Origin of the sequence: Pseudomonas fluorescens, assembly GCF_018614655.1 — a bacterium.
Lineage (GTDB): Bacteria > Pseudomonadota > Gammaproteobacteria > Pseudomonadales > Pseudomonadaceae > Aquipseudomonas > Aquipseudomonas fluorescens_BX.
This window is the reverse complement of sequence record NZ_JAGGOG010000010.1, coordinates 1-57,671: the sequence shown is the minus strand read 5'-3', so window position 1 is coordinate 57,671 and position 57,671 is coordinate 1. Positions and strand designations below refer to the sequence as shown.

Sequence of the window (57,671 nt, the reverse complement as noted above, 5' to 3'; positions counted from 1 at the left end):
ACGGCACGCTCAACTGGATGATCCCACCGGCAAAATAAGGTGAATCCTCATCCGCAAGCACGGGGACAAATTCAGGCGGCATCCGATAACGCTTGGTTTCCTGATCGTAGGCCACGTAATTGCCGGTCACCATGCTGCCCAGCCATTCGCGCAGATAACGCGCATTGAGACTGGTCTGCTGCGCCAGCTCCTCCAGGGTTACCCACTCGCAGTGTGCAAGCGCTTTGAACAAGCCGACCTGGTCGCCAATGTAGAGCATCGCGCCCCGCAGCGTGTTGCCGTAATCCTCCATGATCCGTGCAGAAAATTGCTTGACCTTCGCCGTATCCATCTCGATAGCCTTCGACATTTGCTTCTCCATTATTATTTTCAGTACGGCCGCCTGTAGCGGCTGATCTTTCATTTATGGCGGCTGTTTACCTTGGCCAGCACGTTGTCGACGATCTGCTCAGACATTCCAAGGTGGGTCCTTGGCTCGAACAGTCGGGCCAGTGCGCCCTCCTCCATGGCAGCGATGACCCGTGGATCGGATTCGATCGCCGTGCGGATCGACACCCGGTCTCGTTGGCACGCCTGGGAAACCTCATAGATAATTTCGTACGCGCTGCTCTTGCCGAGCTTTCTCGCCATTTCGAACATCACGGCCTCGGTGCAGATGGCATCGCCAAAGGCGTGTGCGTTGCACTCCATCCGCTTGTCGTTGACCGTAAGCCCGCTGATCGTCTCCGTCACCAGCGAGAGCGCCATCAGCGCGTAGTGGGAGACATCCGCCACCGCACACCACTCCAGGCGAGTTCCCCGATAATCCCGTTCGTGCTCCAGGATCATGGCATCCAGTGCGAGCATCACCTGTGCCTTGGCCAGGCGCGCGAGCACCACAACCTGCTCGCACCCTTCCGGGTTACGCTTGTGGGGCATCGTGCTACTGCCGATCTGCTCCGCGGTCCAACCGACCTCCACCTCACCGATTTCCCAGCGGTTCAAGGTACGGATCTCATCCGCCACACGGGCCAGGGACGCGGTCACCATTGCCAGTGTGCTCACGAACTCGGCAACCCGATCCCGGGCTACGTGCCAGCCCGCCAGAGGCGCTTGCAGAGACAGCCTGTGGGCGAAGCCCTCCAGCAGGTTCATGGCTTCAGGGCCGAAGGCGGCCATCGTGCCAACACCACCAAACAACTGCACTACCAGGACGCGCTTGCGCGCTTCACCCAGGCGCTCACGATGCCGCAGCATCTCGTCGATCCACCCTGCCACTTTCAGCGCAAACGTGGTGGGCAACGCCGGAATCGAGTGTGTCCTGGCGACCATCAGCGAGTTGCGGTGCGCGTTCGACAGTGCGGTGAGTTTCTGCAGCAGGATATCGAGCGAGTGATCCATCGCGTCCAGCACATCGCGCATCTCGAGCGACTGGGCCGTATCCTGAATGTCCTGAGTGGTGGCGCCGTAGTGAACGTACTCACGAGCGCTCGCACTGCAGTTTTTCTGCAACGCGCTCAGGAGCGGCATCAGCGAGTGCCCGGTGGCAGCCACTCCAGCGGCGATCTGGTCCAGGCTCATGCCCGAAAGCTTCGCGGCGCGCTCAATCTCGAGCGCGGCCTGCCGTGGAATGATATTGACGTCCGCTTGAGCCAGGGCAAGCGCGGCTTCCACATCAAGCCAGCGCTGCAGGCGACAGTGACTGCAGAAGATCTTCCGGGAGATGGGGCCGGCATAGCCTCCACCGTGAACTTTCGAGTCCATAATGTGGCTGTGTTCGTGCAGGCAATCTTCTTCCTTGGCTCGAACGGCCTTGTGTTTTTCTGGACGTGCGGTGCGAGAAGAATGGGCTACAACTTTTAACGATTGCGATTCCATCACATATCCTCCATCACAAGCTGAAACTGACTGGGATTTCTTTCCATGTTTACCGCCCATCTCAAAGATCACCCTTTGAGGTGGGGTGTACGTTATTGCGGGCGACCCGATCGACCATGTCCGCCGCCAACCCGACATAGGTGGCAGGGTTGAGCAGATCTTCGAGTGCCTGTGACGTGAAGCAACCACGCAGGTGTTCGTCCTGGAGCAACGCATCCCGAAACGGGAGCGCGTTTTGCCGGGCGTGCAGAGAGACTTCGTGTACGAGTTCATGCGCCGTCTGCTTGCCGAACTGAGCACTCAGCGCCAGCATCACCCGCTCCGACAGAATCAGGCCGCCCAGCAGGTCAAGGTTGCTGCGCATCCGCTCCTCTCGGATGTCCAGCCCGACCGTTAATACTTCCTCCATGCGCGTGAGCAGCGCACCGGCGTAGATGAAGAGCTCCGGCAAGGCAGCCCACTCGATGCGCCAGGTTGTGCCGTCGCGCTCGTGCAACTGAAACGCAGCGTCGGTGAGCGCAACCATCTGTGCCCGGACCAAACGTGACAGTGCGCTGATCAAATCGACCGTCGATGGGTTTTGCTTGTGGGGCATTGTGCTGCTGCCCACCTGACCCGGCCGAAACCCCTCGCGAACCTCGTCGATTTCGGTGCGTTGCAAGTGGTAGATTTCGTTGGCGACACGCCCCAGGGTCAGCGAGGTTTGGACCAGCAGCCAGGCGGCCTCCAAAATCCGATCCCGCGCGCAGTGCCAACTGGTTAACGGGGCGCCAAGCCCGAGACTGGCCAGCGTTCGTTGCTGGATCTCGAAGCCCTGTGTACCAAACGACGCCAGGGTGCCCACAGCGCCCGTCAGATTGCCCACCATCACCCGTGCATACGCCTCGCCAAAGCGCTCCAGGTGTCGGTCCAGCTCATCGATCCAAACCGCGACCTTGTAGCCGAACGTCGTAGGCAGCGCCTGCTGACCATGGGTTCGGGCGACCATCGGCGTGTGCTTATGGCGCTGGGCGAGCACGATCAGATGGTTGCGGATCGAATACAATCGGGCCAGGACTTGGTCCCATGCTTCCTTGATCTGCAGGATCAGCCCCGTGTCGAGAATGTCCTGGGTGGTCACGCCGTAGTGCACGTACTCACCCCATTCGTCCGAACAAGACCTGGCAAGCGCCCGGATGGCAGGAATCAGGATGTGCCCTGTCTCCCGGCTTTCCCGGCCCAACCCCTCAAGATCAAACAGCTCCACCTTGGCCACACGCGCAATCTCGCGCGCGGCCTCGTGGGGAATGATGCCCATCTGGGCTTGGGTCTGTGCGAGCGCCCGTTCGACATCCAGCCACTTCTGCACCTGATTGGAATCAGAGAAGATCGCTGCGAATTCAGGGGACGAGTAGGCGCCCCCGTAGATACGAGACTCTGTTATATGACTCGGCATGGTCTATGGCTCGTGCAGTCCCAGGGAGTGTCATTTCACGCGTTGCATTTCTTCCCAGACGGCGTCGTAGTAAGCCCTTTCCAGACGAAAGTGCTGCGACAACGAGGTCAGGAACGCGTTCTGGAACCCAGGGTCTGGAATGCGTCGCGAGATAAGCTGCCATTCACGCTTGGCTCGCGGCGGCACGAGACTGATGTGGATCTTGTAATACTCGGCCGCGTCTTCGCTGATACCGGCCTTGAGCAGAGCGTGGTAGAGCTTTTCGTGATTGCCGGGAACCACCAGTTCGGTCACGTAGAACACGGCAAGGCCCCAGCCGACGTCCGGATTGCGAAAGCACCTGGCGCGGTTGTTGAGGTACGCGACTTCCTCGGGCATCGTCGAGATCGCCTGAAAGTCGCCTTCCAGGTCCACGGCATTGAGCAGCTTGGCCAGCAACCGAGGGTGTGAACGTTGCTCGTCCTCTTCCCCCAGTTCACCGTAAAGGTAGCGGACAAGTGCAGCGGCCTCGTCCACATCACTCAGGTTGACCAACAGGTCCGCGGCGTCCCGATACAGGCGAAAGGTTCGGAACCACTGATGCCGCAGAAATACCTGAAGCTGTGCAGGCGAGGCCAGGCCTGCGAACACATACTGCGACATCGGATGTTTCTCGCGAGACTGCGAGGCAATTTCTTGCTCGAGCCGCTCCTGGAAACCCGCCTCGGACAGAGGCCTGGAGATATCCGCCGAAGGGATAAAACGCTCTTCCACTCGATAGATGGCATTGGCCAGCCAGCGTCGGGTGAGCGACGTCGCCACATCGTCGCTCAGCGAAAGGATATAGAGCAGTTGTTGATACTCGACGAAGGCCTGGGCGTTGCCCTTGTGGGCCGACTCGGTCAGATCGCCAAGCGCTTTGGCCGCCGCTTCAATAGAGGCGGACGAGGCGCTGGGCGCCAGCGCGTCAGTGACGAGGCGAGCAGCCGGCGTGTGCAGGCCCTGGAGTTGCTGCAGGGAAAAATTCCGCGTACTCATAATGTCTATTCCTTATTGTTATAGGTGCGCCGGGCCGGCTCAGGCTGGCTGGCCGGACTGTCCTTGCATCTGCTGCCACAACATATCGAAGTACGCCCGGTTGATTTCGAAGTGGCGCGTCAGCGACTGCATGAACTGGCGCTGAAATGTTGCACTCGGCGCGAGCTTGGCAATCAGTTCCCACATCTCCTCGGTGTCGATCTCGTCCTGTGTGCCGTGCAGGCGATGGAACTCGCTGGGCTTTTCTGGAACGCCCAAGCGCTGCAACAGTTCGTAGATGCGCCGGTGGTTGACGCAACTCACCGACTCCACCGCATACAACAGCGCGAGGCCCCAGGCGACATCCGTGTGGCGGACACAACGGATGCGGTTATTGAGGTACGCCTTTTCCAGCGGATGGAGTGCGGGGAAATCGACTTGCAACGGAATATCGAAATACATCATGAGGTGCGAGAGCAGCGCCGGGTGCGAGCGATCAGGCGCCTCGGCCCCGGCCTCGCCATAGAGGTTGCGATAGAACACCGAGGCGTCTTCGATGGCTTCGAAGCGAAACGCGAGTTCTGCCAACAGGCTGTAGAAGTTGTATGAACGGTTCCAGTGGTGCTGCAGGAAGAATCGCACATCCTCCAGCGGCGGCGACCCCTGGAAAAGATGCACCGACATGGGGTGCTTCACACGGGTTCGCGCGGCAATCTCGGCGTCGACTTTTTCCCGAAACTGATCCACGGGCAGCGCAGAGAAATCAGACAGTGCTGGCGCAAACTCGTCTTCCATTCGGTACACCTGGCTCGCCATCCAGCGGCGAGTTGGCTCGGTGCGAGCGTCGCCCGGGATATGCAGCTCCAGGAGCAGCGACTGGTAGTGCGCATAGGCTGCCGTGTCCCCCGCCAAGCCCTTCGCAGTGAGTGCGAGCAGCGCTTCGAGCGCGAGCGTGACTTGGGGGTAAGTCGCGGTGGGTTTCAACGCTGCGGCCAGGAGAGCTGATGCATCGTCAGCGGCAGCACACGCTTGGTTGCAGAGACTTTCAGGGTTCACTGCATCGCGAATGGCATTGAGCTTATTCATGATGATCTCCTTCAGCGAAGAAGGAGATGAAAGGAGTAGCGCTTTTTTTGAGGGCGACAGAAGCCATGGAACTACCTCTTGAATGTTGTTTTTGTTGTTGAGGAAAATCGTAAAGGTTCCCGCAATGGCAAGGTCAATGCCTGTAGGAAATTTATTTTTCTAAACGCAAGTTCACTGCGCGCAAGAGGGGGACTGCATGTTCGAGCATGCCGCTCGAGAGAGGGCTGTCGGGCGCCAGCAGGTGGAGTTCCCACGCCTGGCGCCTCGATCAGTGGGTCACTGCTGGTGCGGGTAGCCGGCCTCGCTAAGCACTGTGAGCAGAGTGCCCTCGTCCAAGGCACTGTCGACTCGGACTTCACGGCTGGGTGGATCGGTTTCGATGCGGGCTTGCGGGTCGACGCTCAGCAGCGCCTTGGTGACGGACCTGGCGCAACCACCGCAGGTCATGTTTGGAATGTTGAAACGACGCATATACATCTCCTGGTTAAGTACAGTGCGTGGCCAGACTGGGGTTTGACCCCGTGGCAAGGTCAACCATCAATGCTCATTCGCCAGCTGTGACTTGGGCGATGCCGCCCCGCTCCCCTGGGTCTCGGTGCGCGCCTCAACCGTCATGGGGGCCTGGAAGCGCTTGAGCCGCAGCGCGTTACCGAGCACGAAGACACTGGAGAGCGCCATCGCCGCCGCCGCGAAGATCGGCGACAGCAGCGTGCCGTTCACCGGGTACAGCGCGCCCGCCGCGACCGGAATCAGCACGGCGTTGTAGGCAAAGGCCCAGAACAGGTTCTGCTTGATGTTGCGGATCGTCGCCTGACTGAGTGCGATGGCATTCGGCACGCCACGCAGGTCGCCCGACATCAGCACCACGTCTGCCGCCTCGATCGCCACATCGGTTCCCGTGCCGATGGCCAGCCCGACGTCTGCCTCAGCGAGCGCCGGTGCATCGTTGATACCGTCGCCGACGAAGGCGACCCGCGCGCCATTAATGCGGAATTTCTTTAGCGCCGCGACCTTGCCATCCGGCAGAACCTCGGCGGCCACTTCATCGATCCCCAGTTGCTTGGCGATCGCCGCCGCCGTCGCTGCATTGTCGCCGGTGATCATCGCCACCTTGAGTCCCAGCGCATGCAACGCCTTGATCGCCTCGGGCGTCGACTCCTTGATCGGATCGGCGACCGCAATCACCGCCGCCAAACGGCCATCAATCGCGGCATAGAGCGGGCTCTTGCCTTGTGCGCCGAGACGCTCGGCGGTGGCCACAAAGCCCTTCACATCAAGACCGAGCTGCGTCATGAACCGGTCTGCGCCGACAGCCACCGTCCGGCCGGCAACCTTGGCCGATACACCGTAGCCCGGTGTTGCGTCAAAGTCCTCGATAGGCGCGAGCGTGATATCCCGCTGCTTGGCGGCGGCGACGATGGCTTCGGCAATCGGGTGTTCGGAGCGCGTCTCGATGGCCGCCACCAGCGCCAGCACTTCGTTGTATTCAAAGCCCTCGGCGGGAACCAAGTCCGTCAGTTCGGGGCGCCCTTTGGTCAACGTGCCGGTCTTGTCGAGCGCAATCACGCTCACATCCCGCAGCGCCTGCAAGGCTTCGCCCTTGCGAAAGAGCACGCCGAGCTCGGCCGCGCGGCCGGTACCGACCATGATCGAGGTCGGCGTGGCCAGCCCCATGGCGCACGGGCAAGCAATAATAAGCACCGCGACCGCATTGACCAGCGCAAAGGTCAGCGCCGGCGCCGGACCGAAGATCAGCCAGACCAGAAAGGTCAGCGTGGCCGCCGCCATCACCGCCGGGACGAACCACATGGTCACCTTGTCCACCAGCGCCTGGATCGGCAGCTTGGAACCCTGCGCCTGCTCGACCAAGCGGATGATCTGCGCCAACACGGTATTGGCGCCGACCTTGGTGACACGGAAGCTGAAAGCCCCGGTCTTGTTGATCGTGCCGCCGACGACTTCGGCGCCTACCCCTTTCGACACGGGCACCGGCTCGCCGCTGATCATGCTTTCATCCACATAAGAGGCGCCCTCGACGACCTCGCCGTCCACCGGCACCTTCTCGCCCGGACGAACCAACACGATGTCACCGGTCGTCACCTGATCAAGCGGTACCTCGACCGTTTCGCCATTGCGCTCCACGCGTGCGGTCTTGGCTTGAAGCCCGACCAGCCGCTTGATCGCCTGCGAAGTTCGCCCCTTGGCGCCCGCCTCCAGCGTGCGCCCGAGCAGGATCAAGGTCACGATCACCGCCGCGGCTTCGAAATAGACGTTGGCGGTGCCCTGCGGCAGCACATCGGGGACGAAAGTCGCAACCAGCGAATAGCCGTACGCCGCCGCCGTGCCGACCGACACCAGCGAGTTCATATCGGGGGCACCGCGCAGCAACGCGGGCACGCCTTTGCGGAAGAAGCGCAGGCCCGGACCGAACAGGACCAGAGTGGCGAGCACGAACTGCAGATACCAACTCGTTTGCTGACCCAGAATACCCATCACCCAATGATGCATCGCAGGAATCAGGTGCGAGCCCATCTCGAGGATAAACACGGGCAAGGTCAGGACGCCGGCAATCAGCAACGAGCGCCGCAGTGCTCGCGTTTCACCTTCACGGCGCTCGGTGTCCTGATCGCTGGCATTCGCCGTTTCGGCGGATAAGCGCCGGGCGGTATAACCCGCCTGTTGGACCGCCGCTTCAAGGTCGGCAATCGAGACAACCCCAGCAAGGTGGCGTACCCGGGCACGCTCGGTCGCCAGGTTGACATTGGCCTCAAGCACGCCGGGAATTTTCGCCAGCGCCTTCTCGACCCGCCCCACACACGAGGCGCAGGTCATGTCTTCGATCGCCAATTCGGTGGTCTCTTCACGGACGCTGTAGCCGGCGCCCTCGATAGCCCGTACCGCCGCCTGCGGATCAGCCACGCCACCGAAGGTGACGTCGGCACGCTCGGTGGCGAGATTCACCGCAGCGATCTGCACACCGGGGACCGCTTTCAGCGCGCGCTCGACGCGACCGACGCACGAAGCGCACGTCATGCCTTCCACCGGCAGGCTCAGACGCGTGGCGGACGTGGACGGATTGGAGCCTAATTGCTGGGAAACGGAAACCATTGCATTACCCCTTTAAATGTCTCTGTTGAACAAAGCCTAAACCTTCCCTCTTTGGCAAGGTCAAGGCTTGCGGGCGATTTGTTTCCCACTATCAAGGCTCGCCACACCCTTGGCCCCGCTGCAATCTTGGCCCGCCTGCTCGCACATCTCCCACCCGCCACCCAATGCCTTGTAGATGCTGACAACCGCAAGCCGCTGATTGGTCCGCGCGACAGTCAGCGCACGCCGACTGGCAAAGTCCGACCGTTCGGCCTCCAGCACGTCTAGGTAAACCCCCTCGCCTTCGGCAAACTGCAGCCTGGCCAACCGTGACGCCTCGCGATTGGCGGCGGACTCCAGCAGGCGCAATTGCAGCGTGCTGCCCGCCGCGCTATTGGACCTGAAGGCATTATCGGTTTCCTGCAGTGCGCGCAACACCGTCTGGTCGTAGACGATCAAGGCCTCCTGGGTACGCGATTCGCTGGCGGCGATCCGGGCGCGTACGCGGCCAAAATCGAGAAGATTCCAACGAATGGCCGGGCCGATAAAGCTGGACTGTGTGCCGGCCTCACCCAATGCATCGAGGCTCCCGGCAACGAACCCGATCGAACCTTGCACCTGGATCTCAGGGTACAGCCCCGCCGTTTCCACTCCAATTCGCGCCGTTGCCGCTGCGAGGCTCCGCTCGGCCGCCGCAATATCGGCGCGCCGTGAAAGCAGTCCGGCGGGGTCGCCCACGGCCAGGGTTCGAACGGTCAGCCTTTCATCCTCAGGCTTGGCCGCGGGCAATCTGAATGTCTGCGGTGTTTCGCCAAGAAGGATAGCCAGTGCGTTGCTCGCAGCCGCCCGGCGACGCTCCAACTCGGGGGCCGTCGCCTCGACGCCACGCAGCAGTGCTTCGGCACGCAGACGGTCGAACTCGGTGGCCGAATCGGCGCCGACCATACGGGTGACCATATTCAAGCTTTCACGCTGGCTTTGGCTGATGTCGGCGACCACCGCCAATTCGGCCTCAAGGCCGCGCATTTCAAACCAGGTGGCCGCCACCTCGGCCGCAACGCCCGCTTGCACCCCACGCAGCAGCGCCTCACGAGAACCCGCCTGGGCAGTGGCCGCCTCCACCGAGCGCCGCACACGGCCAAACAGATCAATTTCCCAGGACGCGTCGAGCGCGCCCCGATAGCTTTCGGCATGGCGGCTCTGGCCAGACGGTGTTTCGACTTCACTGCGACGCGCGTGCTCATAGCCGAGTGCAGGACCGCCCCGCGGCAAGAAACCCTGACGATTCTCGCGCAGCACCGCCTTGGCCTCGTCGAGCCGCACGGCAGCGATACCAATGTCATGGTTCGCCGCGAGTGCACGCCGGATCAAGGTGGTGAGCGCAGGCTCGTCAAAGGCGCGCCACCACTGCACCTCGACCGCGCCCGAACTGAGCGCCGCAGAGGGCTCGCCGAAGCTGGCAGGAAACTGCGACGAGGACAGCGAGGGCGCTGAGTAATCGGGCCCCACCGACACGCATCCAGCCATCAGGAAAAGTGCGCTGAGCGGGAGCAGAACGGCTTGATAAGGACTTCTCATGACGTGCTCTCCTCCAGGCGAGGCTTCGCGCTTGAGCGGTGCCGCTCGAAGCGGGTTGCCATGGCGCGAATCACCACATAAAAAACCGGCGTCAGGAACAATCCGAACAACGTCACGCCAAGCATGCCCGCGAACACCGCGATCCCCATCGCCTGGCGCATCTCAGCCCCCGCGCCGCTGGCCAATACCAGCGGTACGACGCCGGCGACGAAGGCAAGCGAGGTCATCAGGATCGGCCGCAGCCGCAGTCGACACGCCTCGATGACCGCCTCCAGCGCGCTGGCGCCTTCGGCTTCGCGGCTACGGGCGAACTCGACAATAAGGATGGCGTTCTTGGCGGCCAGACCGACCAGCACAATGAGCCCGATCTGGACGAAAACGTTGTTGTCACCGCCCACCAGCCACACCCCAACGATCGCGCTGAGCAGACACATCGGCACGATCAGCATCACGGCCAACGGCAGCAGCCAGCTGTTGTATTGCGCGGCGAGGATCAGGTAAGCGAGCAGCACACACAGCGGGAAGATAAACAGCGCCGAGTCTCCGGCAAGCTTTTGCTGGTAGGTGAGATCTGTCCATTCAAAGCTCGTGCCTTCCGGCAGAACCTCGTTCGCCAGACGCTCCATGGCCGCCACCGCCTGCCCTGAACTGACGCCCGCCATCGCACCGCCCGAGATGTCGACCGAGGGGTAGCCGTTATAGTGAGTCACGCGGTCTGGGCCGGAACTCGGTGTGACACTGACAAACGAGGACAAAGGCAGCATGTCCCCGGCCGCGTTGCGCACTTGCAAGCGGCCGATGGCCTCGGCCTGCATGCGGTGATCTGCATCGGCTTGGGCCGTCACCTTGTAGGTGCGGCCGAAGCGGTTGAAGTCGTTGACATAAAGGGAGCCCAGATAGACCTGGAGCGATTCGAATACATCCGCCAAATGGACGCCCTGACTCTTGACCTGAGTGCGATCAATGGCGACGTCGAGCTGAGGTGCATTGACGTCGACACTGGTCATCAGCCCGGCCACCTGGCCTGACTCGGTGGCTTTCATCATCAGTGCCCGGGTCTGCTCAACCAACGCCTCAAGTCCAGCCCCACCGCGATCCTCGACCTGCATCTTGAAGCCCCCGGTAGCGCCAAGGCCAGGCACGGGCGGCGGCGGGAATACGCCGAGAAATCCGTCCTGGATGCCGGCAAATTTCCCTTGCAGGCGCCCGGCAATGGCGTTCGCGGAGAGGTCAGGCGTGGTGCGGTCCTTGAACGGGTCGAGCATGACAAACATCACCGCCGCGTTCGGTACGTTAACAAAGCCGTTGATCGACAGGCCAGGGAACGCCACCACGCTTTCAACGCCAGGTTCAGCCAGGGCCATCTTCGACATTTGCCTGACGACCTCGTCGGTGCGATCCAACGATGCACCGTTGGGAAGTTGGGCGATCCCCACCAGGTAGTATTTGTCCTGCATCGGCACGAAGCCCGGCGGAACGGCCTGGAACCCAAAGAAGGTCAGCACAAGCAACCCACCGTAAACCAGAAGCGCCACACTGCTGCCCCGAACAACCTTGCGCACCGTGTTGCTATAAGCCTGCGGTGCACGCTGAAACGGTCGGCCAATCGCCTGGAGCCATCGGTCAGCACGACCACGCAAGCTACGCGGATCTCTTGCCATTCCCTCCTCGCGCGGACGCAACAACATCCCGGCGAGCGCCGGGCTGAGGGTCAGCGAATTGACCGCCGAGAGAATGGTCGAGATGGCGATAGTCAGCGCGAACTGGCGATAGAACTCTCCCTGCAAACCGCTCAGAAAAGCCGTCGGAATGAACACGGCGGCAAGCACCGAGGTGATCGCAATGATGGGACCGGTGACCTCGTCCATCGCACGCCTTGCGGCTTGCGTGGGCTCCTCGCCATTTTCGATGTGCCGTTCGACGTTCTCGACCACCACAATCGCATCGTCGACGACAATCCCGATCGACAGCACCAGGCCAAACAACGACAAGGTGTTGAGCGAAAAACCCATCAGGTGCATGACGGCAAAGGTGCCGACCAGCGACACCGGCACCGCCATCAGGGGAATAAGTGAAGCCCGCCAGTTGCGCAGGAACACCACGACCACGATGACGACGAGCAGGATCGCCTCCAACAGGGTGATTGCCACCGACTCAAGCGAGGCCCGCACAAACACCGTCGGGTCATAGGCGATACGCGAGGTAAGCCCCGCCGGAAAGTTGCGTTCAAGGCGTTGCATGGTGTCCCGCACCGCCTGTGAAACATCAAGCGCGTTAGCGCCCGGGCTCTGGATGATTTGCAATGCAACGGCCGGCTCGCCATCAAGCAGGCTGCGCAGTGCATAAGCGTCAGCACCCATTTCGACGCGCGCCACATCGCGCAAGCGCGTCACCTGGCCCTCGCTGCCCGTGCGAATAATGATGTCGCCGAACTGCTCCTCGTCGGTCAACCGCCCGAGCGTGTTCACCGTCACTTGGAAGGCCGCAGTGGAATTGGGTGCCTGGCCAACGGAGCCGGCGGCGACTTGCACGTTCTGCTCGCGCACGGCGGCAATCACGTCGCCCGCCGTCAGCCCGCGCGCGGCGATCAGGTTCGGATCCAGCCAGAGCCGCATGCTGTATTCGCCAGCCCCCCACACCAACACGTCGCTGATCCCCGGGATGCGGGACAACTCGTCGCGCACTTGGAGGTAGGCATAGTTCGAAATATAGAGCGGGTCGTAGCGTTTGTCGGGCGACAGCAGATGAACCACCATCAGAATGTCCGGCGAGTTTTTTTGCGTGACGACGCCCTGGCGCTGCACCTCCTCAGGCAAACGCGACAGCACCCGCGAGACCCGGTTCTGCACCTGGATCTGAGCCATGTCGGCGTTCGTGCCCTGGGCAAACGTGACGGTCAGAATCATTCGACCATCCGTTGCCGATTGCGACGACATGTACAGCATACCCTCGACCCCGGTGATTGCCTGCTCGAGTGGCGCGGCCACGGTTTCAGCGATCACCTTGGGATTGGCGCCCGGGTAGGACGCGGTCACTTGCACGGTCGGCGGTGTCACTGCCGGATACTCACTGAGCGGCAACTGAAAGAAGGCAACGATGCCGGCGATCATCATCAACACCGAAAGAACGATGGCAAAGATCGGGCGATCAATGAAGAACCGTGGAAAGGTCATTGCACGGCTCCCACGGTTTGCCCCAGCGCTGTGGGCGTACCGTCAATCGCCGCGGTCTGTGGCGTGACCTGCATGCCTGGGCGCACCAACCCCTTGACGACGATGCGCTCGCCCGGCTGCAGGCCTTGTTCGACTAGGCGCAAACCGTCGACCATTGCACCCAGCTCGACGGGCCGGTATTGCGTCTTGTCGTCCTTGTCGACCACCAGCACATAGCGGCTGCCTTGATCGGTACCAATCGATTGATCGGAGACCAGCACCCTGGCTTGCGGTGTGCCGGTCTCCAGTTTGACCTTGGCAAAGAGGCCTGGGGTCAATTGCCCATCGGGGTTGTCGACCACTGCGCGGATACGCACCGTTCCCGTCCCACGATCGGCGGCGTTGGAGAGGAAGTCGAGACGGCCGAGCCGCGAATAGGTCTTGTCGGTGAGCAGCGCCACCATGACCTTGGCCGCCGGTACTTCCTGCGGGGTCGCGCTGGACCGGCCGGCGGCAAGCGACTGTAAATACGTACGTTCGTCGACATCGAAATAGACATGGAGCGGGTTGATCGAGACGATCGTTGTCAGGGGCGTCACGCCACTGGTGACGTAGTTGCCCTCAGTGACGAGGGTTTGCCCGACGCGCCCACTGATCGGCGCCGTGACACGGGTGAAACTCAGGTCCAATTGCGCAGCATCCTGCGCTGCCTTTGCGGCTTCGACCTGCGCCTTACGCGCATTCAGTGACGCCACTGCAGTGTCGAGGCGATCACGAGCGACGACATTTTTGGCGAACAGTTGCTGGGCGCGCGCATGCTCCGCCTGGGCGAGCATCGATGCCGCTTGCGCTTCGCGCAGACGCGCGGTCGCAGCGTTCAGCGCAGCCTGGAACACCCGTGGATCAATGAGAAAGAGTCGGCTGCCCTTCTCGACGAAGCGGCCTTCGGGCACGCTCACATTCTGAATATAACCGGCGACCCGCGGGCGCAGTTCAACCCGTTCGACCGCAGTGAGTGAACCGGTGTACTCGACAAAGGGTGTCACCGAGCGGACGACCACCTCGGCCACCGGAATACTCGGTGGCTTGGCCGGGCTGGCCGCGGGCACCGTGTCCTTGCAACCGGCGAGAGTGAGCGCGACGCTTATCGCCGCAGTGATCAGGGTTACACTTTTGACGTTCATCATTTGACCTATCGCAACGGGAGTCGGCTTGGATTAGCTGAGACGAAGCAGCTTTTTTCCATTTATCCGACTTGCCACGTTTGGAAGGTCAAGCTTTTTTTAGATTCGAGAGTGCCGTAAGCGGACGCTGTTGGCTTTCGGTTGCCCTGTAGCCTCTGCCGAGATACGAGGCAGCGGCTACAGAAAACAGCTAGGCGATAGCTGCCCCTTATATGCGCTTGCCCATCAACGGATCGCTGATGCTGTGCTCTCCCGTCTCGATCCGCCCTGCCACCCGGCGCCTCCAACCATGCTCATCGCGTAACTTGAAGTCATACCAGCCACCGCTGGGCTGGCAGGAGAACGTGCGCTGCAGGGTGCCGCCGCCCGGTATCTCAAAGAGCCAGGGGCCTTGCTTGGTGTAAGGACAGCGGCCGATGCTGACCGACGCCGAGCGCTTGCTGTTATTGATCAACGTCAGTAGCAGCGCGTCTCCACGATAGGACACTAACAATTCGGGCTCGTCACGTTTCAGGTTCCCCTGGAATGATCGATGAAAACCGTTCGGACCCAGCAGCCAGAGCTTGTAGGCGCCAAGGGTTTGCCATGTGTCACTGAGGGTTTTGCCGGCTTCCACGGTGTAGCGCCGTGGTATGTCTTCCAGGCGTAGACGGTTGTAGACGTGGAACACTGCGCCTTGCTCACCACGGTTAATGAAGTCCAGGGCCAGCGATCTGGCGCGACGGTCAGTCGAAGCCTCGACGCTCAAGCTATAGGGCAAGGCTCGGGATGGCCGCGCCATACGCTCCTGATGCGGCGCCTGTTGCCGACCCACCGCTGGCAGGGCGACCTGGGCCAGTTGCTCCTGGCGCTGGCGCAGCAAGTCAGCGGCCTGCCGGGTGGTGGTGTGCAGCGGCGGCAGGGTTTCGGTGTTGGGGTTGACGAAGTTGAACGCCGACGTGAGGTCGCCACACACGGCCCGACGCCAGGCGCTGATATTGGGTTCGCGCACCCCAAAGCGTTTTTCCAGAAACTGCAGTACCGAGGTGTGATCAAACGCTTGGGAGTTGACCCAACCGCCGCGGCTCCACGGCGACAGGACCAGCATGGGCACCCTTGGGCCAGGCCCGTAGACGCCACCGTCGGGCTTGGGTTGTTGGGTCGAACCGGGTGGCGCCGGGTGGGTGAAAATCTCACTGTCGAACTTCACCGTGGACTTGCCGGCGAAGCTGCCGTCCAGCCGCTTTGAGGGGGCCGACGGCGATGGCACATGGTCGAAGAAACCATCGTTTTCATCGTAGTTGACCAGCAACACAGTCTTGCTCCAGACCTGCGGGTTGTCGGTCAACGCCTTGAGGATCTCCTGGGTGAACCAGCCGCCCTGCACAGGACTGGAAGGCCCGGGGTGTTCGGAGTAATTGGCCGGGGCGACGATCCAGCTCACCTGGGGCAGGCGTCCACCGTGCACATCATCGCGAAAGCCCTGGATGATCGCTTCCAGTTGGCTACCACCGCTGGCCGGGAGGGTGTTGCCGTTGCCCTTGTACAACGGCACCCGGGCATTGAGTTGATCGCTGTAAGGCACGAAGGCCGTAAAGTCATTCGGTGGCTGCGCGGGGTTGCCGGCAGCGACACTGGCGGCGCGGTACTGGCGAAAGCCGGCCAATGGGTTATCGCCAAAGTTGTCCGGCAAGAACTGATAGACCTTCCAACTGACGCCCGCCTCTTCCAGGCGTTCGGGGTACGTTTTCCAGGTGTAGCCCACCGTCACGGCGCCGGGGCCATCCCATTCGTTGACCACCGCCGCGACATTGGCCCCGGTCGGCCCGTTGGTGCCGGTCCAGTGGAACAGCCGATTCGGGTTGGTGCCGGCGTGCACCGAACAATGGTAGGCATCGCACAGGGTGAAGGTGTTAGCCAGGGCAAACTGGAACGGTAACTCCTGCTCGCGGTAGTAACCCATGGACGTGGACGTCTTGAACGTCGGCCAGGCATTCATCCGACCACTGCCCCAGGCGGCATGCTCGTCCACCCAGGAGTGCGGCGTACCGTTGACCCGCTGTGCGTTGCCGCGCGAACTGTCCAGGTGATAGGGCAATACCCGCCGCCCGACACCCTGCTGCTCCCAGACCTTGTGCTTGCCGGGTAACGGAATAGTGAATCGATCACTGAAACCGCGCACGCCGGGCAAGGTGCCGAAGTAGTGATCGAATGAGCGGTTCTCCTGCATCAGGATCACCACATGCTCGACATCCCTGATCGTGCCGGTACGGTTGTTAGCGGGGATCGCCAGGGCCTGGCGGATGGAGTCGGGCAACAGCGTGAAGGTTGACCCGATAGCGGCCGCCTGCAGCAGCCTCCTGCGTGTGAGAGTAGGCATAAAGCTATTCAATCCCTTGGAGTTCTTGAACGACAAAGAAAGACTCAGGGCAAGGTAGAGGCTTCAGGAGACAAATAAATTACACCGCCGGGAAAAGACTGAAAAAATTGCGAACCGTCGGCGAGCACAAAGCTTGTGGCCTCGTGCAGGCAGGTATTCTGCTCACTCTAGAGGAAAAAATGGGAAGACCTTGCAAAATCCAAGCGTGCAAAAAAACCGAACTGGCTAGAGTTCGGCTTTTTTACTGAAATATAGGGTCCGTACGCTTAATGCCAGTCAGTCAAGAAGTAGAAGGGGGTAAAAAGTAACCTGTGGCGAGGGAGCTTGCTCCCGTTGGACTGCGCAGCAGTCCCATTTTTGGGGCCGCTTCGCGACCCAACAGGAGCAAGCTCCCTCGCCACAGGTACAGTGTTCGCCCTTAACTGACAGGCATTAGTCCGGACGCTGAGTTTTTTGGAGGAAACCGCTAATACCCGAATAGCGACTTGCTCTCCAGGTACTCGTCAAATCCCATCTCCCCCCATTCACGCCCATTACCCGACTGTTTATAGCCGCCAAACGGCGCGGCCTGGTCGGCCCGCGCGCCGTTGAGGTGGACCATGCCGGTGCGCAGTTGGCGGGCAACCCTGCGGCTGCGCGCAAGGCTTGCCGAGGTGACGTAACCCGACAAACCGTATGGGCTGTCGTTTGCGATGGCGATCGCTTCGGCTTCGCTGTCGTACGGCATGATCGCCAGGACCGGGCCGAAGATTTCTTCGCGCGCCACCAGCATGTCCGGCGTGACGTCGGCAAATATCGTCGGTTGCACGTAGTAGCCGCGCTCAACCCCTTGCGGCCGTCCCAGCCCACCGGCGATCAACCGCGAACCCTCGGCAATGGCCTGCGCGATCATGGCCTGAACCCGTTCGAACTGCATGGCGTTCGCCACCGGGCCGATGGCCGAGGTCGGGTTACTGTCGTCGTAGCACACCTGCGCCAGCACTTCCCGGGCGATATCAATCACCGCCTGTTGCTGCGCACGCGGCACCAGCAGGCGCGTCGGGGCATTACACGACTGGCCACTGTTGCGGATGCAGCCCAAGACCCCATGACGTACCGCACTGGGCAGGCAGGCATCGTCGAGCAGAATATTCGCGGATTTCCCACCCAGTTCCTGGGATACACGCTTGACCGTATCGGCCGCCATCTTGGCCACCGCGACGCCGGCGCGGGTCGAGCCGGTGAAGGACACCATATCCACGTCGGCATGGCGTGCCAGTGCGGCCCCCACGCCAGGACCATCGCCGTTGACCAGGTTGAATACGCCTTTCGGCACGCCAGCCTCATGCAGTACTTGAGCGAGGATATGCGCCGACAACGGCGCCCGCTCACTCGGTTTGAGTACCACGGTGCAGCCCACCGCCAGGGCGGGTGCGAGCTTGCAGGTGAGTTGATTGAGCGGCCAGTTCCAGGGCGTGATCAGGGCGCACACGCCGATGGGCTCGCGCACTACCAGCGTATTGCCCAGGCGGCGTTCGAAGCGGTACTCACGCAACACTTCCAGCGCCTGCACCAGATGCCCCAGACCCGCCGGCACATGGGCGTTGCGGGCCAGGGACAGCGGCGCGCCCATCTCCAGGTGCACCGCTTCGATCAGCGCCTCGCTGTGGCGTCTGTAGGTTTCGATGATGCTGTGCAGCAGGTCGATACGTGCCTCAAGCGAACTCGCGGCGAATGCCGGGAAAGCCTGCCGGGCCGCGCTGACCGCACGGTCTACATCGTGAGTGTCACCCAGGATGATGCGCGCAACCACCTGCTCGGTGGACGGGTCCACCACCGCTTCGACGGTTTCGCCGTGGGGTTTGACCCAGGCGCCGTCAATGTAGAACTCAAACAAATCGGACATGCCGTCGACTCCCTTCAGGCAACCTGATTCAAAGCACCCGCCAAGGTGTCAAACACCTGGGCGATCTCCTGCTGGCTGATCACCAACGGCGGTGAGATCACGATGGTGTCGCCCGAGCCACGCACCAGCACGCCGTGCTCAAAGCACCACTGCGCCACTTCGCTGCCGCGTGCGCCGGCGGCACCGGGGCGCGGTTGCAGCTCGACGGCGCAGAGCAAACCGATGGTGCGTACGTCCAGTACCGGGCCAACGCCCTGCAGCGTCAGCGCGGCAGACTGCCAGAGCCCGCTGACCGCGTTGACGTGTTGATTGATGCCCAACTCGCGATGCACCTCGATGGTCGCCAGCCCCGCCGCACACGCCAGCGGGTGCGCTGAATAGGTGTAGCCGTGCATCAGCTCGATAACGTTCGCCGGCCCGGCCATGAACGCTTCATACACCGCGCCGCTGACCAGCACGCCCCCCATGGGCACGGCGCCGTTGGTCAGGCCTTTGGCAGTGGTGATCAGGTCCGGCGTCACACCGAAGGCTTGGGCGGCGAAGCTGGCGCCAACGCGACCAAAGCCGGTAATCACTTCGTCGAATATCAGCAGCACACCGTGCTGGGTGCAGATCTCGCGCAAGCGTTGCAAATACCCCTGGGGCGGTGGATACACGCCGCCGGAGCCCGTCACCGGCTCGACGATCACTGCGGCTACGGTGCTCGGGTCCTGGATGTCCAACAGTTGCGACAGCGCATCGGCGTAACTCGCGCCCTGCTGCGGCTGCCCCGTGCTGAAGCGCATTCGCGCGTCGTACGGCAGCGGCAGGTGTGACACCTCCCCCAGCAGCGGACCAAAGTCACGCTTCTGCCGGCCGATACCCGACACCGAAAGGCCACCGAAACCCATGCCGTGGTAACCCTTGGCACGCCCGATAAACTTGGTGCGGCGGCTGTCGCCCCGAGCTTGGTGATACGCCCGGGCAATCTTCAGCGCGGTGTCCACCGCCTCGGAACCCGAGTTGGTGAAGAACACCTGCTCCATGCCCGCCGGGCTGATGCCGATCAGGCGCTCGGCCATCTCCAGGGCCTGGGGGTGACTCATCTTGAACGAGGAGACAAAGTCCAGGCGCCCCGCCGCTTCGCGAATGGCTTCGACAATTTTTGGCTGGCCATGCCCGGCGTTGACGCACCACAACCCCGCCATCGCGTCGAGTACCCGCCGGCCATCGGTGGTGGTGTAGTACATACCGTCGGCGCTGGCGAACATCATCGGTTGTTGCTGGAACTGGCGCATCGGGGTAAACGGCGCCCAGAACGCGCCGCACTCGGAACCTGATGGGTTGGAAATATCGTTCATGGCGACTCCTGCAAAGTGGTTCTTGGATGACCGGTCAGCGTCGGGCGCTGCAACGGGCCTGCGTTGACGTTGACGCTGCGGTCCACAGACAAAATGCCGCGCTCGATGCGACAGATGACTTGGTCACAAAACGCCGTTTCGACAAATTGCCAGGTCATGCTCAACACCCCGTCTTCGGTCCAACGCGCCTGCGCCACCACCGCGGTGATTTCCGGCTGGTATTGGTGGTGCAGATAGTGGCCGGTCATGCTGGTCTGGCTTTCGATGCCATCGGCCAGCCCGGCGCGAATGCAGTGGGTGCCGCGCGGGTCGGTAAGGTAGAAGTCGCAGTAGCTGGCGCCGAACACCAGACGCACTTCGCTGACCTGATCTTCATTGGCCTCCATCAAGAACGAGCCGCTGAACTCGGCCTGACGCGGCGAGGTCGACGCACCTGCCAGGGATGGTCGCTGATGACGTGCCGACAGCGCGACAAGCCCTGCGTCTGCCGCGCTGTCGGCCGGCACGTCCAACGCAGGAAACAGGTGCTCCCACAGTAGGCTGTGCAAGCGTCGCTCGCCCAATGGCAGCCCGGCAGTAAATGCAATCACCGTGTTCTGCTGCGGCAGCACAATGCACTGTTGGCCAAACACCCCAGAGGCGTAATAGCCACCGTGCTGGGTCATCCACCACTGGTAGCCGTAACCCTCGCGGCGCGTGATACCGGCGTCGCTGGACTCGTCGCGACTGAGGTAGCGCTTGCCATCGAAGGCGCCCATCCACACATCATCGACATGCCCGCGCGTGGCTTCGGCCACCCACTCGCTGGACAGCAATTGCCGTCCCTCCCAATTGCCTTGCTGCAAGTGCAGCACGCCGAACTTGAGCAAATCCTCGGTGCTGCAACTCAAGCCATTGCCGCCGGTGTTGTAGCCGCCCGGCGCAAGGTCCCACTCGATGCGCCCCATGCCCATGGGTTGGAAGATACGTGCGTTGCACAGCTCAAAGGCCGTCTGGCCGCTGACCACACTGACAATGGCCGAGAGCATGAAACTCGACGCGCTGCTGTAGATGAACCGGTGCCCTGGCGGGTATTCCACCGGTTCCTTGAGGAACAACTTGACCCAGCTTTCACTGCGCCCACGCCAGGCCCCGCCGGAAATGCCCTGGCGATGCCCGGTGCGCATGGTCAGCAAATCGCGCACGGTCATTGCCGCCAGGTGTTCGCTGATGTGTGCAGGGCAATCGGCGGCAAAAAAGCCGACGACCTTGGCGTCCAGCGACAGCACGCCGTCATCGACCAACAGCCCGATGGCCATGGACACCCAGCTCTTGGTCGCCGAATGCTGAACGTGGAGTCGGTCGGCACGCCAAGGTGCCCAAAACGCTTCGGCCACCACCGCGCCGTCGCGGTACAGCATGAAACTGTGCAACTCCAAGCCCGTAGCGTTCACCGCATCGATGAAATCACTCACGCCACGCGCCGATACGCGTTGTTGACTGGGCAATGCCCGTCGCAACGGCAAACTCGTCATCTGATCTATCCCCTCATTCCCACTGCTTGGCCGTGCAACAGGCTCACCCTGTTGCACGCCGTTACCGCTACCAGAGCGCCAGGGTGTAGCCCAGGATCACTCGGTTCTCATTGGTGTCGCGGGCGAAGTTGCTGGTGGCGCTGGCGTTCTGCCAACGCAGCGACACGTTCTTGAAGCTGCCACTCTGCACCACATAGCCCAGGCTCAAATCACGTTCCCACTCGCGCCCTTCCCCGCTGAAACCGATGACCTTGGCGTTGTCGCCCTTGGCATAACGCGTCGAGAACAGCAGGCCCGGAATACCCAGCGCAGCGAAGTCATAGTCATAGCGGGCATGCCAAACGCGTTCGCCGGTCTGGGAGAAGTTGGCCAATTGGTACTCGGAGAACAGGTAGGTGTTGGTACCGTCGACATAGGTGAACGGCGTCGAGCCGTACTGCTCCTGGTATCCGCCGCTCAGGTTGTGGCCATAGAGGCCGTAGCCCACTCGGGTACTCAACGCACGGTTATCCACTTTGCCGGCCAGCGCCGCGGCATCTTCGCTGGCGTTGAAGTAACGGATGTCAGTCTTGAACGTGCCGGGGCCCCACTTGAAGCTGTTTTTCAAACCCAGGTAATGCTGTTGGTACAGGCTCTCCAGTTGTGCGAACTGGTAGGTGACCACGGTGGTCGGCGTCAGCGCGTACTCGCCACCGGCGTAGCGGAACTCATCACTTTTGGCGCTGCTTTTATAGGCGCCGTACTGGCTGGTGAGGCCCATGTCTTCGTAGTGAGTCGAGTCGCGTTGCTTGACCTGGTCCAGTTGGCCCACGGTCAGCGTCAGCTTGTCGATGTCTTTGGAGGTCAGCGCCGTACCACTGAAACTCTGTGGAAACAGGCGACTGAGGTTCGGTTGCAGGGTGGGCAGGTCGGGCACCATATAGCCCACACGCAGCTCGCTTTGGGCCAGGCGCGCCTTGCCGGTGATACCGAGCTTGGCGTAGTTGTCGTGGGCGCGACGGGCATAGCTGGGGGAGCCCGGCTCGGCCACGCTTGAGCGCGCCAACAGCCCTGTGCCTGAATTGTCCGGGCTGGAATCGAGCTTCACACCCAGCATGCCGACCGCGTCGAGACCAAAGCCTAAGGTACCGTCAGTGAAACCCGACTCAACCTTGAGGATAAATCCCTGTGCCCACTCGGCCCGCTTGTTCTGCCCCGTGGACTCGCGATAGTCGCGGTTGAAGTAATAGTTCTTCAATTCAAGCGAAGCTTTGCTGTCGGCGACGAAGTCGGCCTGGGCAAACAAGGGCATGAAACCGGCGCCCATGACACCAGCACTGGTGACGACTTTGTTGATGCGGTTATTCATGTGTACGTTCCTGGCAGACAGGTTGAGTGGGGTTGTTTTTGTTTTCTTCGGCCATGGCTTCGCCTGCTTCGCAAATCAGCGATTTACGAAGGGCTGGGTTTCAACGCCATTGCCTGGGGTGTTGCGGTACCTAGATCACGCTGGCACGCAGGCGATAACTGCCATCCGCACCTTTCTCCAAGGGGCTGGCCGCCGCGAGTAGCCGGCGGGTATAGGGGTGTTGTGGGGTGTCGAAAATCCTGTCGCGCGGGCCCATTTCAACCACCTCGCCCTGGTTCATCACCGCCACGCGATGGGCGATGCGCTCCACCGCCGAGAGGTCGTGGGAGATAAACAGACAGGCAAACCCGTACTGGCGTTGCAGGCGTTCGAACAGTTCGAGGATCTGCTTCTGGATGGTCATGTCCAATGCCGAAATCGGCTCGTCGGCGATCACCAGCTTGGGCCGCCTGACCAGCGCCCGGCCAATCGCCACGCGCTGGCGTTGGCCACCGGAGAGCTGGTGAGCAAAGCGCTCACGGAACTGCTCGGGCAAGCCCACATCGACCAGGGTGTCGGTGACCCGCTGGCGTTTTTGCGCAGGCGTCAGCCCCGGCTCATGGCGCAGCGGCTCGGCGATGATCTGGCCGACGGTCATGCGCGGGTCAAGGGACGAATACGGGTCCTGGAAAATCATCTGGCATTGCAGGCGATGCACACGGTTGGCGGCCTTGAGGATATCCACGCCCTGGAACAGGATCGCCCCGGCGCACGGTGTGACCAACCCGACCACCGCACGCCCGAGAGTAGTCTTGCCCGAACCACTGCCACCGACCAGGGCCAGGGTCTCGCCGGGGGCGATGCTCAGGTTCACCGAATGCACGACGCGCTTGGGCACGCTGCGCCCCCAGAAACTGCGCGGGCCGGGATGTTCGATACACACATCCTGAACCTGCAACAGCGCGTTGTCGGCAGCCGGCAATGGCACCAGCTCGCCGCGGCGAGGCAGCGCTTCCAGCAACTGGCGGGTGTAGTCGGCCTTTGGCGCAAACAGGATGTCTTCGATGCTGCCCTGCTCCACCGCCTTGCCCGAGCGCATCACCACCACCTTGTGGGCATAACGCGCCACCAGGGACAGGTCGTGGCTGATAAACAGGATCGCAGTGCCTTGCTCGCGAGTCAGTTCCAGCATCAGCTCGATCACATCCAGTTGCGCCAGGCAATCCAGCGCCGTAGTCGGCTCGTCGGCAATCAGCAGTGCCGGGCGCAGCAACATCACCGACGCGAGCATGATGCGTTGGCGCATGCCACCGGAGAACTGGTGCGGGTAGGACGCCAGGCATTTCTCGGCGTCCTTGATGCCGATGCGCTGGAGCATGGCGATACAGCGCCGACGGATCGTTGCGGCGTCCAGCGTGGTGTGCAGCTTGAGCGCCTCACTCATCTGCCGGCCAATCGTCAGGGCGGGGTTGAGCGAAACCATCGGTTCCTGGAACACCATGCCGATCCGCGCACCGCGCACTCCACGCATCGCCTTGGCATCGCCGGTATTGAGCGGTTCGCCCTGGAAGGTGATGCGACCTCCACACACCTGCATCGGCGCCGGCAGCAAGCCAATGGCAGCCCGGGCGGCCATGGTCTTGCCGCTGCCCGACTCGCCCACCAACGCGACGATTTCTCCGGGGGCCATGGTGAAGCTGAAGTCATCGACGGCCAGCGGACCGTCTGCGCCGACGCGAATCTGTAGATTTTCAACAGCCAGTAACGGTACTGGAGCGCTCATGCTCATTTCCTCATGCGCGGGTCGAGACGATCACGCAAGGCATCGCCGAACAGATTGATAGCCAACAACGTCAGGCTGATAAAGATGCCCGGGAAGATCCCCAGCCACGGCGCCGTCGAGATATAGCTGCGGCTTGCCGAAAGCATGCTGCCCCAGGTGGCGGCAGGCGGTGGCACCCCAAGGCCAAGGAAGCTCAGCGCACTCTCCGAGAGCAAGGCCCAGCCGAACATGCTGGTGGCCAGCACACACAACGGCGCCAGGCAGTTGGGGGTGATGTGACGGAACATGGTGTACAGCTCGGAGTTGCCGATCACCCGTGACGCCTCGATAAACTCCAACTCGCGCAATGACAACACGCTGCCACGCACCACCCGTACCACTGAGGGGGTGTAGGCGATGCCCAGGGCGAGCACGATGCCGTACTGGCTGGCGCCCACGATCGCCATGATGCCCAGCGCCATGAGGATGCCGGGAAACGCCAGCAACGCATCGTTGAGCATCATCAGCACGCGGTCGGTCCAGCCGCGCAGATAACCAGCGAGCATGCCGATCACTGTGCCGCAGATAACCGCCACGCTTACCGAGAGCAGGCTGATCCACAGGCTGGTGCGCGCACCAATGATCAAACGGCTGAACACATCACGGCCGAATTCGTCAGTGCCCAACCAGTGCGAGGCGTTCGGGGCGTGCAGACGTGAGAGCAGGTCCAGCTTGAGCGGGTCATAAGGCGTCCACACCACGCCGAGCAACGCCAGCAGCACCAACGCCGTGAGCAAGGTACCGCCGATCAACGCGTTCAGCGGTGGGTACCGCCAGGACCGCCGCGGCTGAGTACCCAGCCCGGTCGGCAAGGCAGGAGTCTTGAGGTTCATAGCTTCACCCTTGGATCGAACAGCGGATACAGCAGATCCACCAACAGGTTGACCAACACATAGATGCAAGTGACCAGCAGCAGGCAACCCTGCAACACCGGGTAGTCGCGGGAGAAGATCGCATCGACCATCAGCCGGCCGATACCGGGCAAGGTGAACACGGTTTCCAGTACCGCAATGCCGCCGAGCAAGTTACCGAGGATCAAACCGATCAGCGTCCAGGTCGGCGCAAACGCGTTACGCAGAGCGTGTTTGCACAGCACCGCGCCCTCCGACAACCCCTTGGCCCGTGCATGGGCGATGTACTCCAGGCGCAGCACTTCAATGGTGCTGGCCCGTGCCATGCGTGCAATGGCGCCGAACTCCACCAGGGTCAGGGTGATAATCGGCAGCACCACATAGGTCACCGCCTTCATCGGGTCGCTGGCGAAGCCGACGTAGCCGATCACCGGCAACCAGCCCAACTGAATACCGAAGACGTACAGCAGCAGCAATCCCAACCAGAAGCTGGGCACCGACAACAGCAATGTCGCCGTCGCCACCAGACCCAGGTCCATCGCGCTGTTCTGCTTCCAGGCCGCGAGCAAGCCCACCGGTACCGCGAGCAGGGTCGCCAGCAACACAGCGACGAGCACCACCGTGGCGCTCACACTGAAACGTTCGAGCAGCAACTCCAACACTGGCTGACGGCTGCTGATGGACACCCCAAGGTCGCCACCGAGTACCGACTTGATCCAGATCAGGTACTGGGTCACCACCGAGTGGTCCAACCCCAAGCTGCTGCGCATATCGGCGAGGCTTTGCGGGTCGGCCATGTCGCCGAGCATCAGCAAAGCAGGGTCACCGGGAATCAGGCGGATCAAGGCAAATACAATCACCGAGATCAGCAGCAGGGTCGGCACTGCCATGCCGAGCCTGTGCAATATGAATCGAAACATAGCTGTGCGCCTTACTTGGAAGTGTCGGCCAGCTTCACGCCCCACAGGCGCGGCTTGGCAACGGGCCAGGAGCGGTAACCTTCAACGCGTTTGCCCATGGCGCCGATCGCTGTACCGTTGTAGATGACCACCATCGGCACATCCCTGAGCATCAGGGTGTGCAGCTTGTCGAACAGCGGCTGGCGCTTGGCAGGGTCCACCTCACGCTGGACCTCACGCAATATCTCCAAGGCTTGGGGGTTGTCCCAGACTTTGCGCGGCTCCTTTTGCTTGTCGCCGATCACCGATTCGTAGCTTTGTGCCGCATCGAAACGACCCGAATAAGAAAAAGACATCATCTGGTAGCTGCCGGTCTGGTAGCGCTCCAACTGCGTGCCCCACTCCAGGGTCTCCATCTCGATATTCAGCCCAGCCGCCTGGGTCATGGCCTGGCTCAGCAAGCCCATGTCGAACATTTGGGGGTAGCGCTTGTTGACCAGCATGCGGATTTTTTCGCCGTCATATCCGGCCTCTTTCAACAAGCGCCGGGCCTCTTCCAGATTGTAGGTATACCCCTGGTGCGCGGTGTCGTCGTAATACGGGCTGGCGCTGGGGATCACCGAGTTGTTGACCACCGACAAGCCATCGGATAACGCTGCAACCATCTGCGCATAATCCAGGGACAACGCTACCGCCCGACGAATGCGCACGTCCTTGAGCAACGGGTCACGGGTCTGGAACAACAGACCACTGATGGTCATGATCGGGCTGACCTGAATCTGCAGGTTCTTGACCTGCTTGAGCTGTGAGGCGTCCATCGCCGTCACGTCCGGCAGCAGGTCCACGCCCCCGGACAGCAGCGCAGCCTTGGCCGACGCCGAATCGGGGATCACCTCGAAACGCACCTTGTCGACAAACGCCTGCTTGTTGCCGGTGTACCCGTCCGCTTCGGCCTCGGCCCGCGGGGTGTACTCCTTGAAGCGATCCAGCTCGACGTACTGGCCCTTCTGCCATTTGCCCAGGGTGAACGGCCCGGTGCCAATCGGTGCGCGCCAGCTGCCATCGGCGGCCAGTGAATCCGCGTGCAGAATGCCGCTGCCAGCGCAATCCGGACGGGCCATCGCGGCCAGGAACAAGCCATTGGCCTGGTCTAGCTGGAACACCACGGTTTTCGCGTCAGGGGTGGAGACATCGATAATTTTGGCCGCACCACGGCCATCGAACTCCGCCAGGCAGCGCCACTGGGTCTTGGGGTCAAGGTAGCGCTGCCAGGTCCATTGCACATCCCTGGCCGTCAACAACTGGCCATTTTGAAAGTGCACCCCGTCGCGCAAGGTAAAGGTGTAGCGCAGGCCGTCCGGCGAGATGGCGACCGCGCTGGCGAGCATTGGCGCGATGCTGGTGTCTTCGCGATATGCCACCAGCCCTTCGACGATATGCATCATCACCGCGTCGGTATTGTCGTCGCGATTGACGCCCGGCTCGGTGCTGCGGATATCACCATTGAGGCCAACACTGATGACCTTGTCTTGTGCGACGGCCATGGACACTGTGCACGCCGACATCGCGACGGCCAACGCCGTCTTTACATAACTATTCACGGGAGAAAGACTCCTTGAAGAAATATTCCGGTCAGTGGCAAGGGCCAAGGCAGGACCGGCATCAGAATGAGTGAATCCTTGGTTATTGTTATACGGCCTGTTCTGAATGCATCTACCAGCGGTGTGTCAGCCAAGGCTGCGTTTATGGCGCAATACCTTGGCGAAAAAGTTTTGGGCGGCCGGCATGGCCTTGACGCCCTGGTGGGCCACGTTGGGTAACAGATCAAAGTGCACCTGCACACCAGCGGCTTCGAAACTTGCCTTCAAAGTGGCCAGGCGTTCCGGGCGTGTGCGTCCGGCAGCGTTGGCGCCCGCCATGTAGTGTTTGCCGCCTTCGCGGTGGGTGATTTCCCACGTTTCGAGGTCGGAATCACCCACCACCATGTGTACCGGCAGTTGCTGCAAGGCTTGCAGGTTCAGCGGTTTGCCGAAGCGCGCCGCGAAGTCCCGCACCCCTACCCACCAGTCCTGGTCGGCATCGAGCAAGGTCACCGAGCCCGGCGCACCGATGGACGCCGCCCAGAGTTTCTCGGGGTGCAGATAGCAGAATCGATGGGTGAATTGCCCGCCGCCGGAATACCCGAACAGCGCGAAGGTCTCGAAGCGGCGACCGTAGCGCTCGCCGACGCTGGCGATCATGTCGAGCAACACCTGGTCGTAACGAATATCGCCCTCGACCATCTGCTTGTAGCCATCACCATTGCCGTCGCCCAGCACGCCGACCGGGAACAGCGGCGACAGGATCACACAATCGTTCCAGCGGCCAAATTCCGCGAAGCCGTTGCGATATATCTCCATCGCACGGGTAGAACCGTGCAGCGACACCACCAGATCTACTGGTCGAGTGCTGTCTTCGATGGTCTCGGGTACATAGAGGGTGTAGGCAAACCGACTGTCTTCGGTGTGGGAATACACCGTGGTAGCGCCGAGGTGGTACACGCTCTTGGCAGCACGCAATGCTGCCTCTTCAGGACTGTTATCTGGATTGCTCATTGGGAAAGTTCGCCGAATCAGTTCGGATTTGAGTATTGGTCGGGTGCCACAAAAAGAAAAACTAATTAAACTTTAGGCAGGATAAACAAAACCTTTATGATTCAGCCGCACCCATGACGCCGGGCCCACCCATGAGCAACATTCGTTTTTTCAAGACGTTTATCGCCGTCGCCGAGTACGGCAGCTTCGCCGCCGCCGCCGACCGCGTGGCACTCACCAACGCCGCCGTCGGCCAGCAAATGCGCGCACTCGAAGAGGAGATGCGCCGACCGTTGTTCGACCGCAGCCAGCGGCAAATCAAACTGAGCCGCGATGGTGTGCTGTTGCTGCCCAAGGCCAAGCGACTGCTGGCGGACTACGAGCAAATGATCGCCGAAGCCCCCGACGGCCTGGCCATGGAGGGCGAAGTGTCCATCGGCGGCATTACCTCCGGCATGGGCCTGCTCGCCAATTGCCTGGTGCAACTGAAAAAGCTGCACCCAAGGATATCGGTCAACCTGATGACCGCCCGCTCCGATGAAGTGGCCAACCTGGTACACGCCGCCAAGCTCGACGCCGCCTTGCTGATCGAGACCGCACGGCAAAATTTCGATGGCTTGAGTTGGACCCTGCTCTACAACGAACCGATCGTCATGCTTGCCAACGCCACACAAACCGCCGGTATTAACGACGCCGTGGAATTGCTCAGAACCCAGCCGTTTATTCGCTACGACAGGTCCACGGCAGTGGGCCGTAAAGTGCAGTCAATCATCAAGAGCGAATCGGTCGAGCCGTTGGAGATTCTGGAACTGAACTCGATCATTGGTATCGCCGATCTGGTTCGCCAACAAGTCGGCGTGGCAATCGTGCCATTGCTGAAGAACTTTGACTGGCATAAAGACCCCAGCCTGCGGGTGCTGCCGCTGCCGGGTGATCTGGCCGTACGCCGGGTGGGAATATTGGAGCAAGGCACCAAAAGTGCGATTACCGGGGAGATTCGCAAGTTGCTGATGTTGGCTGTGGCGAAGTGACGCAAGACATATCGGGCTCAAACCGTGGCCTGTCCCTGAGGGATCCGAGCGAGGGTATGACCAAAAACTACCAGCGAGACCACGAGGAAATCATCTGGTCCGAGGCTATTCCGGACCTGAATATCAGTGAAATCACCGGATAGTATTGCGCGAGTTTTGCGCAGACACAAAAAAGCCGATCCATCTGATCGGCTTAAGTGACTGACTTTACTCAGGAATATGGTCGGGACGGAGTGATTCGAACACTCGACCCCTAGCACCCCATGCGCTTATTTTATGTATTTCCATGGATCCTCATAGCGCCTTATGGAAAGCCTAAACCTAGCAAATATAAGGGCTACAAGCTAGATTGACGTCTATCAAGATCCACAAACATCCACCGCTAGCTGAGCGCTTCGGTGGGGCAAAAAGTGGGGCAAAATTCCAAAGCACTGGACGCAGGCAAGGGGTAGACAGTGGCAAAACTAACGGTGAAACAACTGGAGGCGCTCACCTCTGCGGATGACGGCAGAACGCTGCGCGAAGACGGCGGCCTAACTGCCAAGGTTCGCGCGGGTGTACGCGGCGTCACGCTCCTGTTTCGCTACGAGTTCAAACTGCACGGAACCAAACGCGATCATCGCCTGGGTAGCTGGCCCAAAAAGCCGCTGGCGCAGATCCGTGCCGAGCGTGACGAAATGAGAGCTGACGTCAGCAAAGGCATAGACCCCCTCACCGCCCGTAAGGCCAGCAGGATCGAGGCCCAAGCGGCCATAAACGCCACCATTGCCGTCGCAGCGCGCGAGTGCGCCGCAAACAAGACAGTCACTGACCTCTTCGAGGAGTGGCTATGCGACGGCGTATCCCGTCAGGACGGCAACGCCGAACTGCGCCGCAGTTTCAACAAAGACGTGTTACCACTCATTGGCAATAAGCCACTGCGCGACCTTACCGAGAAAGATCTGCTCACCGTCCTGCGCTTGATCAAAGCCCGCGGCCTCAACCGCGCCGTTGTGATTCGCGGTAAGGACATCGGCCAGATGCTGCGCTGGGCCGAGAAACGCAAGCCGTGGCGCGCCCTAATGGTCGATGGAAATCCGGCTCATTTGATAGACGTCAACACACTGCTCGACCACGACTATCAAGAACAACGCAACCGCCTCCTTTGCATCGACGAAATCCAAGAGCTGCGCGATATCTTCGCCCGCCTGGAGCGCGACTATGACGCCCTACTCGCCGGCCAGAAATATTCAGGCATCCGACCGGTGAATCCGCGCGTGCAGTGCGCCGTCTGGATCTGCCTCGGTACGCTCTGCCGTATTGGCGAACTGCTCAAGTCTGAATGGCAGCACGTGGATCTGGAAAAAGGCACTTGGCTCATTCCCGCCAAAGCCACCAAAGGCCATAGGGGCAAACGTCAGGATCACCACGTGTTTATGTCCCCTTTCGTGCAGACACAATTCAGGCTGTTGCTCGAGGAAACCGGACATACGCCGTTCTGCTTCCCCAGCAAAGACGAGAAAAGCCATGTTGATACGAAGACAGTTAGCAAATTGATCGGTGACCGCCAGTGCCGATTTAAGAACCGAAGCAAACCCCTTGCTGGCCGCCACCACGATGATTCTCTGGTGCTGAACAAGGGACGCCAGGGTGAATGGACTCCTCACGATTTGCGTCGGACAGGTGCAACCATGATGCAGGCGCTCGGTATAACCATCGAGATAATTGATCGCTGCCAAAATCATGTACTGGCTGGATCAAAGGTTCGGCGACATTATCTTCATCATGACTATGCCAAGGAAAAAACCGAGGCTTGGAGATTGCTAGGTCTACGTCTTGAAAAAATTTTTGCAACGCCCTCTAGCGATCAACTGCTTCTATTCCCCAATTAATAGCCTCCAGTGAAGCTGCGAAAAATACTCTCTTGAACAGATACATTTCTGGCATCCACTTGGGGAGCCACCCATCAGGCGCCTTCCATCGATGACATCGCCTCCGCCACCTTTGTACGACAAAGCCCTGATTATTCGAAGCTTTATTTTTTACCACTCCAAGTCCCCCATCCAGCCCCCCCCACTTTGTGGCCCGCTCTCGCTGCGCCTCCTTGGACAATGCCCTTCTCCTTTACTACACGGACCCAGCCGATATGAAGTCGTGGGCACCTTGCGCCGAACGGTGAGTTGTTTTGGGGAGAAGGGTGTTCACGCCGACACCGAATTGACCCAGCGGCCGAAAAACCGCTGACCCAAGCAGGCTTCAAGGCTACGGATCTCTGCTGGGTATCTACCTATCTATGTTGGGGCAGTCTTGTCCCAGCAGGCGGGCAATTCCGCATCAGCGCCAACACTGGAGTTCGAAATGCCAACGTTGCTCACTGAAATCGCAATGTACACCAAGCACAGAGCGACGAGTCCGACGCTGGGAGCATGAAGCAATACTTGAAGAAATGCAGAGCCGGTTGAGCAACGCGCACCGGAGATGATGCGAGTCCGAAAACGAACGGTTGAGCATCCCCTCGGGACGCACAAGCAATGGATGGGTGCGACGCACTTCCTGACACGAAAGCTTGCAGGGGCAAGTGCCGAGATGAGCTTGAACATGCTCGCCTATAACCTGGAACGGGTCATGAAAATTATCGGTCCCACTGGATTGCTAAAGGCTTTAACGGCAGGCCCACGTGTGCGCTGCCCAGCAATTCCAGAATATTAAGAATCTGAGGTTGAGACACCAATAAAGCATCTACCCATTTGATAATACTAGCTTTTTTCGAGTTAGCCCCGCTTCAATGGACGAGATTATGGACTGGCCAGCAGAGCATGGCAGGTACAATTTTCCACTGCGCGCTATGGTGATCTAGTGACAGGCGATCCCCCAGCATCATGATGCGTCAAATAGGCTGGGTAGGCACTCTTCTCTGAGCTTACGGGTCTCGGATCAGGCCAAGGCGCACCGACCGCCCCCTCTCCATACGCCGGTACAACTTCGACACGCGCGGCATGGCGGACATTACGTGCCCACCTGGTTGCTCTCTCCTGGCATCTGCTGCTCAGCCCCCCCCATACAACGGTCGGCTCGTCGCGACAATGAAGCAGTTCAGCACAATGCATACGGGCAACAGCCCCTTCTCACCATGAGTATCAGCAGCCAGTGGCAGTCTTTGCGCGGACGACCTGATGATGGGCGTTCCTTCTACGTGCATGCCCTCAACGTCTAGGGTGTCTCTGCTCGCCATTTTTCTTCGAGCTCCTGCCAAATCCGACCACCATCGGGCACGTGCTCGTGCACTCTCAGTTCTGACGCATAATCCATCATCAGCACCTTTAAGCAATCTTCGATCAAGGCGGTATCCAATGCACGTAACGTTCGCGGTTCAAAGAAAAAAGCGTCGCCGTCATAAACCGTAAGCAGAAAACGGCCAAGAATCCGGCTATGGCTGCTGCCGCATAAGGCAATCGGCAACAAGCGAAGCAGCGCCTCCGCGCCCTGCGCCATGACCGTCGGCAGATGCTGGACGTCGACCTGGAGTCCAGAGAAGACGGTAGTTAAACTGCTTGGAGATTTAACAATCATCCTTGCTCCTTGATTGTCACGGGATGTACATGTGACTTCTCGCAGAAGCCTGGTGCAAACGAATAAATTCCCGCAACAAAATATTAACTTACTCTATTTCGCTAGACTAACCAGCACTTCCGAGCGCAGCGTTTTAAAGAATCCCAGAAAACTGGCACAACCGAGACCAGCCTCAAACATGCACCTACCAGCAAAGCTGGTCTTGCTCAGATCTCGATTAAGAATTGTCTCAAAAACCGAGAGCGCATATATAAACCCGCCCGCCCGCATGCGACGATTGCACCTCACTTGACCACCTAATTGCATTGCTATTGATCAGGCGTTTAGTAGTCGCACTGCCCACTCAATTGCATTCGATTTGATAACAAATCAAGGCTGACCGGGAGTTCCTCAATAACGGCTGCGTCGCTTACCATCTGCGCCATGTCGAGGTGGTGATCTGAGAGGTATTCTATTGCCGCCCCCCATCAGGCAGGGCGACTTAACACAGCGATGGTCGTTTCGAAGATAGGAAAGCATTCCTAGCCCCCCTCATCGGTACGGCAATAGCAATCTTGGATATCGCGCGCTGCTAGCGGCCGAAGATCTTGGCCTACGTTTTTTTTCGAAGGCTGCAGGCGGTCCATTACGCGCCACAGATTTGCGATTCAGCCGAACAGCGGCCTTTTACCTTAATACGCTACTTCTTGCGCACTAAAATGTGGAGAATTGAATTATAGAGACTTAACCAAACCCTGTGAATCAAACAGACTCATTCAAATAATTTGGAAATGCGTTTTAGAAAGTCATTAAGTGCGCATATTTTTTAGTCATAGCGACGCATAAAGCCACCTTATGCTAGCTCTACAAAAAAGTGAAAAATAAATGAAAGGCACGAATTCTCTTCAAGAAAAAGCTGCATTTGTACAGGGCGGTTCGCGCGGCATCGGCGCAGCTATTGTCAGGCGCCTGGCTCGTGAAGGTGCCGCTGTTGCATTCACCTATTTTTCTTCTAAGGAAAAAGCTGAAAAAATAGTCGCCGAAATTACCGCGATTGGTGGTAAAGCAATTGCTATTCGAGCCGACAGCGCTGATTCAGCCGAATTGCAAAAAGCAGTACGTCAGGCCGTAGAACATTTTGGCGCACTGGATATTCTGGTAAACAACGCTGGCGTTCTTGCGTGGGGCTCCCTTGAGGCACTCACGCCGGCCGATCTTGACCGCACACTGGCGGTTAACGTACGCAGCGTATTTGTTGCCAGCCAGGAGGCCGCACGTCATATGAACGATGGGGGGCGCATCATCAATATCGGCAGTATCAACGCAGACCGGATCCCAATTGCTGGTGGCAGCATATATGCCATGAGCAAATCGGCGCTCGTAGGGTTGACCAAAGGCATGGCGCGCGACCTCGGCCCCCGCCGCATTACGGTTAATAATGTTCAGCCGGGCCCTGTCGATACCGAGATGAACCCTGCCGATGGTGAATCCGCCAGCCAGTTGAAAGCCTTAATGGCGCTAGGCCGTTATGGCAAAGATGAAGAAATTGCAAGCTTTGTTGCCTACCTTGCCGGACCTGAAGCGGGGTATATCACCGGTGCAAGTTTAAGCATTGATGGTGGCTTTTCAGCATAACGGAGCAGCAAGCAGAAAAAAGCCCCCCCCATATCAACAACCAAACGCAGAGATGGGGTTGTTTTATATCTCCCCGCCCACTAAAGGAAACTACGCATGAACAACTGGATAAAGAAAGCTGCAGTCGCAACATGTGGCATCATGTGGTCCTTCACAGTTTTCGCCACTGAGGACTTCCCAATTCCGACAGGATTCAAAAGTGGCTTCGAAGAAGTCAACGGTATAAAGCTACATTATGTTGCAGGTGGTAGCGGGCCACTGGTGTTGATGGTGCACGGCTTCGGTCAGTCATGGTACGAGTGGCATCAAATGATGCCGGAACTTGCCAAAACACATCGCGTCATCGCCGTGGATCTACCCGGCCTTGGTCTGTCCGAGCCACTCAAGACTTCGTATACCGGCCAAGAAGTATCTCCTTACCTCTACGCCTTCGCCAAACGCTTCAGCCCGGACGCACCATTCAATCTCGTTGCACACGACATCGGTATCTGGGCCACCTACCCCATGGTGGTACAGCATCAACAGGACATTGCCAAGCTGGTATATTTAGAAGCGGTGATCCCGGACGACAAGATATATGGTTTTCCAGCATTCACCCCACAAGGTGAGTCAACGGCCTGGCACTTCAGCTTCTTCTCAGCGGACGGCGCGCTACCAGAAACGTTGATCGCCGGAAAAGAGAAAACCTTCTTCACTCACTTTATCAAGAAGCATGCTGAAAAGCCGGAAGCGTTCACCGAGCAATTGCTCGACCTTTATTCAAAGTCGTACTCTAAACCTCATACTCTGCATGCAGCATTCGAATATTACCGTGCTCTCCCCCAATCCGTGCAACAGAACAAAGAACTATTGGAAAAAAGCAAGTTGACAATGCCACTTCTGGCCGTAGCTGGTAATGGCCGTGGCAGCCTCGGTCAAACCCAAATCGACCAGATGAACGAGTATGCCACCAACGTACAAGGTCATGTGTTACAGGGCTGTGGACATTGGCTGATGGAAGAGTGTCCAGCGCTAGTAAATCCGTTGGTAGTTAACTTTCTAAACGACAAATGAAGCATGATCCGATACTTATGTATCGCACGGTGAAACAGCCCAAGCGATACGGACCAAGATTCCTAGGGATGCTCCGATCAACTCGTCATCTCTGAGTGACGAGTTGAAAAAGTCGCAGCGCTCTACGGTCTTTGCCGAGCAACACCCCATACCGCCTGTTTTGGCGGGCTTCTACGCCCAGTTCTCCACGTTAAGCGTGCAATTCGCCCATAGCCATCAGCTGTTTTCGAGCCATCCACAGGTTTGACAGGGCGAACAGCGTCATCAACTGAACGGTGTTTTTCATCAGTCCGCGAAACCGTACTTTAACGTAACCACACTGCCGCTTGATCACCCGAAACAATGGTTGCTCAACCTTGGCCCGCGTCTGCGCTTTGAGATATTCGATTTTGCGCTTGGCCTGGTCGATCAGGCTGCGTTTCTCAGCTTGGAATAGATGCTGCGCCGGGCGGTGATCTGCCAGTTCACCTTACGACTTTCATGCTCCTCGCGTTTCTCGACACCGGTGTAGCCGGCGTCTGCGTACGCCGCATTTTTTTTCGCCACGCAACAGTTCGGCGACCTGCGTGACATCGGCTACATTGGCTACATTGGCTGCGGTGCCATGGACATGATGCGCCAGGCCCGACTCGCTATCGGCGCCAATATGCGCCTTCACTCCAAAGTAAAACTGGCTGCCCTTTTTGGGCTGATGCATCTCGCGATCACGCTTACCGTCTTGGTTCTTGGTCGAGCTGGGAGCATGAATAATGGTGGCATCGACGATGGTGCCCTGGCGTAGCGAGAGGCCCTTTTCCTGCAAATAACCGTTGATGACCGCGAGGATTGCTGGGGCCAACTGGTGCTTTTCCAGCAGGTGTCGGACGTTCATCATCGTGGTGTCTTCGGGGATTGGCGCGCTCAGCGTCAGGCGTGCGAACTGACGCATGGGCGTGATTTCATAGTATGCGATCCATAAACCCCACCTACCCAGTGGTGGGGCAACGGTCTACCGTGGCATCTGCGGCGAGCAGTTCCACGGCAGTAACGCTTCGTACTCTTCGACCGACGAGGCGTGCGGCAACCGCTCCAGTACGTGGCGCAGCCACGTATAGGGCTCTTGGCCATTGACCTTGGCGGTCTGGACCAGACTGTAGATCTTTGCGCTGGCAGTGGCGCCGTTGACGGTATCGCTGAACAACCAGGCCTTGCGTCCGATGACAAACGACTTGATCGCTCTTTCGGTCGCGTTGTTGTCGATGGGCAAATAACCCGCTTCGACATAACGCTCCAGACGGCTCCATTTATTCGCCAGATAATGCACCGCCTTGCCTAGTGCACTTTGCGGCGTCACCTGGGATTGGGTTTTATCCAGCCGGACTTTCAGCTGCCCCAAGATCGGCAGGCTCTTTTCCTGGCGAGCGATAAACCACTGTTCATCGTCGGCTTCCTTAAGTTCACGCTCGATCCCGTACAGCTTGTTGATCATCGTCAGTGCAATATCGGCCCGCCCAGTCTGCCCTTGGGCTGAACCGTCTGCGCGTCCACGAATTTGCGACGCGCATGCGCCATGCACGCCAGGCGCTCCACACCCGATTGCAACGCCAAGGCGTTATAGCCGGCGTAATCATCGGTCATGATATAACCGCGATAACTTTCCAGGAGCCGTAACGGCACCTCCTGCGCACGACTGGACGTGTAGTCAAACAACACGACTTTGCGATCGGGTGGGCCGCTGGCTTGTACCCACATCCAGGATTGGCTGGTCGGGTCTCGATCCGGTTCCTTGAGGACCTGAACACGAGTTTCATCGCAGTGGATCACCGCACTTTCCAGCAGCCGGTCACGCATCAAATTCAGCAGCGGCTGAAAGTGTTCGCTGCACTGGATAATCCAGCGCGCCAGGGTCTGTCAATGCCATGTCGACTCAGTACCGTTTCAAACCGGTGCAACGGCAAGCCATCGACGTACTTGGTGGTCAGCAGCATGGCAAGAATACTCGGGCTGGCCATGCTCCTTTCGATCAATTGCGCCGGTTTGTCGGCGGTGACCGGTGCACGTTCACAACCACGGCAACCGTAGATCTTGCGGATATGTTTGATGACACGGATCTGCATCGGCACGATATCCAGCTGCTCGCTGGTTTCTTCGCCGATCACATGCCTGCGGCAACCGCAGGCACAGGTCAGTTCGTGTTCGGGTAGTTCGTGGATGACTTCGATACGCGGCAGATCGGCCGACAGTGGCTTGCGTTTGCCTCGGCGCGGTGCCGCGGCAACAACTTCTTCATCAGCGTCGCCGATTGCCGGCATCGGCTCGCTTTCAGGCTCATTGAACAGTGCAGGTTGCGGCGTGTTGGGCTCGATGGTTTGCTCGGACTTACGCCCGGACAGACGGTCGCGCAACAGCTTGATCTGTTCTTTCAGGTCGACGATGTGGGTCTGATAAGCCTGGGTCGATTCCTCTTGGCGACTGAGTGCCTCAAGCAGCAGTTGCTTGAGCAAAACAGGATCATCAGGAAGGTCATCGGGCAGAGAAATGTCGGGTAGCCACAGATCATTACTGATCCGGGGCCCCCTCAGAACCGTACGTGCGAGTTTCCCCGCATACGGCTCAAGCTTACGAAAGCCAGTTCATCACTGGCCGGTTACGCGGAAGGTGGTTTTTGCAAACCGCTATACTGAAGTGGCTCGTTGGATCCCAATTCATGGCACTGCGAGTGACAGTCGGGATGAAGCAATACGCGGTTTTCTAATTTATCAGAGCCGCCCTCTACCCGCCTGACAACATGGTGGTCATGCCAGCCGGTATCCCTACTGATGGCATAACCGCATAAGGCACATCGGCCCTGTTGCCGCCTGAAAAGACTGTGTACCTGCCGTCGATACCGAAGCTTGTGCAGCATCCGCTGAACCCTTAATGCCTCCCACTTGAACTCCTGTTCTGCATCGTACGGTTGATACGCAAGCGGTAAACGCTTGTGACGAACGATTGCGGTTTCCGCCAGCATGTATAGCTGACGAAACCTTACCACCCCGTCGGGCCCCTTTAATGGTTGCACAAATGCCCGATGAATTTCGGAGCAGTAATATCTTCGCTTAATCCAGCCAACAGACTTCCTCGGATGTCGTCGCTTTGCCCACCTAAAAACACGCCAGAATATTAGATTATCCAGCTTACTAAAGGTGGCTTTCGCTACAACCGGGGAATGGTATTGTGCCCATCCTCGCAGTACAGGGTTAAGCCGCCCCATCAGTGCGCCTTGGGTAAGTGCTCCGCTATTTTTAATGATATCTCGCACCTTCCGGTAGAACGCTGAAACATTTTTCTTCGAAGGCTTGATCATCAGCTTTGCTTTTCTTTTCGGCGACTTCGGGACGTACTTCCTAAAATTCCACCCAAGAAAATCAAACCCTTGATGGATATGTACGATGCGCGTTTTATCCTGTGATAGCGCAACCCCACGTGCAAACAGGAATTGCTCAATCCAAGGCCTGACCTCGTTTTCAAGCAACTCTTTCGAATTTGCCATTACCACAAAGTCATCTACGTAACGCACTACCTGAACCTTGGTTTTCTTAGCTACCAAGGCGCCAAAGCGCTTTTTCAAGTGGTCTTTCAGTAAAAGCTCTAAACCATTCAAGGTGGCGTTTGCGAGGCAGGGAGAAATGATACCGCCTTGTGGCGCACCTGCGTCCGTAGCAACGAAATGCGCTTGGTCAACAACCCCGGTTTTCAGCCATTTTCGCAATATCGTCTTATCCATAGGGATATTTTGACATAGCCAATCATGACTGATGTTGTCGAAGAAACCTTTGATGTCCCCTTCCAAAATCCAGGTAGGGGCCACTTGAGGGGCCAGCAAATGAAACAGCTCTACCATCGCATCGGCCGTCGAGCGATCTGGTCGAAAGCCGTAGCTGCGAGGATCGCTCTGGCTCTCTACAACGGGTTCAACTGCCATTAGATGAAGCGCTTGCATAGCCCTGTCCAACATCGTCGGAATTCCGAGTGGACGTTTCTCCTGTTTCCCAGGTTTGGGTATCCATACCCGCCTCAAAGGTTTAGACCACTACACCCCGCCTCCTCGAGAGAAGTCTCACCCCTCGAAGTTTGGCTAGCGGCGTCTCCCATGTTTCACCGTCGATCCCTGGGGTGCGGCGCCCTCGGTTCTCAGTTACTCGCCGCACGGCTAAACACCGACTATGGAACGAGTGGATTAACAACCGTTGAAGGCGCTTCACCTTTCGCCAGTCCGCCTTCCTTGTTGCCTGCGCGATTTTCAACTGCGTTTTCCGAACGAAAGCTTGAATTGTTGCCCAGTCTAGACCGAGCCAACTCAAGGAGCCTTCCAAGGACGTAGACGCAACCGAAGTTGACGGTCGCGTATTCATACAGTCCTGTTCGAGTTATAGGTTATTTCCACAGATACTCTTAATATGTTTCCGCGTAATACTTCGTAATTCGATGGGATCAACAGTTTATATCCGCTCGTAAACCAGATGCACGTCAGCCAAGGTTGCCCCCGCCGGTAATATTAAAACCGGTATGCCGCCCGTTACAGACGGCCCTTCGCTTTTTGCATCCTCCTATTCCCCACACCCATCAACGTCCCTTGCGGAAAGTCTGCCTTCCTGATTTCTCTGAGAAGGCGAGTGGTCGGGATTGCCACATTCCCTGAGTCACATCAATTCGCTGGTTAGGCTTCGTCTATCCCCCGACAGCGTTCGTAGTACCGCATCCCTTTGCATGACAGGAATGACTTACTGTAATGCCTATTTGGCTGGGGCCGATAATTGCCGTAGGCCCGACAATCCTAACGAGGGTTCTGTCGACGATTCACATATGTTAGCCGTACAGGTTGGGTCACTAGCCCTCGCACTACCGTGCAATTCGGTTGTGCCGCCCATCCCGTTACCGGCCTGCGCGCTCTTGCGAGAGGAACATTGTTGATCGGGCTTCACACATCAAGATTGGCTCCTGACGCATGCCGATCTAGTGAACTGATGGATACACATCAGGCTCGTTACCCCCATAAAGCAGAGCTGAGCAATGAGACTCAGAGTTACGACATGTACTCAATTGTTAACCTTTGATAGTGAGTACACTGTCTCGTGTCGCACCATGCCCTGGATTATACCGAATCAGGCGACGAATCGAGGCGTCAAAACTTGATGCGGTCGGTTGCATCACAAATCAAAACCGTCCAATAACCAGTTGAGTTCCTGAACCGTCAGAACTATCGCCTGGTCGCTGGCCTCGGGCGATGTTTTAAAGCGCTCGGATTCGAGGCGCTTGAGCCAAAGACAGAAGCCGTTGCGCTCCCAATACAAAATCTTCACCCGGTTACGGGATTTGTTGAGGAAGACAAAAAGCACCGGGTCAAACACCGCGACCTTGATGTCCAGTTCGACCAGAGCGGCGAGGCCATCGATGGATTTTCGCAAGTCCACGGGTTTGGGGTAGAGGTACACTTTTTCGACTTTGGCGTCGGGTCGCATCATGGCGGGGGCTGGCTCCGGAGAAAAACGGGAGCACAGCATCCGGCGTCACGGGAACGCTTTGAATGTGTAGTTCATGGAGCGGTTACGATCGTTTCTGATCGGTATGTCGCTTTCAAAATTGGCGGGGGCTGAAGTCGGCCGGAAATACATGACTACTTCAGACCATCCCTAGTTCAGACTATCCTTAAAGAATATACCCGCCAAGTACGGAGGCTACCTTTTATGCCACCGAGAAGTCGTTGAGTGGACATGAATCGCGGCCGGGATGATAGTTACTTGCCCCCGCCACGACATGTCTGCGGGATGTGCTTTTTGGAAATGTTTTTCTGGGATGAATTTTTTCTGTTGGCGGCATGATGGGGAAAGTCCGAAGGAAAACTGTTTAAAGAGTACCGCGGCTTACCTCATACCGAGAATTTTATATCATATTCGGATGAGTGTTAAACAGGGTGAAATTAGCCATGCGAGATGCTCACAAGAAAGCCCACATTTTAATATTCACCCTTTACATTTCTCATTAAACAGATACCCTCCCGAAACAAAAAAGCTATTTTTATAAAATAGCCTTATTATCACTCAATCCCATCTCAGGCCAAATCCTCTAGGAAAGGCCACAGTGCCGGTGTTAGTCTCACTATCGTATTGACTCCAAATATTGACTGGCAACTTTCCCACGGGGGATAATTTGCCAATTATCACTTCTGTTAGGGATATCATTGAAGGGCCACGCCACGTACCGTTGGTATAACCGAAATAAGAATATGACGTCACTGAGGCGTCGACAATTTCAGCATAGTTGATGATGTCGTAGGGAGCACGCAATGCCAAGTGAATCGCGGTTTTTCCTACGCTTTTAGCATACTGGAAATAGCTGAGTTTAGCATCGCTGTCCTGGCTAGAGGAAAAGAGAGTGCTTTCAGCCGGTGTAAAGCTCGTCACCAGCGAGGCGAGCAGAAAAATGTCACATTTATCAATGCAGGCTTTGATACCCGCTTCATCTAGATCACTTTCACGGGCCGTAATGACGTTGTAATAACCATTTTCCGTCAATACCTTGGCAATCCCATCACCCTGTTCACTCCAAGGCGTGAGAATGAAGTAGCTTTTAGTTTTGCTCGTGAGAGGAAGGGTAGCTTGTTTATTGATCACCACCGTAATGGCAGCATCAGCGATATTTTTTTCAAGATTAGAAGAGAGCTCGCGACTAATTGGGCTAGTAGCTTGCGGTTCACCACACAGGCCATAGCGCTGTTTCAGTCGAAGAATACGCTCCACCGACATATCAATCTCAGCTTCGCTAAGCTCACCGATCCTGACCTTGTCGGCAATGGTTTTGACCAATGCAGGCAAAAGACAGGCCTGTTGTGCTGTAGAGATACTTATGGGCATCAGCGCGATATCAACTCCGGCTTTAAATACCAGTTCGAGCGCATGTCCATGATTAAAGTGATTTGCGATGGCCCCCATATCGAGCGCATCTGTAATCGTGACACCTTGAAACCCCAATTCGTTGCGTAACAGTGTAGTTTGGATAGCATGTGACATTGTGGCAGGAACAATGATTTCCTGACTGCCACTAGTATTCACAACACTATTATCAAGTGAAGGATATTGGATGTGTGCTGTCATAATCATATCTGGTGCATGATCACTATCGATAGCAGATTTGTAAGGCGCGATATCAATCGCCAGGGCCTCTTCACGTGTGCGTGAAACATACGGCAAGGAAGTATGTGAGTCTGTGGAGGTACTCCCGTGCCCTGGAAAATGCTTATAGGCACTAATTACACGTTCGCTATTCATGCCGCTAGCAATCAACGTTGCCAATTCGTCAACGACCTCAGTACTATCACTGAATGCTCGAACATTAATCACCGGATTGGCAGGGTTATCATTAACATCTACAACTGGTGCAAAATTTGTATTGATATTTAGCGACATCATATCCTGCGCCATTTTTTTCCCCTGTTCATAAGCCAGTTGTCGTGTACAGCCACCTTGAAAGGCAGCAGCCAACGCCATGTTGCCAGGAAAAGAAGAATAGTGTTCGCGTGGCAGGCGAAAGACATTTCCGCCCTCATTATCAGTCGCTACAAAGAGCCGTAAACCTCGTTGTGTTTTAAAAGTTGCAAACCAGGCGGTCAATCGCTCAATCTGAACTCTCTCTTTCAAGTTATTACTGAACAATATAATACCGCCAATATGGTTCTCAGACAAAATTGCCTCAACCTGCTCGTTGGGCTCTATCATGTCTTGGTTGGTTTCGCCCAATGGATTCCAGTACCGGAAGTCCAGCATGATTTTTTGACCAATTTTTTCTTCAAGTGTCATTTCTTTTATCGCATTATTGATATTCATTCAAAACCCCCTAAATTTAAATTATATCCACTTTAAGTTGCCAACTTTTCAAGCGCTCGGAGTCAATGATCGCAAAATGAATTTGCCTCCAAAAATACAGAGATTTTTAGCAAATACATTGACTAAGCACTCGACTTTCTCAAAAGACATAAAATCAACCGTTTAGATTTTCGATCATTCGAAAATTGCAGCGTTTGAGTTCAATGTCACCACACAAAACTCGGTGAATACACGACTAATTTCCACAGAAATAGGTTTACAGAATGCTACGACCACCCCAATTAGGGATGGTCTGAAGTAGCCATGTCGATCAAGGCGGTATCCAATGCACGTAATGTTCGTGGCTCAAAGAAAAAAGCGTCGCCGTCATAAACCGTAAGCAGAAAACGGCCAAGAATCCTGCTATGGCTGCTGCCGCATAAGGCAATCGGCAACAAGCGAAGCAGCGCCTCCGTGCCCTGCGCAATGACCGTCGGCAGATGCTGGGCGTCGACCTGGAGTCCAGAGAAGACGGTAGTTAAACTGCTTGGAGATTTAACAATCATCCTTGCTCCTTGATTGTCACGGGATGTACAGGTGCCCCCGGTGTCAGGATAGTTGTCGCCTCTCCGAATTTTCCTGAAAAAGCAGATCGGGGGCGGAAAGAGACTGTTCGTGCCGTACTATTCACCGGAACGCAAAGCCGCATTGCTCAAGATGCTGCTTCCCCCGCTGAGCCTGTCGATGGCCGAGGTTGCTCGGCGCGAAGGGGTCAGCGACATGTCATTGGCCAACTGGCGCAGAAAGGCCCGCTCTGAAGGAAACGCAGTGTCCGAGAACACCCCATCGGCCCAGAATTGGACAGCCGAAACCCAGTTTGCTGTCGTCCTTGAAACGGCCGGTTTGTCCGAGATTGAACTGGGTGAATACTGTCGTCGCAAAGGCCTGTACCCCGAGCAAATCAAGGCGTGGCGGCAAGCCTGCATCAACGGCCAGAAGGCAGACAAAACCCAACAAAAAGACGATCGCGAGCAAGCCCGCAAGGACAAGAAGCGCATCCAGGAACTTGAGCGTGAACTGCGACGCAAAGATAAGGCGCTGGCTGAAACCGCCGCGTTGTTGGTGCTACGAAAAAAGCTCGACGATTACTGGGGGATCGACAACGAGGACAATTAACTGCCTTGCCGGAACGGCAGTTACTCGTGACCTGGTGAGTGAAGCCAGGGTGGCAGGAGCCCGGAAAACCAAGGCCTGCCAGGAAGTTGGCCTCTCACTCAGAACCTTGCAGCGCTGGAGCGAAAGCGAGGTTGTTCAGGCCGACGCCCGAACGACCACGGCACGACCCAGGCCGCGCAATGCGCTGAGCGAGGTCGAACGGCAAGCGATCCTAAGCGTGTGCAATAGCCCGGTGTACGCCCATTTGCCGCCGAGCCAGATCGTGCCGGGGTTGGCCGATCAGCAGCGCTATCTGGCGTCGGAGTCGACGTTTTATCGGGTGTTGCGTGCAGCAGGTCAGCAACAGCATCGTGGTCGTAGCCAGCGCCCCAGGTACCACGCCGCACCGACGACTTACGCGGCCAAAGGCCCCAACCAGGTGTGGTCGTGGGACATTACGTACGTTCCCTCGCCAGTGCGCGGTAAGTATTACTACCTGTACCTGATCGAGGATATTTACAGCCGCAAGGCCGTGGGCTGGGAGGTTTACGAAGAAGAAAGCGGCGAGAAGGCGGATGCGCTACTGCAACGTAGCGTGTTCAGCGAGCAGTGTTTGCACGAGCCACTGGTACTGCACTCGGACAATGGTGCGCCGATGAAATCGCTGACGCTGTTAAGCAAAATGCAAGACCTGGGCATCACGCCATCCCGTGGCCGACCGCGAGTGAGCAATGACAACCCGTACTCGGAATCACTGTTCCGGACGTTGAAATACTGCCCGCAATGGCCGGCAGATGGCTTTGCCAGCCTGGACGCCGCAAGAGCCTGGGTCAGGGATTTTATGCGTTGGTATAACCACGAGCACCGGCACAGCAGAATCCGCTTCGTGACCCCGGCCGAGCGGCATCGAGGAGAGGATCATCAGATCCTGGCTCGGCGTCATGAGCTGTACGAGCAAACCCGGGAGAAATGCCCGGAACGCTGGTCTGGACAGACAAGAAACTGGGAGCCGATAGGAACGGTGATGTTGAACCCGGATCGAGAGCCGCAGGTCGAGAAAAGAGCGGCATAGTTAGACGGTGACGCGACAAGTACCTTGAAAAACGCCGTGTGCCATCTCGCAGAAGCCTAGTGCAAACGAATAAATTCCCGCAACAAAATATTAACTTACCCTATGTCGCTAGACTAACCAGCACTTCCGAGCGCAGCGTTTTTAAGAATCCCAGAAAACTGGCACAACCGAGACCAGCCTCAAACATGCACCTACCAGCAAGGCAAGTCTTGCTCAGATCTCGATTAAGAATTGTCTCAAAAATCGAGAGCGCATATATAAATCCGCCCGCCCGCATGCGAAGATTGCACCTCACTTGACCACCTAATTGCATTGCTATTGATCAGGCGTTTAGTAGTCGCACTGCTCACTCAATTACATTCGATTTGACAAGAAATCAAGGCTGATCGGAAATTCCTCAATAACGGCTGCGGCGCTTACCATCTGCGCCATGTCGAGGTGGTGATCTGCGAGGCATTCTATTGCAGCCCACCCATCAGGGCGGTTTAATACAGCGATGGTCGTTTCGAAAAATAGAAAAGTATTCTAGCCCCCTTCATCGATACAGTAATAGCAATTTTGAATATCGCACGCTGCTAGCGGTCGAAGATCTTGGCGTACGTTTTTTTTCGAAGGCTGCAGGCGGTCCATTACGCGCCACAGATTTGCGATTCAGTCGAATAGCGGCCTTTTGCCTTTAATACGCTACTTCTTGCGCACTAAAATGTGGGTAACTATGTTCATACATCGCCACCAGCCAAGTTCCACGCTCTACGCACTTTGCCGGGTGATTTCGTTTCAAAATCACTCAGCGTTCGAAAAACATCGCCCACCCACCCTCGATCCATATTGCCCGCAATATTTCTGGCACGCCCCCTTGATAACAATGAGACACCCGCCGGGCGATTTCGCCTCCCGGGCACCCTAAATTTATCCGCAAGGAGAGCACCCCATGGCAACACCAACGTACATGTCGATTACCGGCGAAAAACAAGACCTGATCACTGCCGGCGCCTTCACTGCCGACTCCGTTGGCAACACCTGCCAAGAAGGTCATGAAAACCAGGTCATGGTTCAGGCGCTCATCCACGAAGTATCCGGCACTTCGGGTTCCGATGACTGACGTCAGCCGGTCGCCTAATCCAGGCAGACCTAATGTAGTCGTTTCTAAAGGACTTACACAGAGGAACACGGGATGTTCAGTTCAGCCAACGAGACGCATTTCAGCCTGACCATCGAGGGGGTTCAGAGTGATCTTCAGGTGCTCTCCTTTTCCGGCAAGGAGGCTATCAGCACGCCGTACGCCTTCGATGTGGAGTTAGTCAGCGAACGACACGAACTGGAGCTTGAAAGCTTGCTCCACAAGCCTGCTTTTCTCGCCTTCAGCGATAGAGGCGATGGCATCCACGGCATCATCTATCGGGTGGAGCAAGGGGCCAGCGGTAAGCGTCTGACCCGCTATAGCCTGACACTGGTGCCGCAGCTCACCTACCTTAGCCACCGCATAAACCAGCGCATCTTCCAACATCTGCCGGTCAACAAAATCATCGCGCAGATTCTGGAAGAACACGGCATTCTGAGCAATGCCTATCAGTTCCAACTGAACACGGCTTACCCGCCACGCGACTACTGCGTGCAGTACAACGAGTCGGATTTAATATTCGTCCGACGCCTGTGTGGCGAGGAAGGTATTCACTATCACCATCATCATAGCCAATCGGGACATCTGTTAGTGTTTGGTGATGACCAGACAGTGTTTCCCAAGCTGGATCAAGCGACCGAGTATCAAGCCGGCAGTGGCATGGTTGCTGACAGACCGGTGATCAAGGGATTTGATTTGCGGGTCGAGGCGCGTACCAGTCGTACCACGCGCCGTGACTATGACTTCGAAAAACCGAGCATGCTACTGGAATCAAAGTCTCAGGCAGACAATCAAGCTCAGCAACCTGATCTGGAAGACTATGACTACCCAGGCCAGTTCATCAGCCGTGATCGCGGCAAGTTGCTGAGTCAGCGTGCACTCGAGCGCCATCGCACTGATTATCGTTTGGTGAGAGGTAACAGCGACGTACCGGCGCTGCTCAGCGGTCACTTCTTGACATTGGCTAACCATCCACGTAGCGCGTGGAACGATCTTTGGCTGCTGACCGAGGTCTGTCACGAAGGCTTGCAACCCCAAGTACTCGAGGAATCGATCAACAGCGATGCAGTACCGGCAGATGGTTTTGTGCAGGGTTATCACAACACTTTCGTTGCCATCCCTTGGGACACCTTGTATCGGCCGTCAATGCCGATCCGCAAACCGGTTCTGGCCAGCCAAACGGCGAAGGTGACAGGACCTGCGGGAGAGGAAATACACTGCGATCAGTACGGCAGGGTCAAGGTCCAGTTCCATTGGGACCGCGAAGGCCGCTTCGACGAAAATAGCAGTTGCTGGGTGCGCGTGGCGTCCAGTTGGGCAGGACGGGGCTTTGGCCAAGTGGTGATTCCGCGCATCGGCATGGAAGTGTTCATCACCTTCGAGGAAGGCGATCCAGACAAACCGCTGATTACTGGTTGTGTCCCGAACAAAATCACACCCGTGCCGTATCCGCTACCGGCGAACAAAACCCGTAGCGTCTTCAAGACCAACAGCAGTCTTGGGGGCGGCGGCTCCAACGAGGTTCGCGTGGAGGACCGGGCGGGGCGGGAGCAAATCTACATCCACGCCCAGCGCGATCAGGATTGCACCGTCGAGAACAATGAAAGTCATTGGGTCGGAGTTAATCGTGCCCATTCCGTCGGTCAGAACGAAACTGTCACCATCGGCCAGAACCGGGTCAGGACGGTCAAGGTCAATGACACGCTGCTCGTCGGCGGCGCCAAACAAGACAGTGCCGGCACCCAATACCTGATAGAAGCGGGGATGCAACTGCGTCTGGTCTGCGGCCAGAGCGTATTTGAGATGAATGCCAATGGAGAGATCAACCTCTATGGCTCGAAGTTCAACTTTTCGGTAACAGGCGACGCTCAGATCAATACCGGCGGCAATCTCGATATCAACATGCCCGGCGGGGCCGCCACCACGGATCCCGGCGTCGATGGCGCCAAAGCCACCATCGACGGCAAGGTCGACGGCGTTTTTTCAAATCCGCCGCAACCGGCGTCCTAATCCCGCAACCCAACCGAATAGAGCACCGTAATGGAATATTGTATTCAAGAAGGGAAGCTCACGCTGCCAACAGGTTTTCAAGACCGTAGCGTCAATATGTTTGTCCCACGGGTTACCCTGCCTGCGCCTTTCAGCCTGACCCTCTCGCGCGATAACACATTGCCGAGCGAGGCCTTACCCGACTACGTCGAGCGTCAGGTCAGCCTGATTGCGGCCAAGCTGCGCAAGTACCAGCGCCAGAGCACCACCCATGCTGAGCTTTCGGCGCAATCGCCGATACCGGGCCTGCAAGTCGATGCGCACTACCAAAGTGATGGTCGGCCGGTTTACCAGCGCCAGGCAGCTTTCATTGTCGCACCTGGCCGGGCGTTGATTTTTACCGCCACCAGTCAGGTGCCATTCGACGATCAGTTGAATCAGCTATGGACGAACGTTCTGGCGAGCTTTCAGCAGTCCCCTGCCGCCACTGCAACCCCTTAAGGACACCCGGCTTGACAGATCGGCATAACACGGAGGTTTTCGATGTTTGAAGCAGCACGTTTTGACGATGAGATAGCTCATACAAACGCTCTTGTGGGGTTTCTGGTGGGGGCCGCGCTGGGACTGGCACTGGTCGCAGTAGCCTCAATCTTTGTCGTTGCCACCTGCGGCTTCGGGGCCGGGTTGTTGGTCGGGATTGTAGCGGGCCTGGGGGGTACAGGGCTGGTGATGGCAGGTGAAGCCATAGGTCGAATGTGCAAGGCGCCCGCCGGAGGGATCACGTGTGGTTCCAGTAACGTCCGTATCAATGGTCTCAAGGCAGCCTACGTACAGGGCAGTGTCGGAGTCTGCAAAAAGCACCCGACACCGCCGATGGTGGCAGAGGGTTCGGCCAAGGTATTCATCAACGGTCTGCCGGCTGCTCGTAAGGGCGACAAACTGACCTGCGGCAGCGTGATCGACAGCGGTTCGGAGAACGTCTTTATCGGCGCTGAAAAAGAACCGTACCTACCGATCGACGATGAAGTACCCGAATGGCTGCGCCATACGGTTGATATCCTCATGATCGTTGCCGGCCTCGCCGGCAGCCTCGGGCAGTTAGCACTCAAAGCTGGCCAAGTGGGTCTTAAAAAAGCGGCCCCCTGCGCACTGCAATTCGCCGCAGGTTTTGTGGCGGGTGAGTTGGCTTCTCGATTTGTCATCGGTCCAGCGATTAGCCGAGTGGCCGGCGGCCTGTTTGGCAACCCGGTGGATGCGATCAGCGGGCGCAAATTGCTTCTGGATGAGAGCGAAACAGACTTTGCTCTTCCGGGCCTCATGCCTATCGTCTGGTCGCGTTTCTATGCCAGCGATGTCGCTCATGAAGGACTACTGGGGCGTGGATGGGTCCTGCCCTGGGAGCAAAGCCTGCGCCTAGAAAATAATCAGCTTTACCTGCGCGACAACCAGGGGAGAGATTTGAATCTGCCAGGCCTTGAGCCGGGGGAGCGGTTTTTCCTCGCCAGCGAGCAGATGTTTCTGGTGCGCTCCGAGGGTGGGCACTACCTGATTCAAACCCTCGACAATACCTTCTTCTATTTCGGCGAGCTGTCCGAAAACGGCCAACCCTCGCCGCTGCGCCGCATCGAGAATGCACTCGGTCACTTCCTCACGTTCCACTACGACACGCAAACGCGTCTGAGTGATGTCTGTGCTGCCGGCGGCATTCGTCTGCACCTGTGCTACGACCAGCATGAAAAACGCCTGAGTCGGGTTGAGCGGGTGGTGGACAACCGGCCAGTAGAAACGCTGGTTCACTACCAGTACGACGCCACAGGACAACTCCAATCCGTCATCAATCGCAACGGCGATCACGTGCGCCATTTCGCCTACGAGCATGGACTGATGGTTGCCCACGAGAATGCTCTGGGGCTGGTTTGTCATTATCGCTGGTCAACGCGTTTCGACGATCATCAGCCTCGTGTGGTCGAGCACTGGACCAACGACGGTGAGCGCTACCATTTTCGCTATGACCTTGCACAGCGGCAAACCGAGGTCCGCGATGTACTCAACCGTGTCGCCCAAATCCACTACAACGAAGGGCGTCGGGTGCTCGCCAGTCGCGACTTTGGTGGTGAGCAATACCGCTTCGAGCTGGATGCCTCGGGCAATATGACCGCTCTGGAGTTGCCTGATGGCAACAAATTAGCTTTCGTCTACGATGACTATTCCCGCCTGGTCGAGGAAATCGATCCGCTGGGCCGCAGTACTTGCTACAGCTACCACCTCAATACCCGCCTGATTGCCAGCATGCAGCGCCCGGATGGCAGTACTCAACGTTGGGTCTACGATCGCAGCGGTACGCTACTCGATAGCCTTGACCCGCTAGGGCAACTCACTCAGTACCTCAACACCAATGATGGTCTGCCTCATAGTTGTACCGACCCACTGGGGAATACCACGCACCTGTGGTGGAACGAACTGGGCCAAATTGAGCAGTACCAGGATTGCTCCGGTCGTCGTACGCACTATGCGTACGACGAAAGGTTCCATCTGGTCAGCATCAAAGATGCTCTGGAGCGCACCACCCGCCTGACCCGCAAGGCCGACGGTGAAGTGACGCGTATCGAACATCCCGACGGCAGCCACGACAGTTACAGCTACAACGCCCTTGGCCAACTGCTCAGTCACACGGATGCCGATGATCGCACCACTTACGTGACCCGCACGTCCCGCGGGTTACTCAGCAAACGCCAGGACCCACGGGGGCAGCACGTTCACTATCAATACGATCAGTGCCAACGCCTGATCGGGTTGCTCAACGAGAACAAGGCGGCGTATCGCTTCAGCTATGACGCCAGCGATCGCCTGCAAGAAGAAGTTCGGGTGGACGGTCTGCGCCGACGCTTCCGTTACACCGTCAGTGGCGCCCTGACACACCTGGAAGAAGTCGCCCAACAGGGCTTCAATGACGTCTCACGCCAGCAACACTTCGAGCACGACGCCGCCGGGCGTCTGGTAAGTCGCATCACCGACGATGCGCACCTGGACTACCACTATGACGACGTTGATCGCCTGATTGCCGTCGACCGTCAGCCCAGCGCTGCAGGCAAGATCCTGGGAATCAGCAGTGACCATCTGGCGTTCAGCTACGACGCCGCCGGCCAACTATTAAGCGAAGACAGCAGCACCGGCAACCTCGGTTACCGCTACGACGAACTGGGTAATCTCACTCACTTGGATTTGCCTGACGGGCGTCAGGTCAATCACCTTTACTACGGCAGCGGTCACCTGCACCAAATCAACCTCGACGGTCAGTTGATCAGCGATTTCGAGCGTGATGCCTTGCACCGCGAGACCTTGCGTACCCAAGGTTCGCTCACCAGTCGCTACGGCTACGACACCAAGGGGCGCAAGTTATGGCAGGCGGCCATTCATCTGCCCCACGAGCAGCTCAGCCAACTTCAGGAAAAAACCGACAGCCTGCTCGGTCATCCGCAGCATCCGGCCACTGCCCTGCACCGTCGCTACCACTACAGTCCGGGCGGCGAAGTTCAGCGCGTGACCGACAAACAGCGTGGGGTGACCAACTTTGCGTATGACGACAGCGGCCAACTGCGCAGTCGTCAACCCGATCATCCACAGCTGCAGACGGAAGACTTTTCCTACGACCCCGCCGGCAACCTCACTGGCAGCGGTCGCTGGCAATTTGAAAACCTACCGGACAATCGCCTCGTCGCCTTCAAGGACCTGCGCTTCAGCTATGACTCCTGGGGCAACCTCAGCGAGAAAAGCAGTGCGGCCGGGGGCATGCAGCGCTTCCACTACGACAGTGAAAACCGTCTGATCAAAGCGCAAACCTGGCAAGGCCTGACACTACACAGCGAGGCCCGCTACCACTACGATGCCCTGGGGCGGCGTATTGGCAAACAGGTCACGCAAGACGGCCAGACTCAAGAAACAAAGTTCCTCTGGCAAGGCTTGCGCCTGCTCCAGGAACAGCGGCCGCAACTCCATAGCCTGTACCTTTACGAGCCCGGCAGCTACGCGCCGCTGGCCCGTATCGACAGCGCCCCCCAACTGCCGGAACGAGAAGCCAGGCTCTACTATTTCCACACTGACCAGATCGGCACCCCACAAGAAATGACCGACGCCGACGGTCACGTGGTATGGCGCGCCTATTACAAGGCGTGGGGTGGGCTGGAGGCGTTGTCACCGAATCGGGTGGAGCAGAACCTGCGCTTTCAGGGGCAGTACCATGACCGGGAAAGCGGGCTGTACTACAACACGTTCAGGTACTACGATCCTGCGATAGGAAGATTTACCACGCAGGATCCGATTGGGTTGTTGGGTGGGGATAACCTTTATCGGTATGCGCCGAATGCGTTAGGATGGATCGACCCTTGGGGGCTTGCGTGTACACCAAATGTAAGTCGAGGGATGCAAGGGCAGCCATTGTCTGCTCGTGCAACAGTTGGAGAATTGGATTTGCGTCGTAAAGGCACTGGCACCAACGCGATATCAAGAGCCTGGGCAAGAATGATGGGTAATTCTACAGATGATGCGGGCCATATATTGGGCAAGGTTCTTGGGGGGCAAGGGGGCAAGGGTAACGTTTTTCCACAACTTCCAGGAATTAATCGTGGTCAATATCGAACATTTGAAGATTCGGTCAGAAAATATATAAACAAGAACGGGACTGTAGACATTGAATGGACATTCAAGTATGGCAATGGCGGAACAAGGCCTACTGAGATTCTATATGATGTTTTCCAGGACGGCCAAAAAGTTCTTGGTGGGATATTCGGTAACTAGTGGGGAATTATGAACATTGAAACTGCTGAAGCAGAAAGTGTTTTGAAGGCATTTATTCTAGCCATGAATGGTTGGGAGCTTCATTACTACCCTGAGGTTAGAGAGAAAGGACTGACTACTCTCAGAGAAAAAATGAAGCAAGACCTTGATGCTATTTTTGATTCTTTTTGCACCAAAAAGGAAAGAAAGCAAGGTCGCCAGATTTCATTGCTATGCAGTGATCCGCCTGAGTACTCCCCAAGCGAAAACTTTTTAAATTCAACCGTATTCGGAAGTAAAGCGGTAATTTCTACGCAGCAAAATGTTGGATTTAAAAATAAGTACAGATATACACTTAATTTTAAAAATAACAAATGGCTTGTTGATAAAAAAGAATGGCTTGATGATGACAAGGGCATAGAGCGCTGGAGGCAAGCATACCTTTAGTAGCTCTTCGATCAATTCGCGATTAGCTGTTTATTACATACTCATTTCGACAAGCCCCAGCGTTCTGTTTGTTCAATTCGTTTATCCATTTAAATTATTTGTCCTCCTGTTTCTGGAAGGCATTAGATTAACGAATCTACACGCACGGGACGCTAGGGAAACTCTTAGCAATCCGGCCTGCTGCGAAGCGACAATTGCCCCTCCCCCATTGAGGTGACGATCATGCAGCTGACATTCGGAGATGCCGAGGACCTTGGGCAGCGCAAGCGCACGCGCCGAGAGGTGTTTTGGGTGAGATGGAGCAGCTCGTCCCGTGGAAGGCGCTGCTGGCGTTAATCGAGCCTCACTACCCGGTGTCGGGGCGTCGTGGCCGGCAGCCGTACCCACTGGCCACCCTGCTGCGGGTGCATCTGCTGCAGTGGTACGCACTGAGCGACCCGGCAATGCAAGAGGCGCTGTACGACACGCAGATCCAGAACTGACTCGCGCAGTACATCCACTACCAGTCTCAGCCCAGCGCTGCAGGCAAGATCCTGGGAATCAGCAGCGACCATCTGGCGTTCAGCTACGACGCCGCCGGTCAACTGCTAAGCGAAGACAGCAGCACCGGCAACCTCGGTTACCGCTACGACGAACTGGGTAATCTCATCCACTTGGAGTTGCCTGACGGGCGCAAGGTCAATCACCTTTACTACGGCAGCTGTCACCTGCACCAAATCGTAAGCGTCCGGCCAAGTCACCTACCGAACTCCAGCATTAAGGGCGATGGTGTCCGCGTATTTTTAAGCGGACGCGATCGCCCTTATCGCAAGGATTTTCATGCGCCAACGAAGCTCTTACCCCAAACCGTTCAAAGCCCAGGTCCTCCAGGAATGCCTGCAACCCGGAGCGACGATTTCCAGCGTAGCCATACATCATGGCATTAACGCCAACGTTATCCGCAAGTGGCTACCGACTTACCGGGATCAATCACCTGCAACCTTGCCGGCTTTCGTTCCCGTAAAAGCGATACCAAGGGGAGCAACAGAAGAGATGGTGATCATCTCGCTGCCTCTGGGCGATAAATCCATCACAGTTAAATGGCCCGCCTCGGATCCGGACGGCTGCGCGTGTTTTATTCGTGGCCTGGCCCAATGATTCGCGTCGATGCCATCTGGCTCGCCACCGAGCCCATGGACATGCGTGCCGGCACTGAGACCGCATTGGCCAGAGTGATCGCGGTGTTCGGTGCGGCGAAGCCGCACTGCGCCTACCTCTTTGCCAACCGCAGGGCAAACCGCATGAAAGTGCTGGTGCATGACGGCGTCGGTATCTGGCTGGCGGCGCGGCGTTTGAACCAAGGCAAGTTTCATTGGCCAGGCATCCACCGTGGGAGGGAGGTCGAACTCGACCCCGAACAACTTCAGGCCCTGGTACTTGGATTGCCGTGGCAACGAGTCGGTGCGGGCGGCGCAATTACATTGCTTTAAACGCTGCCTTTTAGCTGTAGCAGTCGAGCTGCTTTGGTAAAATCCATGGCATGACTTCCTTGCCCGATCTCGACCAAATGCCCCCCGAACAACTGCGCACGCTGGCCGCGCAGTTGATGTCCAAGGTCGACACCCAAAGCAGAAAAATCCATCGCGATGAAACGATCATCGAGCAGCTCACTCACGAGATCGCCATTCTCAAGCGGCACAAGTTTGCCAAGCGCAGCGAGCAGATCAGCCCGGCGCAAGGCAGCCTGCTCGATGACCTGCTAAATACCGACCTCGAAGCCATCGAAGCCGAGTTAAAAGCACTTCATCCCGCACCCGCGCAGACAGAACCACGCCAGCAACCCAAGCGTGCGCCGTTGCCGCCGCAGTTCCCGCGCACTGTGATCCATCACGAGCCGGACAACACTCAGTGCGCTTGCGGCTGCCAGCTTCAGCGCATCGGTGAAGACGTCAGCGAGAAGCTGGACTACATGCCGGGCGTGTTCACCGTTGAACAGCATGTGCGTGGGAAATGGGCCTGCCGGCAGTGCGAAACACTGATCCAGGCCCCGGTGCCGCCGCAGGTGATCGACAAGGGCATCCCCACTGCCGGCCTACTGGCGCACGTGATGGTGGCCAAATTCGCCGACCACCTGCCGCTCTATCGACAGGAAAAGATCTTCGGCCGTGCCGGCCTGGCCATTCCGCGCTCGACCCTGGCGCAGTGGGTGGGTCAAACCGGCGTGCAGCTTCAGCCGCTGGTCGATGCGCTGCGCGAAGCAGTGCTGGCCCAGCGCGTAGTCCACGCCGATGAAACGCCGGTACAAATGCTGGCTCCAGGAGAGAAGAAAACCCACCGCGCTTACGTCTGGGCCTACAGCAGCACGCCATTCTCGGCACTCAAGGCCGTGGTCTACGACTTCAGCCCCAGCCGTGCTGGCGAACATGCGCGTAACTTCCTGGGCACCTGGAATGGCAAGCTGGTCTGTGACGACTTCGCCGGCTACAAGGCCAGCTTCGAGCTGGGTATCACTGAAATCGGCTGCATGGCCCATGCGCGCCGCAAATTCTTCGACCTGCACGTGGCGAATAAAAGCCAATTGGCGGAGCAGGCGCTTCACTCGATTGGCGGGCTGTACGAAGTCGAGCGACACGCCAAGGAAATGAGCGACGAAGATCGCTGGCGATTACGTCAGGAAACAGCGGTGCCCATCGCTGAAAAATTTCATGAGTGGATGTTGGCCCAACGCGAACTTGTGCCCGAGGGCTCGGCTACCGCCAAGGCCCTGGATTACAGCCTTAAACGCTGGATAGCGCTTACTCGCTACCTAGAGGATGGGGCTGTACCCATCGACAACAACCAGATCGAGAACTTGATCCGGCCGTGGGCGCTTGGGCGGTCGAACTGGTTGTTTGCTGGGTCGCTACGCAGCGGAAAACGAGCGGCGGCGATCATGAGTTTGATCCAGTCTGCGCGGCTGAATGGTCATGATCCGTACGCGTATCTGAAGGATGTTCTCACGCGCCTGCCGACGCAGCGGGCGAATGAGATTACCGAACTACTGCCGCACAGGTGGATGCCCCTCTAACGCTGCAACCTCTGACGGGGCACCGTATCAAGATCTGCCTAGTGGCCTGAGCGGTTA

The 57,671-nt window shown here is 57.9% G+C and carries 34 protein-coding genes and 8 pseudogenes (1 of these 42 running past the window's edge); 15 read left to right on the top strand and 27 right to left on the bottom strand.

The genetic code is table 11. From position 1 onward, the window contains the following. The 20 genes and pseudogenes from J7E41_RS10300 to J7E41_RS10205 all read right to left on the bottom strand — a co-directional run. Positions 1–349, bottom strand: partial view of a class I SAM-dependent methyltransferase gene (locus tag J7E41_RS10300; RefSeq protein ID WP_214992372.1) — the 5' portion only. Its footprint begins 725 nt before the window's first position; the window shows 349 of its 1,074 coding nt (coding positions 1–349); it begins with the start codon at positions 347–349; its stop codon lies beyond the left edge, outside the window. A gap of 50 nt (positions 350–399) precedes the next feature. Continuing rightward, positions 400–1,857 carry a class-II fumarase/aspartase family protein gene (locus tag J7E41_RS10295; RefSeq protein ID WP_214992370.1) on the bottom strand — a complete coding sequence of 486 codons (1,458 nt, stop codon included), beginning with the start codon at positions 1,855–1,857 and terminating at the stop codon, positions 400–402. Continuing rightward, positions 1,857–3,292 (bottom strand): annotated as a pseudogene (purB, locus tag J7E41_RS10290) (adenylosuccinate lyase). The gene J7E41_RS10295 and the pseudogene purB overlap by 1 nt, the downstream one beginning before the upstream one ends. A gap of 30 nt (positions 3,293–3,322) precedes the next feature. Continuing rightward, positions 3,323–4,309 carry an HOASN domain-containing protein gene (locus tag J7E41_RS10285; RefSeq protein WP_214992366.1) on the bottom strand — a complete coding sequence of 329 codons (987 nt, stop codon included), beginning with the start codon at positions 4,307–4,309 and terminating at the stop codon, positions 3,323–3,325. A 39-nt stretch (positions 4,310–4,348) separates the two neighbouring features. Next, a complete protein-coding gene (locus J7E41_RS10280; protein WP_214992364.1) occupies positions 4,349–5,374 on the bottom strand; it encodes an HOASN domain-containing protein in 1,026 nt (341 codons plus the stop codon). Positions 5,375–5,650: 276 nt separating this feature from the next. Next, on the bottom strand, positions 5,651–5,845 hold the full coding sequence (locus tag J7E41_RS10275) for a heavy-metal-associated domain-containing protein (RefSeq protein ID WP_214992362.1): 195 nt from the start codon (positions 5,843–5,845) through the stop codon (positions 5,651–5,653). Between the two features lie 66 nt (positions 5,846–5,911). Continuing rightward, positions 5,912–8,482 carry a heavy metal translocating P-type ATPase gene (locus J7E41_RS10270; protein ID WP_214992359.1) on the bottom strand — a complete coding sequence of 857 codons (2,571 nt, stop codon included), beginning with the start codon at positions 8,480–8,482 and terminating at the stop codon, positions 5,912–5,914. Positions 8,483–8,542: 60 nt separating this feature from the next. Beyond that, positions 8,543–10,039, bottom strand: a complete 1,497-nt coding sequence (locus J7E41_RS10265; RefSeq protein ID WP_214992357.1) for an efflux transporter outer membrane subunit — start codon at positions 10,037–10,039, stop codon at positions 8,543–8,545. Then, positions 10,036–13,212, bottom strand: coding sequence for an efflux RND transporter permease subunit (locus tag J7E41_RS10260; protein WP_214992355.1), 3,177 nt, complete (start codon positions 13,210–13,212; stop codon positions 10,036–10,038). Before J7E41_RS10260 ends, J7E41_RS10265 begins: the two co-directional genes overlap by 4 nt. Next, positions 13,209–14,375 (bottom strand): efflux RND transporter periplasmic adaptor subunit, encoded by a 1,167-nt coding sequence (locus J7E41_RS10255; RefSeq protein ID WP_214992353.1) that lies wholly within the window; start codon positions 14,373–14,375, stop codon positions 13,209–13,211. Before J7E41_RS10255 ends, J7E41_RS10260 begins: the two co-directional genes overlap by 4 nt. A 208-nt stretch (positions 14,376–14,583) precedes the next feature. Further along, a complete protein-coding gene (locus J7E41_RS10250; RefSeq protein WP_214992350.1) occupies positions 14,584–16,734 on the bottom strand; it encodes a phosphocholine-specific phospholipase C in 2,151 nt (716 codons plus the stop codon). Between the two features lie 466 nt (positions 16,735–17,200). Then, positions 17,201–18,619: an aldehyde dehydrogenase family protein gene (locus tag J7E41_RS10245; protein ID WP_214992348.1), complete on the bottom strand. Its 1,419-nt coding sequence runs from the start codon at positions 18,617–18,619 to the stop codon at positions 17,201–17,203. Between the two features lie 14 nt (positions 18,620–18,633). Further along, positions 18,634–19,959, bottom strand: coding sequence for an aminotransferase class III-fold pyridoxal phosphate-dependent enzyme (locus J7E41_RS10240; protein WP_214992345.1), 1,326 nt, complete (start codon positions 19,957–19,959; stop codon positions 18,634–18,636). Beyond that, positions 19,956–21,473 (bottom strand): serine hydrolase domain-containing protein, encoded by a 1,518-nt coding sequence (locus tag J7E41_RS10235; RefSeq protein ID WP_214992342.1) that lies wholly within the window; start codon positions 21,471–21,473, stop codon positions 19,956–19,958. Before J7E41_RS10235 ends, J7E41_RS10240 begins: the two co-directional genes overlap by 4 nt. Positions 21,474–21,540: 67 nt before the next feature. Next, positions 21,541–22,821 (bottom strand): OprD family porin, encoded by a 1,281-nt coding sequence (locus tag J7E41_RS10230; protein ID WP_214992339.1) that lies wholly within the window; start codon positions 22,819–22,821, stop codon positions 21,541–21,543. A 130-nt stretch (positions 22,822–22,951) separates the two neighbouring features. Continuing rightward, positions 22,952–24,583, bottom strand: coding sequence for an ABC transporter ATP-binding protein (locus tag J7E41_RS10225; RefSeq protein WP_214992336.1), 1,632 nt, complete (start codon positions 24,581–24,583; stop codon positions 22,952–22,954). 2 nt (positions 24,584–24,585) lie between these two features. After that, a complete protein-coding gene (locus J7E41_RS10220) occupies positions 24,586–25,455 on the bottom strand; it encodes an ABC transporter permease (protein WP_214992333.1) in 870 nt (289 codons plus the stop codon). Next, positions 25,452–26,393 carry an ABC transporter permease gene (locus J7E41_RS10215; protein WP_214992330.1) on the bottom strand — a complete coding sequence of 314 codons (942 nt, stop codon included), beginning with the start codon at positions 26,391–26,393 and terminating at the stop codon, positions 25,452–25,454. Before J7E41_RS10215 ends, J7E41_RS10220 begins: the two co-directional genes overlap by 4 nt. An 11-nt stretch (positions 26,394–26,404) precedes the next feature. Continuing rightward, a complete protein-coding gene (locus J7E41_RS10210; RefSeq protein ID WP_214992327.1) occupies positions 26,405–27,973 on the bottom strand; it encodes an ABC transporter substrate-binding protein in 1,569 nt (522 codons plus the stop codon). A 126-nt stretch (positions 27,974–28,099) separates the two neighbouring features. Further along, complete coding sequence (locus J7E41_RS10205; protein WP_214992324.1) at positions 28,100–28,966, bottom strand: alpha/beta hydrolase; 867 nt, start codon at positions 28,964–28,966, stop codon at positions 28,100–28,102. Between the two features lie 131 nt (positions 28,967–29,097). Between J7E41_RS10205 and J7E41_RS10200 the strand changes: the two genes are divergently transcribed. The 3 genes and pseudogenes from J7E41_RS10200 to J7E41_RS10190 all read left to right on the top strand — a co-directional run. Then, positions 29,098–29,976: a LysR family transcriptional regulator gene (locus tag J7E41_RS10200; protein WP_214992320.1), complete on the top strand. Its 879-nt coding sequence runs from the start codon at positions 29,098–29,100 to the stop codon at positions 29,974–29,976. 455 nt (positions 29,977–30,431) lie between these two features. Beyond that, positions 30,432–31,847: a tyrosine-type recombinase/integrase gene (locus J7E41_RS10195; RefSeq protein WP_214992315.1), complete on the top strand. Its 1,416-nt coding sequence runs from the start codon at positions 30,432–30,434 to the stop codon at positions 31,845–31,847. Positions 31,848–32,299: 452 nt separating this feature from the next. Continuing rightward, positions 32,300–32,664: pseudogene (locus J7E41_RS10190) on the top strand (transposase); the annotation flags it as partial. A gap of 501 nt (positions 32,665–33,165) precedes the next feature. Here the strand turns inward: J7E41_RS10190 and J7E41_RS10185 are convergent. Beyond that, complete coding sequence (locus tag J7E41_RS10185) at positions 33,166–33,525, bottom strand: DUF7673 family protein (protein ID WP_251029438.1); 360 nt, start codon at positions 33,523–33,525, stop codon at positions 33,166–33,168. A gap of 864 nt (positions 33,526–34,389) precedes the next feature. On the opposite strand from J7E41_RS10185, the gene J7E41_RS10180 reads away from it, so the two are divergent. Continuing rightward, a complete protein-coding gene (locus J7E41_RS10180) occupies positions 34,390–35,139 on the top strand; it encodes a 3-oxoacyl-ACP reductase family protein (protein ID WP_214992312.1) in 750 nt (249 codons plus the stop codon). A 96-nt stretch (positions 35,140–35,235) separates the two neighbouring features. Continuing rightward, positions 35,236–36,192: an alpha/beta fold hydrolase gene (locus tag J7E41_RS10175; protein WP_214992310.1), complete on the top strand. Its 957-nt coding sequence runs from the start codon at positions 35,236–35,238 to the stop codon at positions 36,190–36,192. A gap of 190 nt (positions 36,193–36,382) precedes the next feature. Here J7E41_RS10175 and J7E41_RS10170 read toward each other — a convergent pair. The 6 genes and pseudogenes from J7E41_RS10170 to J7E41_RS10145 form a co-directional block, all read right to left on the bottom strand. Continuing rightward, positions 36,383–37,063 (bottom strand): annotated as a pseudogene (locus tag J7E41_RS10170) (IS5 family transposase). Between the two features lie 117 nt (positions 37,064–37,180). After that, a pseudogene (gene tnpC, locus J7E41_RS10165) lies at positions 37,181–38,711 on the bottom strand (IS66 family transposase). A gap of 107 nt (positions 38,712–38,818) precedes the next feature. Then, positions 38,819–40,565: pseudogene (ltrA, locus tag J7E41_RS10160) on the bottom strand (group II intron reverse transcriptase/maturase). A gap of 795 nt (positions 40,566–41,360) precedes the next feature. Beyond that, positions 41,361–41,675: an IS66 family insertion sequence element accessory protein TnpB gene (tnpB, locus tag J7E41_RS10155; protein WP_251029435.1), complete on the bottom strand. Its 315-nt coding sequence runs from the start codon at positions 41,673–41,675 to the stop codon at positions 41,361–41,363. A gap of 576 nt (positions 41,676–42,251) precedes the next feature. After that, complete coding sequence (locus J7E41_RS10150; protein WP_214992308.1) at positions 42,252–44,033, bottom strand: glycoside hydrolase family 3 N-terminal domain-containing protein; 1,782 nt, start codon at positions 44,031–44,033, stop codon at positions 42,252–42,254. A 281-nt stretch (positions 44,034–44,314) separates the two neighbouring features. Continuing rightward, on the bottom strand, positions 44,315–44,578 hold the full coding sequence (locus tag J7E41_RS10145; protein WP_214992306.1) for a DUF7673 family protein: 264 nt from the start codon (positions 44,576–44,578) through the stop codon (positions 44,315–44,317). A 109-nt stretch (positions 44,579–44,687) separates the two neighbouring features. Between J7E41_RS10145 and J7E41_RS10140 the strand changes: the two are divergent. The 10 genes and pseudogenes from J7E41_RS10140 (at position 44,688) to tnpC (J7E41_RS10090) (ending at position 57,614) form a co-directional block, all read left to right on the top strand. Continuing rightward, a pseudogene (locus tag J7E41_RS10140) lies at positions 44,688–46,239 on the top strand (IS3 family transposase). A gap of 931 nt (positions 46,240–47,170) precedes the next feature. After that, positions 47,171–47,314: pseudogene (gene tssD / locus J7E41_RS10135) on the top strand (type VI secretion system tube protein TssD); the annotation flags it as partial. A gap of 99 nt (positions 47,315–47,413) precedes the next feature. Next, positions 47,414–49,369: a type VI secretion system tip protein VgrG gene (locus J7E41_RS10130; protein ID WP_214992304.1), complete on the top strand. Its 1,956-nt coding sequence runs from the start codon at positions 47,414–47,416 to the stop codon at positions 49,367–49,369. A gap of 30 nt (positions 49,370–49,399) precedes the next feature. Beyond that, the gene (locus J7E41_RS10125; protein WP_214992302.1) at positions 49,400–49,849 is read left to right on the top strand and encodes a DcrB-related protein; all 450 of its coding nucleotides are present in this window, start codon (positions 49,400–49,402) and stop codon (positions 49,847–49,849) included. 42 nt (positions 49,850–49,891) lie between these two features. Then, positions 49,892–54,142, top strand: a complete 4,251-nt coding sequence (locus J7E41_RS10120; protein WP_214992299.1) for an RHS repeat-associated core domain-containing protein — start codon at positions 49,892–49,894, stop codon at positions 54,140–54,142. 9 nt (positions 54,143–54,151) lie between these two features. Further along, complete coding sequence (locus tag J7E41_RS10115; RefSeq protein ID WP_214992297.1) at positions 54,152–54,568, top strand: NTF2 fold immunity protein; 417 nt, start codon at positions 54,152–54,154, stop codon at positions 54,566–54,568. 222 nt (positions 54,569–54,790) lie between these two features. After that, positions 54,791–55,035, top strand: a pseudogene (locus J7E41_RS10110) (IS5/IS1182 family transposase); the annotation flags it as partial. A 352-nt stretch (positions 55,036–55,387) separates the two neighbouring features. Further along, the gene (gene tnpA / locus J7E41_RS10100; protein WP_214992295.1) at positions 55,388–55,705 is read left to right on the top strand and encodes an IS66-like element accessory protein TnpA; all 318 of its coding nucleotides are present in this window, start codon (positions 55,388–55,390) and stop codon (positions 55,703–55,705) included. Then, a complete protein-coding gene (tnpB, locus tag J7E41_RS28045; protein WP_251029434.1) occupies positions 55,702–56,037 on the top strand; it encodes an IS66 family insertion sequence element accessory protein TnpB in 336 nt (111 codons plus the stop codon). Before tnpA ends, tnpB (J7E41_RS28045) begins: the two co-directional genes overlap by 4 nt. 50 nt (positions 56,038–56,087) lie before the next feature. Then, the gene (gene tnpC, locus J7E41_RS10090; protein WP_214992294.1) at positions 56,088–57,614 is read left to right on the top strand and encodes an IS66 family transposase; all 1,527 of its coding nucleotides are present in this window, start codon (positions 56,088–56,090) and stop codon (positions 57,612–57,614) included. Positions 57,615–57,671 lie beyond the last annotated feature (57 nt).

Bases quoted from the DNA above. Each gene is read 5' to 3' on its own strand.
- J7E41_RS10175 (WP_214992310.1), top strand. From the start codon at position 35,236: ATGAACAACTGGATAAAGAAAGCTGCAGTCGCAACATGTGGCATCATG.
- J7E41_RS10125 (WP_214992302.1), top strand. From the start codon at position 49,400: ATGGAATATTGTATTCAAGAAGGGAAGCTCACGCTGCCAACAGGTTTT.
- J7E41_RS10215 (WP_214992330.1), bottom strand. From the start codon at position 26,393: ATGTTTCGATTCATATTGCACAGGCTCGGCATGGCAGTGCCGACCCTG.
- tnpB (WP_251029435.1), bottom strand. From the start codon at position 41,675: ATGATGCGACCCGACGCCAAAGTCGAAAAAGTGTACCTCTACCCCAAA.
- J7E41_RS10180 (WP_214992312.1), top strand. From the start codon at position 34,390: ATGAAAGGCACGAATTCTCTTCAAGAAAAAGCTGCATTTGTACAGGGC.
- J7E41_RS10145 (WP_214992306.1), bottom strand. From the start codon at position 44,578: ATGATTGTTAAATCTCCAAGCAGTTTAACTACCGTCTTCTCTGGACTC.
- J7E41_RS10225 (WP_214992336.1), bottom strand. From the start codon at position 24,583: ATGAGCGCTCCAGTACCGTTACTGGCTGTTGAAAATCTACAGATTCGC.
- J7E41_RS10120 (WP_214992299.1), top strand. From the start codon at position 49,892: ATGTTTGAAGCAGCACGTTTTGACGATGAGATAGCTCATACAAACGCT.
- J7E41_RS10240 (WP_214992345.1), bottom strand. From the start codon at position 19,959: ATGAACGATATTTCCAACCCATCAGGTTCCGAGTGCGGCGCGTTCTGG.
- tnpA (WP_214992295.1), top strand. From the start codon at position 55,388: ATGCGCCAACGAAGCTCTTACCCCAAACCGTTCAAAGCCCAGGTCCTC.
- J7E41_RS10220 (WP_214992333.1), bottom strand. From the start codon at position 25,455: ATGAACCTCAAGACTCCTGCCTTGCCGACCGGGCTGGGTACTCAGCCG.
- J7E41_RS10130 (WP_214992304.1), top strand. From the start codon at position 47,414: ATGTTCAGTTCAGCCAACGAGACGCATTTCAGCCTGACCATCGAGGGG.
- J7E41_RS10185 (WP_251029438.1), bottom strand. From the start codon at position 33,525: ATGATTGTTAAATCTCCAAGCAGTTTAACTACCGTCTTCTCTGGACTC.
- J7E41_RS10255 (WP_214992353.1), bottom strand. From the start codon at position 14,375: ATGAACGTCAAAAGTGTAACCCTGATCACTGCGGCGATAAGCGTCGCG.
- J7E41_RS10260 (WP_214992355.1), bottom strand. From the start codon at position 13,212: ATGACCTTTCCACGGTTCTTCATTGATCGCCCGATCTTTGCCATCGTT.
- J7E41_RS10205 (WP_214992324.1), bottom strand. From the start codon at position 28,966: ATGAGCAATCCAGATAACAGTCCTGAAGAGGCAGCATTGCGTGCTGCC.
- J7E41_RS10295 (WP_214992370.1), bottom strand. From the start codon at position 1,857: ATGGAATCGCAATCGTTAAAAGTTGTAGCCCATTCTTCTCGCACCGCA.
- J7E41_RS10115 (WP_214992297.1), top strand. From the start codon at position 54,152: ATGAACATTGAAACTGCTGAAGCAGAAAGTGTTTTGAAGGCATTTATT.
- J7E41_RS10285 (WP_214992366.1), bottom strand. From the start codon at position 4,309: ATGAGTACGCGGAATTTTTCCCTGCAGCAACTCCAGGGCCTGCACACG.
- J7E41_RS10150 (WP_214992308.1), bottom strand. From the start codon at position 44,033: ATGAATATCAATAATGCGATAAAAGAAATGACACTTGAAGAAAAAATT.
- J7E41_RS10235 (WP_214992342.1), bottom strand. From the start codon at position 21,473: ATGACGAGTTTGCCGTTGCGACGGGCATTGCCCAGTCAACAACGCGTA.
- J7E41_RS10265 (WP_214992357.1), bottom strand. From the start codon at position 10,039: ATGAGAAGTCCTTATCAAGCCGTTCTGCTCCCGCTCAGCGCACTTTTC.
- J7E41_RS10245 (WP_214992348.1), bottom strand. From the start codon at position 18,619: ATGTCCGATTTGTTTGAGTTCTACATTGACGGCGCCTGGGTCAAACCC.
- tnpC (WP_214992294.1), top strand. From the start codon at position 56,088: ATGACTTCCTTGCCCGATCTCGACCAAATGCCCCCCGAACAACTGCGC.
- J7E41_RS10280 (WP_214992364.1), bottom strand. From the start codon at position 5,374: ATGAATAAGCTCAATGCCATTCGCGATGCAGTGAACCCTGAAAGTCTC.
- J7E41_RS10200 (WP_214992320.1), top strand. From the start codon at position 29,098: ATGAGCAACATTCGTTTTTTCAAGACGTTTATCGCCGTCGCCGAGTAC.
- J7E41_RS10230 (WP_214992339.1), bottom strand. From the start codon at position 22,821: ATGAATAACCGCATCAACAAAGTCGTCACCAGTGCTGGTGTCATGGGC.
- J7E41_RS10250 (WP_214992350.1), bottom strand. From the start codon at position 16,734: ATGCCTACTCTCACACGCAGGAGGCTGCTGCAGGCGGCCGCTATCGGG.
- J7E41_RS10275 (WP_214992362.1), bottom strand. From the start codon at position 5,845: ATGCGTCGTTTCAACATTCCAAACATGACCTGCGGTGGTTGCGCCAGG.
- tnpB (WP_251029434.1), top strand. From the start codon at position 55,702: ATGATTCGCGTCGATGCCATCTGGCTCGCCACCGAGCCCATGGACATG.
- J7E41_RS10270 (WP_214992359.1), bottom strand. From the start codon at position 8,482: ATGGTTTCCGTTTCCCAGCAATTAGGCTCCAATCCGTCCACGTCCGCC.